General features: G+C 36.6%; 53 protein-coding genes and 1 tRNA gene (1 of these 54 running past the window's edge). 19 read left to right on the forward strand and 35 right to left on the reverse strand.

All coding sequences use genetic code 11. The annotated features are described in order from the left end of the window. Positions 1–226: 226 nt before the first annotated feature. Positions 227–1,699, reverse strand: a complete 1,473-nt coding sequence (locus ACPF9A_RS08975; RefSeq protein ID WP_424003662.1) for a serine hydrolase domain-containing protein — start codon at positions 1,697–1,699, stop codon at positions 227–229. A gap of 453 nt (positions 1,700–2,152) precedes the next feature. On the opposite strand from ACPF9A_RS08975, the gene ACPF9A_RS08980 reads away from it, so the two are divergent. The 3 genes from ACPF9A_RS08980 (at position 2,153) to ACPF9A_RS08990 (ending at position 7,034) form a co-directional block, all read left to right on the forward strand. Next, positions 2,153–2,995 (forward strand): LytTR family transcriptional regulator DNA-binding domain-containing protein, encoded by an 843-nt coding sequence (locus ACPF9A_RS08980; protein ID WP_424003664.1) that lies wholly within the window; start codon positions 2,153–2,155, stop codon positions 2,993–2,995. A 360-nt stretch (positions 2,996–3,355) separates the two neighbouring features. Further along, the gene (locus ACPF9A_RS08985) at positions 3,356–4,393 is read left to right on the forward strand and encodes an alpha/beta fold hydrolase (RefSeq protein ID WP_424003666.1); all 1,038 of its coding nucleotides are present in this window, start codon (positions 3,356–3,358) and stop codon (positions 4,391–4,393) included. 211 nt (positions 4,394–4,604) lie between these two features. Next, positions 4,605–7,034 (forward strand): FtsX-like permease family protein, encoded by a 2,430-nt coding sequence (locus ACPF9A_RS08990; protein WP_424003668.1) that lies wholly within the window; start codon positions 4,605–4,607, stop codon positions 7,032–7,034. 165 nt (positions 7,035–7,199) lie between these two features. Here the strand turns inward: ACPF9A_RS08990 and ACPF9A_RS08995 are convergent, their stop codons facing one another. The 10 genes from ACPF9A_RS08995 to ACPF9A_RS09040 all read right to left on the reverse strand — a co-directional run bounded on the left by ACPF9A_RS08995 (position 7,200) and on the right by ACPF9A_RS09040 (position 20,927). Beyond that, positions 7,200–8,297 carry a serine hydrolase domain-containing protein gene (locus ACPF9A_RS08995; protein ID WP_424003670.1) on the reverse strand — a complete coding sequence of 366 codons (1,098 nt, stop codon included), beginning with the start codon at positions 8,295–8,297 and terminating at the stop codon, positions 7,200–7,202. After that, a complete protein-coding gene (locus ACPF9A_RS09000) occupies positions 8,294–9,802 on the reverse strand; it encodes a serine hydrolase (RefSeq protein ID WP_424003672.1) in 1,509 nt (502 codons plus the stop codon). Before ACPF9A_RS09000 ends, ACPF9A_RS08995 begins: the two co-directional genes overlap by 4 nt. Before the next feature lie 118 nt (positions 9,803–9,920). Beyond that, a complete protein-coding gene (locus tag ACPF9A_RS09005; RefSeq protein ID WP_424003673.1) occupies positions 9,921–10,331 on the reverse strand; it encodes a hypothetical protein in 411 nt (136 codons plus the stop codon). Between the two features lie 17 nt (positions 10,332–10,348). Then, a complete protein-coding gene (locus ACPF9A_RS09010) occupies positions 10,349–11,863 on the reverse strand; it encodes a S41 family peptidase (RefSeq protein WP_424003675.1) in 1,515 nt (504 codons plus the stop codon). Positions 11,864–12,044: 181 nt separating this feature from the next. After that, positions 12,045–12,653 (reverse strand): hypothetical protein, encoded by a 609-nt coding sequence (locus ACPF9A_RS09015; protein ID WP_424003677.1) that lies wholly within the window; start codon positions 12,651–12,653, stop codon positions 12,045–12,047. A 331-nt stretch (positions 12,654–12,984) separates the two neighbouring features. Then, entirely contained in the window at positions 12,985–13,815 is an 831-nt protein-coding gene (locus tag ACPF9A_RS09020; RefSeq protein WP_424003679.1) for a LytTR family DNA-binding domain-containing protein, read from the reverse strand. After that, complete coding sequence (locus ACPF9A_RS09025; protein WP_424003681.1) at positions 13,793–14,665, reverse strand: GIN domain-containing protein; 873 nt, start codon at positions 14,663–14,665, stop codon at positions 13,793–13,795. The genes ACPF9A_RS09020 and ACPF9A_RS09025 overlap by 23 nt, the downstream gene beginning before the upstream one ends. Positions 14,666–14,671: 6 nt before the next feature. Beyond that, on the reverse strand, positions 14,672–17,011 hold the full coding sequence (locus ACPF9A_RS09030) for a S41 family peptidase (protein WP_424003683.1): 2,340 nt from the start codon (positions 17,009–17,011) through the stop codon (positions 14,672–14,674). Between the two features lie 208 nt (positions 17,012–17,219). After that, on the reverse strand, positions 17,220–18,428 hold the full coding sequence (locus ACPF9A_RS09035; protein WP_424003685.1) for a helix-turn-helix domain-containing protein: 1,209 nt from the start codon (positions 18,426–18,428) through the stop codon (positions 17,220–17,222). A 618-nt stretch (positions 18,429–19,046) separates the two neighbouring features. After that, positions 19,047–20,927 carry a tetratricopeptide repeat protein gene (locus ACPF9A_RS09040; protein WP_424003687.1) on the reverse strand — a complete coding sequence of 627 codons (1,881 nt, stop codon included), beginning with the start codon at positions 20,925–20,927 and terminating at the stop codon, positions 19,047–19,049. Between the two features lie 305 nt (positions 20,928–21,232). Between ACPF9A_RS09040 and ACPF9A_RS09045 the strand changes: the two genes are divergently transcribed. Together ACPF9A_RS09045 and ACPF9A_RS09050 are read left to right on the forward strand one after the other, a co-directional pair. Next, positions 21,233–21,415, forward strand: coding sequence for a hypothetical protein (locus tag ACPF9A_RS09045; protein ID WP_424003689.1), 183 nt, complete (start codon positions 21,233–21,235; stop codon positions 21,413–21,415). A gap of 96 nt (positions 21,416–21,511) precedes the next feature. After that, positions 21,512–22,969 carry a hypothetical protein gene (locus ACPF9A_RS09050; protein ID WP_424003691.1) on the forward strand — a complete coding sequence of 486 codons (1,458 nt, stop codon included), beginning with the start codon at positions 21,512–21,514 and terminating at the stop codon, positions 22,967–22,969. Between the two features lie 436 nt (positions 22,970–23,405). On the opposite strand, the gene ACPF9A_RS09055 is transcribed toward ACPF9A_RS09050, so the two are convergent. The 11 genes from ACPF9A_RS09055 to ACPF9A_RS09105 all read right to left on the reverse strand — a co-directional run bounded on the left by ACPF9A_RS09055 (position 23,406) and on the right by ACPF9A_RS09105 (position 33,852). After that, a complete protein-coding gene (locus tag ACPF9A_RS09055; RefSeq protein ID WP_424003693.1) occupies positions 23,406–24,602 on the reverse strand; it encodes an acyl-CoA dehydrogenase family protein in 1,197 nt (398 codons plus the stop codon). Positions 24,603–24,647: 45 nt separating this feature from the next. Then, positions 24,648–25,580, reverse strand: coding sequence for an alpha/beta fold hydrolase (locus tag ACPF9A_RS09060; protein WP_424003695.1), 933 nt, complete (start codon positions 25,578–25,580; stop codon positions 24,648–24,650). A 206-nt stretch (positions 25,581–25,786) separates the two neighbouring features. Further along, the gene (locus ACPF9A_RS09065) at positions 25,787–26,587 is read right to left on the reverse strand and encodes a sulfite exporter TauE/SafE family protein (protein WP_424003697.1); all 801 of its coding nucleotides are present in this window, start codon (positions 26,585–26,587) and stop codon (positions 25,787–25,789) included. Between the two features lie 18 nt (positions 26,588–26,605). Continuing rightward, the gene (locus ACPF9A_RS09070) at positions 26,606–27,019 is read right to left on the reverse strand and encodes a hypothetical protein (protein WP_424003699.1); all 414 of its coding nucleotides are present in this window, start codon (positions 27,017–27,019) and stop codon (positions 26,606–26,608) included. 18 nt (positions 27,020–27,037) lie between these two features. Beyond that, positions 27,038–27,721 carry a Tat (twin-arginine translocation) pathway signal sequence containing protein gene (locus tag ACPF9A_RS09075; RefSeq protein WP_424003701.1) on the reverse strand — a complete coding sequence of 228 codons (684 nt, stop codon included), beginning with the start codon at positions 27,719–27,721 and terminating at the stop codon, positions 27,038–27,040. Between the two features lie 7 nt (positions 27,722–27,728). After that, the gene (locus ACPF9A_RS09080) at positions 27,729–28,775 is read right to left on the reverse strand and encodes a c-type cytochrome (protein WP_424003703.1); all 1,047 of its coding nucleotides are present in this window, start codon (positions 28,773–28,775) and stop codon (positions 27,729–27,731) included. A 279-nt stretch (positions 28,776–29,054) separates the two neighbouring features. Beyond that, positions 29,055–30,125: a nickel-binding protein gene (locus ACPF9A_RS09085; protein WP_424003705.1), complete on the reverse strand. Its 1,071-nt coding sequence runs from the start codon at positions 30,123–30,125 to the stop codon at positions 29,055–29,057. 24 nt (positions 30,126–30,149) lie between these two features. Next, on the reverse strand, positions 30,150–31,214 hold the full coding sequence (locus ACPF9A_RS09090; RefSeq protein ID WP_424003707.1) for a helix-turn-helix transcriptional regulator: 1,065 nt from the start codon (positions 31,212–31,214) through the stop codon (positions 30,150–30,152). A 24-nt stretch (positions 31,215–31,238) separates the two neighbouring features. Then, a complete protein-coding gene (locus tag ACPF9A_RS09095; RefSeq protein ID WP_424003709.1) occupies positions 31,239–32,342 on the reverse strand; it encodes a nickel-binding protein in 1,104 nt (367 codons plus the stop codon). 498 nt (positions 32,343–32,840) lie between these two features. Continuing rightward, a tRNA-Ala gene (locus tag ACPF9A_RS09100) sits at positions 32,841–32,917 on the reverse strand. Positions 32,918–33,054: 137 nt separating this feature from the next. Next, positions 33,055–33,852, reverse strand: coding sequence for a universal stress protein (locus ACPF9A_RS09105; protein WP_424003711.1), 798 nt, complete (start codon positions 33,850–33,852; stop codon positions 33,055–33,057). A 53-nt stretch (positions 33,853–33,905) separates the two neighbouring features. Here ACPF9A_RS09105 and ACPF9A_RS09110 point away from each other — a divergent pair, with 53 nt between their 5' ends. The 7 genes from ACPF9A_RS09110 to ACPF9A_RS09140 all read left to right on the forward strand — a co-directional run bounded on the left by ACPF9A_RS09110 (position 33,906) and on the right by ACPF9A_RS09140 (position 39,653). Further along, positions 33,906–34,406 (forward strand): GNAT family N-acetyltransferase, encoded by a 501-nt coding sequence (locus ACPF9A_RS09110; protein ID WP_424003713.1) that lies wholly within the window; start codon positions 33,906–33,908, stop codon positions 34,404–34,406. Positions 34,407–34,417: 11 nt separating this feature from the next. Then, positions 34,418–35,752 carry an MATE family efflux transporter gene (locus ACPF9A_RS09115; RefSeq protein ID WP_424003715.1) on the forward strand — a complete coding sequence of 445 codons (1,335 nt, stop codon included), beginning with the start codon at positions 34,418–34,420 and terminating at the stop codon, positions 35,750–35,752. 69 nt (positions 35,753–35,821) lie between these two features. Beyond that, the gene (locus ACPF9A_RS09120; protein ID WP_424003717.1) at positions 35,822–36,589 is read left to right on the forward strand and encodes an enoyl-CoA hydratase/isomerase family protein; all 768 of its coding nucleotides are present in this window, start codon (positions 35,822–35,824) and stop codon (positions 36,587–36,589) included. Positions 36,590–36,803: 214 nt separating this feature from the next. After that, complete coding sequence (locus ACPF9A_RS09125; RefSeq protein ID WP_424003719.1) at positions 36,804–37,229, forward strand: hypothetical protein; 426 nt, start codon at positions 36,804–36,806, stop codon at positions 37,227–37,229. Positions 37,230–37,285: 56 nt separating this feature from the next. After that, a complete protein-coding gene (locus ACPF9A_RS09130; RefSeq protein ID WP_424003721.1) occupies positions 37,286–37,735 on the forward strand; it encodes a 6-pyruvoyl trahydropterin synthase family protein in 450 nt (149 codons plus the stop codon). An 83-nt stretch (positions 37,736–37,818) separates the two neighbouring features. Further along, positions 37,819–38,805, forward strand: a complete 987-nt coding sequence (locus tag ACPF9A_RS09135; RefSeq protein ID WP_424003723.1) for a hypothetical protein — start codon at positions 37,819–37,821, stop codon at positions 38,803–38,805. An 83-nt stretch (positions 38,806–38,888) separates the two neighbouring features. Then, the gene (locus ACPF9A_RS09140) at positions 38,889–39,653 is read left to right on the forward strand and encodes a UDP-2,3-diacylglucosamine diphosphatase (protein WP_424003725.1); all 765 of its coding nucleotides are present in this window, start codon (positions 38,889–38,891) and stop codon (positions 39,651–39,653) included. Positions 39,654–40,290: 637 nt separating this feature from the next. On the opposite strand, the gene ACPF9A_RS09145 is transcribed toward ACPF9A_RS09140, so the two are convergent. The 12 genes from ACPF9A_RS09145 to ACPF9A_RS09200 form a co-directional block, all read right to left on the reverse strand. Continuing rightward, positions 40,291–41,553 carry an MFS transporter gene (locus tag ACPF9A_RS09145; protein ID WP_424003727.1) on the reverse strand — a complete coding sequence of 421 codons (1,263 nt, stop codon included), beginning with the start codon at positions 41,551–41,553 and terminating at the stop codon, positions 40,291–40,293. A gap of 104 nt (positions 41,554–41,657) precedes the next feature. After that, on the reverse strand, positions 41,658–42,020 hold the full coding sequence (locus ACPF9A_RS09150; protein WP_424003729.1) for a hypothetical protein: 363 nt from the start codon (positions 42,018–42,020) through the stop codon (positions 41,658–41,660). Between the two features lie 62 nt (positions 42,021–42,082). Beyond that, on the reverse strand, positions 42,083–42,466 hold the full coding sequence (locus ACPF9A_RS09155; protein ID WP_424003731.1) for a VOC family protein: 384 nt from the start codon (positions 42,464–42,466) through the stop codon (positions 42,083–42,085). Positions 42,467–42,476: 10 nt separating this feature from the next. Further along, a complete protein-coding gene (locus ACPF9A_RS09160; protein WP_424003733.1) occupies positions 42,477–43,208 on the reverse strand; it encodes a hypothetical protein in 732 nt (243 codons plus the stop codon). 7 nt (positions 43,209–43,215) lie between these two features. Then, positions 43,216–44,904, reverse strand: coding sequence for a single-stranded-DNA-specific exonuclease RecJ (recJ, locus tag ACPF9A_RS09165; RefSeq protein ID WP_424003735.1), 1,689 nt, complete (start codon positions 44,902–44,904; stop codon positions 43,216–43,218). Positions 44,905–44,991: 87 nt separating this feature from the next. Next, on the reverse strand, positions 44,992–45,342 hold the full coding sequence (locus ACPF9A_RS09170) for a four helix bundle protein (protein WP_282048640.1): 351 nt from the start codon (positions 45,340–45,342) through the stop codon (positions 44,992–44,994). 29 nt (positions 45,343–45,371) lie between these two features. After that, positions 45,372–45,800, reverse strand: coding sequence for an OsmC family protein (locus ACPF9A_RS09175; RefSeq protein ID WP_424003737.1), 429 nt, complete (start codon positions 45,798–45,800; stop codon positions 45,372–45,374). A gap of 405 nt (positions 45,801–46,205) precedes the next feature. Then, complete coding sequence (locus ACPF9A_RS09180; RefSeq protein WP_424003739.1) at positions 46,206–46,784, reverse strand: uracil-DNA glycosylase family protein; 579 nt, start codon at positions 46,782–46,784, stop codon at positions 46,206–46,208. A 28-nt stretch (positions 46,785–46,812) separates the two neighbouring features. After that, positions 46,813–47,940: a DUF819 family protein gene (locus ACPF9A_RS09185; protein ID WP_424003741.1), complete on the reverse strand. Its 1,128-nt coding sequence runs from the start codon at positions 47,938–47,940 to the stop codon at positions 46,813–46,815. A gap of 36 nt (positions 47,941–47,976) precedes the next feature. Beyond that, the gene (locus ACPF9A_RS09190) at positions 47,977–48,315 is read right to left on the reverse strand and encodes a HopJ type III effector protein (RefSeq protein ID WP_424003743.1); all 339 of its coding nucleotides are present in this window, start codon (positions 48,313–48,315) and stop codon (positions 47,977–47,979) included. A 112-nt stretch (positions 48,316–48,427) separates the two neighbouring features. Further along, positions 48,428–49,099, reverse strand: coding sequence for a 16S rRNA (cytidine(1402)-2'-O)-methyltransferase (gene rsmI / locus ACPF9A_RS09195; protein WP_424003745.1), 672 nt, complete (start codon positions 49,097–49,099; stop codon positions 48,428–48,430). A gap of 150 nt (positions 49,100–49,249) precedes the next feature. Then, the gene (locus ACPF9A_RS09200; RefSeq protein ID WP_424003747.1) at positions 49,250–49,942 is read right to left on the reverse strand and encodes a hypothetical protein; all 693 of its coding nucleotides are present in this window, start codon (positions 49,940–49,942) and stop codon (positions 49,250–49,252) included. Positions 49,943–50,046: 104 nt separating this feature from the next. Here ACPF9A_RS09200 and ACPF9A_RS09205 point away from each other — a divergent pair, with 104 nt between their 5' ends. The 7 genes from ACPF9A_RS09205 (at position 50,047) to arfB (ending at position 57,306) form a co-directional block, all read left to right on the forward strand. Further along, a complete protein-coding gene (locus ACPF9A_RS09205; protein ID WP_424003749.1) occupies positions 50,047–50,691 on the forward strand; it encodes a thymidine kinase in 645 nt (214 codons plus the stop codon). After that, positions 50,684–51,790, forward strand: a complete 1,107-nt coding sequence (gene alr / locus ACPF9A_RS09210; protein WP_424003751.1) for an alanine racemase — start codon at positions 50,684–50,686, stop codon at positions 51,788–51,790. The genes ACPF9A_RS09205 and alr overlap by 8 nt, the downstream gene beginning before the upstream one ends. 85 nt (positions 51,791–51,875) lie before the next feature. Further along, complete coding sequence (mscL, locus tag ACPF9A_RS09215) at positions 51,876–52,277, forward strand: large conductance mechanosensitive channel protein MscL (RefSeq protein ID WP_424003753.1); 402 nt, start codon at positions 51,876–51,878, stop codon at positions 52,275–52,277. A 239-nt stretch (positions 52,278–52,516) separates the two neighbouring features. Then, on the forward strand, positions 52,517–53,506 hold the full coding sequence (locus ACPF9A_RS09220; RefSeq protein WP_424003755.1) for an aspartate-semialdehyde dehydrogenase: 990 nt from the start codon (positions 52,517–52,519) through the stop codon (positions 53,504–53,506). A gap of 85 nt (positions 53,507–53,591) precedes the next feature. Next, complete coding sequence (locus ACPF9A_RS09225) at positions 53,592–55,748, forward strand: prolyl oligopeptidase family serine peptidase (protein ID WP_424003757.1); 2,157 nt, start codon at positions 53,592–53,594, stop codon at positions 55,746–55,748. 85 nt (positions 55,749–55,833) lie between these two features. Continuing rightward, on the forward strand, positions 55,834–56,823 hold the full coding sequence (locus ACPF9A_RS09230) for an ABC transporter ATP-binding protein (RefSeq protein WP_424003759.1): 990 nt from the start codon (positions 55,834–55,836) through the stop codon (positions 56,821–56,823). Positions 56,824–56,904: 81 nt separating this feature from the next. Next, a complete protein-coding gene (arfB, locus tag ACPF9A_RS09235) occupies positions 56,905–57,306 on the forward strand; it encodes an alternative ribosome rescue aminoacyl-tRNA hydrolase ArfB (RefSeq protein WP_424003761.1) in 402 nt (133 codons plus the stop codon). 13 nt (positions 57,307–57,319) lie between these two features. Here arfB and ACPF9A_RS09240 read toward each other — a convergent pair whose 3' ends face one another. Further along, positions 57,320–57,671: the 3' portion of a GntP family permease gene (locus ACPF9A_RS09240; RefSeq protein WP_424003763.1), read on the reverse strand. The gene runs 977 nt beyond the window's last position; only the last 352 of its 1,329 coding nucleotides appear in the window; its start codon lies beyond the right edge, outside the window — the gene reads right to left on this strand; it ends in the stop codon at positions 57,320–57,322.

Below are 57,671 nucleotides of genomic sequence, written 5' to 3' on the forward strand. Positions count from 1 at the left end.
TTTTGATTTGTCTTATTAGGAGAAGTGGTTTAAACCTACAAAAAATACTGAAATCTATCAAAGACCAGTATTATTATTTACGAAAATTATCCATGACGGCTTTTCTTTTAGCCTTTTTATGTTGTGCAAGTATTGTGATGACATCGAACTTATCTTTATCAAACAAAATAGGCTTGATTTCAATTGACCAGTCAGTAATGATCGAAAAGGCATGGTTATTATAACTTTATTTAGATAGTCTCGCAATTAGATTACTAATTTTGTTGGCAATTTCACTAGCTCCTTGGTCATAATTTGACATCACGGCCACAATATAACCACTGTCAAGAAATATATCTAAGTTAGAGTTAATACCGGGAAACCCTCCACTATGTCCGACTACTTTGCCACCTGCACCGTTTTTTATTGAAAAGCCGTAACCATATGCTTGATTTGAGTGACTTGTCCATAGTAAGTTCAAAGATTTTTTTGAAACTAACTTTTCATTGACCAAGGCCATCGCAAACTTATGTAGATCCCCAACTGTTGAGAAACCTCCTCCCGCAGGTCCCCCCTTTATTACATGCTTATAAAGGTTGTTTTCCCACCCAAGTTTGGTGTCTGCCCGAGAATATCCGATAGCTAGATTTTCCACAGGTTGATCCATTTCATAAGAGTCGGTGTTCATCATTTGTGCAGGTTGATAAATGTTATTCTCAATATATTCAAAGTAATCCTGTTTGGTTACTTCTTGAATGATGGCTCCTAATAAAAGCATCCCAGTATTGCTATAACTGAATCTCTCTCCTGGTTCAAAGGCTAGAGAACTACCGATTACAAGGGGTTTATAATCATCTACATTTCGATATAGCGCCCTTGATGAATTCCAGAACTTTTCATTAAAATAGTTTCCTAAACCACTGGTATGAGAAAGTAAGTGACTTATTGTGACCTTGGAAGTTATATCTGGGGGAAGCCAAGTTTCGTCTATGTACTTGTTTATTAAATCATCTAAATTCATCGATTTTTCTTCAACAAGCCGTAAGATGGCAACCGAAGTGAACATTTTGTTCATCGAACCAAGATTGAATTTGGTCTCTAAATTATTTTTAATATGAAATCTCTTCGAAGCTTCTCCCCGCGAATCTTGATACAAAATGTCATTCCCTTTGGCTATTAAAATTGCTCCGGAAAAAAGATTCTTTTCCGACAGTTTATCTACTATTTTTTTAGCTTCTTTTATCAATTCCTTAGAGGAAATAGTATTCTTGAGAATATCCTTGGGAAGCTCGGCTGGAGAAAACTGAAAAGAATTCATAAGCAAACTAGTCTCATCAACAAATGAAAATCTTATTTTTTGCCATGAATTGTAGTTTTTATCTTCTAAGATGAGAACAATTCCTTGTTCATCATTTGGATTATATGTTCTAATACTATGAAAACTTACACCGCCAGTTTGACTATAGAAGTTCAAGAAATATCCCTGATGGGCTTCCATCGGCGCGAAATTTTGAAATTCGTCATTAAAAGAATTCTCAATAAACTTCTTTATTTTATCCCCGTCATTAGCATTTATAGTATTAATGATATTTTCCGTTACCGTACCTAACCGACCTTTTGGGAATTTGGTATCATCAACATAGTCAATCTTAGTACTTTGGGCACTACATAGCATTTGGAAGCAAATACAGATGGTTAATATTTTAAAATTAATTTTCATAAAAGTCTTTTAGAGTTACTTCTGCCTGGCTTAAGATAATCAAATTATGATTTACAATTATGAGAATCTTGTAACCCCGTTTTCCTATTCAAATTAATAAAAAATGGCAAGTTGTCCTAAACTGATTTCCCTGAATACAATTAAACGGTTGCCTTAGGTTAGACTAAAGTGAAAATTTTCAAAGTATAAATAGCTGTGGGATTAACTAAACCCAATTATTGTAGAATTCGATCCGAAAAACGTTCGTTTTATGGGAGAGCTTTCCACTTTCAATTGCTTGAAAGTTAAACTAAGGGTTCTTTAAGAGCTGTGTAAATCACACGTGTATTAAACTGTTATATTTGGTATATAATAAACATACGTTCAATATACCTGCGATGTGCAACATATAGCTTATATCAAAAAATATGAAGGCCATCCAATGATTAGAACAGACCATTTATAATATGTTGTATGGATAATTATAAGCGAAACTATAAACGTAGCTTTTATTTAAGCGGAGACCGAAAGAAATATTGGTATTCAGCATTCTTCTTAGGCTTCTTTGTAACTATAATTTTAATCGGGCTTAAGCCTTTTGAAAAAAATATAATAGATCATCCTTATATAACATTTGTTAGAATTGGTGTCGGCTTCATCTGTACGATAGTCTATATTATCGGGTATGAAATCTTACTAAAGTGGTTTAAAGACATAAAATTCAATTATTTAAAACTAATTCTTTTTGATGTGTTTCTTGCCCTGGTAAGTGTTGTATTTATATTTCTATATGACCGTTTTATAGTAGTAAAAGATGGGTATGTTACTTTTGGTTTTCTATTAGAATACATTCTTGTGTTAGGACTACCATTTTATCCTATTATTCTTTTTATTTTTCATTTTTTAAAAACAGCAGTGTTTCCTATTCAAATATATCCGCCCATCGCTAAAACGCATTTAGCAGAGGACGATATATTATGCATTAAAGAGGATAACGGATCAATAGGGTTTAGCTTTAATTTAAAACAACTTTTGTATATACAATCTCAAGATAATTATATTGAAATACATTATTTAAAAGATGGAGATTATTCCAAACATTTAATGCGAGGTACATTAAAGAAGATTCTAAAAGACTTTGCTTTTCTTCTTAAGGTACATAGGTCTTTTGTTGTAAATCCAAATAAGGTTGAGTGTTTGGTGGGCAACTCTAATAAAGCGGCAATTTCTTTTAAAGATGTAGCTATTTCAATTCCGGTTTCCAAATTTTATTATTCTTCAGTCAAAAACTACTTATCCACTAATACCAAAATCTAGTCATTTCGCCACAAAAGAGCCTGATTTCTTTTTCGCAAATTAAGCTCTTTATACTTTGGTATTAATAGGATTCTTAAAACGCTATTAGTATTAAATTTTAAGGTTCAATTTATTTTAGTAGTTTTCATGACACCTATTTTGTTTTTCAGTCAACCTATCCATTGATGGAATAGTTTTGGATTTAGGTAATAATCCAATTATTTATGAAAATGCTGCACATTTTTTAAATTTTAATCTACCGTTCAAATGAAATATTTCAATTTTAACTTTTTAATGATTTTCTTTTTACCGCTCTCAATGCATTCTCAAACCCTGGATACGCTAGTAGACGTTGGGGGTTATAAAATGCATTTCAAAATAATGAAAGGAGAGGGAACTCCAATTCTTTTTGACGCTGGTGCAGGTAATGACGGTTCTGTTTGGGACAACATATTAGAAAAAATTCATGAAGTTACGGGTACAACATTAATTACCTACGACCGGTCCGGATTTGGAACAAGTGAGGTAAATCCGAACCTGAAAAATGACTCGGATTTTGGAATTTTAAATGGAATTAAAGAACTGGAAATAGGTCTTGCAAAGTTAGGTTATAACAATGAAATTATTCTAGTTCCTCATTCCTATGGCGGATTTTATACTACGCTTTATGCGTCACGTCATCCTGACAAAGTAAAATATGTGGTACGTGTTGATGCAAATTTAGTTGGGTTTTATACTGATGACGCACTTAAAATGATGGATGCTCAAGAAGCCCCTCCTAAAACTCCTGAAACACTAGGTAACTATTATCTTTTCAAAAACTATCCTGAAACTGTTAAAGAACTACGTGAAATTGATTTTCCGTCGAACGTACCTCTGATCGATGTTATTTCGCCAATTAATAGAGGTTTTCCTGACGAGTATTGGGCATTAAACAAAAAAGTCCATAAAGATTTTGTTGATGCTGAACCCAATCGAGTTGAACTTATCGCCGAAGGAAGTGGTCATTATATATTTAAAGATAATCCTGGGCTAATCATCAACACAATTATTAAAGCGTACTCAGAAACACTAAATGAGAAAGAACAAAATGCGTTGTTGGAAAAGGCTTTAGGTAATGCCATTGAATTATCTATTGAAGCTAAAAAGACAGAAATAGAAAATAAGCACTCAGAAAATGATTTGAATGATTGGGGTTATACCCTTATAAGGAATCAAGAACTAGAAAAGGCTTTACAGGTGTTTAAATTAAATACAATGCTATTTCCAGATAGTTTTAATGCCTTTGATAGTTATGGCGAAGCTTTATTAAAAGCAAATCGAAAAGCAGAAGCAATTGAAATGTATGAGAAATCGATAGAATTGAACTCAGAAAATGAAAATGGAAAGAAGGTTTTACTGCAAATGAAAGAAGAGTAACAATATTTGGCGCCGTGTAAAATTAATTTCTGGATATAGCTTACTTACGAAAGTCTTCCCAGACTTTATATCTATAATTAATAGATTTTAACATAATTGTAAATTTGACATAATATTAGAACGAGTTTAAACATCCTATGGATGTTTGTATTCAACTTCCGGTGTTGACTAAAAGCCTCTTTTGCTTACTCATTATCAAAAAACGAGATAAATGTTGAAAAACTATCTAAAAATCGCGTGGAGAAACTTGTTGAAAGACAAACAGCAGACCTTAATCAATTTATTGGGACTTACAATCGGCACGATAAGTTGCTTGACGATTCTATTGTACGTTTTTGATCAAACCGGCTACGATCAACACCACGTAGGGGCAGAATCTATTTATCGCGTGAGGATGATAACCGATGGTAGTGGAGCAGGAACCGAAATGGTTAATGCGGCTACTACTGGCCCCCCTATAGCATTTGCCCTGAAGGAAGATTTTCCTGAAATTGAACAGGTAACTCGTGTGATAAGTATCGATTTATTTAATGTTGATATGATCAAAGCATCAGGGGCGGATGAAGGTTTGTACGAGTCGCGGGCCTATTTAGCGGATTCTACCTTTTTTCAAATTTTCAATTACCGTATGTTGGAAGGTAATTCGAAGTCGCTGAACGAACCTAGCACCTTAGTACTCTCATCAACATTGGCCAAAAAATTATTTGGTAATGAAAAGGCAATCGATAAAGTGGTAGAGATTTCGGGATTTAGCGGAGCACCTAATAAATTGACGGTAAAAGGGGTTTTTGATGAGAATTCAGGAAAATCCCACTTGAACCCAAACTACATTATAAGCATGAATACGCCAGGTCTTGGAGCGTACGTAAGAGGGGTCACCGATTATGTCACCAACACTTTTATTTATACCTATGCGAAATTAAAACCAGGGACAAGTGCACAAGGACTACAACAAAAATTGTCTGATTTTTTAAAGTCACGAGCAGGAACACAACTTGAGGAAAGAGGTATCAAAAGGACATTAATATTACAAAAATTAACGGATATCCATTTGTATTCAAACGGAATCACCTCTCAAATAGATAAGGTTTCAAATATTCAATATTTGTATATGCTAGCTATATTGGCCTTTTTTATCCAATTGATAGCTTGTGTCAATTTCATTAACCTAAGTACAGCAAGAGCTAATAAGAGAGGTAAGGAAATCGGTATCAGGAAAGTTATGGGAGCTGATAAGAGATCGTTGATTTTTCAATTCTTAGGAGAATCCTTATTGTTATCCTTTTTTGCGGTACTCATAAGTGTTCCGATTACGATAGCGCTGTTACCTTTTATCAATGAGCTTGCGGAAAGCAACCTTACCTATATCAATTTGATGAACGGTAATATCGTTCTTTCGCTAATTCTACTTGGATTGTTCACCGGCTTGCTTGCGGGTATTTACCCTGCCTTGGTTTTATCTTCGGTAAAAACAATCGCGGTCTTAAAGAATGTGATTACAAAAGACTCGAAAAGTGGAAATTTACGTAGGACCTTGGTAGTTTTCCAATTTATGCTATCCATTGGACTTATAAGTATTGTCATCGTAATTTGGCAACAATTCAATTATACACAAGAAAAAAACCTAGGGTTCAAGAAAGAGAATTTAATTTCACTAGAGTTGAATACCGAAAGTGCCAGAACCAATTTCTATCCTTTAAAGTCACAATACATAAATATTCCTGGAGTAAAATCCATAACTGGAAATTGGGTTTCCCCATCTGAAGAAATTAATTACGAACTAGACCTATATCTTCCAGGTAAGAGTGCCGAAGAACATATCGAAGGAAATTTGAATTGGATAAGTGAGGACTACACCAAAACGGCTGGGATTACCTTGCTCGATGGCAGAGGCTTAAAACAAACGGACAGTACACAGGTTATGGTAAATGAGTCTACCTTGAGGGTAATGGGTATTCAAAAAGATAAAGCCATAGGCTCAAAAATATTTTCGGCAAGCGACGATGGAGATCGTGAATTTGAGATTGTAGGAGTAGTAAGTGATTTTCATTATGCATCTTTTAAACAAGCGATAGCACCTTTGATTCTCCAAAGAATAGAAGCTCCACGAAGAATGTTGATCCGTTTGGAAGCTGGCAACTTAGAAGATATCCTCGCAAACATGCGACACGTATGGAAATCTACCGTGATTAGCACTCCCTTTATGCATTCTTTTGTCGATAAAGGTGTAGAGAAGCGTTATGAAGATGAAAAGCGAATTGGGAAAATTGCTGCCTTTTTTACCATTCTTGCCATACTCATAAGTACGCTGGGTCTTTTTGGTCTAGTTTCGTACACCGCCGAACAGAAGAAAAAAGAGATCGGTATTCGAAAAGTGCTAGGTGCTAGTATTAACTCCGTAGTGCTGTTATTAACGAAAGATTTCATAAAGTTGGTTATAATAGCATTTCTTATCGCAGTTCCCATTTCCTATTTACTTATGCAACGTTGGTTGGAGAATTACACATATAAAATTGATATTGAATGGTGGACATTCTTACTGGCAGGCAGTGGAGCTTTAGTCATTACGTTCCTTACTGTTGGTTTCCAATCAATAAAGTCGGCGACTACTAACCCAGTAGAAAGTATTCGAACAGAGTAGTACCATAAAACGGCAATTTTATGAACCAGATTTAGAAATTAAGTACAGTCCTGTTATTGGTTCGTATTATGGGACTGATTAAAAATTATCAATCTAATCTGAATTTGGGAACATGTGTTACTTTTGCCTCATCCATCTCTTCTAAGCAGATTTAATAGTATTCGTTTAATTTGATGTTTCTAGAATTTTGCTAATACGCGCAGACAATAATCCAATCCATTCGCCTCCACTTGAAGTCAGCAAAATCACTCCGGTGTTTTTCGCTGGGTTGAAACTGTATTCACTGGCATAACCATCCATATCCCCACGGTGCCCATATAGCAAACCTCTCTTTGTTTTGTCTTCAAAAAGGCCCATTCCGTAATAACTCCCTTCCCTTCCTCGCGAACCTTTAACTTGGGTTAATACTAAAGGGTCGGATACTTTTTTTGATTCAAATCTATTGTATGCTTCTAATTGATTTACAAGAATTTTACTTAAGTCACTAACAGTTGAATAGATTCCGCTTGCAGACACAAATTTACCTGTTTCCCAATATCGCGTTTCAACTTTCCTTGATTCTTTTCTATAGGGTACTGCGATGGATAAGCTAGAATTCATACTTCTTACCGCCGAAGTGTTTTCCAATTTAATTTTTTTAACTACGTATTTATCCAGTAGTTGCTCATAACTTTCACCACTCGTCCTTTCCAAAATATAACCTATTAAAGCGTACCCCAAATTTGAATACTCATATTTTTTTCCTGATTCGCTTTTAAGTTTTATTTTTTCCAAATCTAGCAACAATTCCTTTTCTGAATAACCGATAGCCATTGGCTCCCCGTCTTTTCGCTTAAACACTTTTGAATCACGAGGCAGCCCACTTCGGTGAAGTAACAGGTCTACAACCTTTATAGGTTTCAACTTTGTTTTGGTTTTTTCAGACAATTCTTTTGGCAGATAATTTGTGATACTATTCTCTAAGTTTAATTGACCATTAGTAACCAAATTATTGGCAATGATACCCGTAAACATTTTGGATAGGGATGCGATTTGGTAAACTGTATTTTCATCAACTTTACTATCTGACCCTCGTTTAATACTTCCATAACCCTTTAAAAGTATTGTATCCCCTTTATAAATTAAACCTACGGAAAGCGATGGAATATCATTCTCTAAAATGGTATTTGTTATCAATGATTCAACCTCCTGCTTTAAAAGCTCGGTTTGAGCTGATAATAAAAATGGAATGAATAAAAACATCTTTAATATGATTTTTTTCATTTTAATTCTTTTAATTTCTTTATTGCATTCATATTATTCGGGTCTAAGAATACTGACTTTTCATAGCTTTCTATTGCCTTCTCTTTATTTCCTTTTAAGACATAGACCTCCCCTAAACTATCAAAAGCATTCGAGGATTCTGGGAAAATTGTGGTATTCATCTTGAAAATTTCCATAGCGGTATCAAGCTTTTCCGATTCTAGGAAGTCATATCCTAGGCTATTCATTTCCCGTTCTTTAATATTGTATTCTCCCGAAGTTTGGTGTTCCTTAAAAAAGGTGACTCCTGCCTTAACGCCATTCTCTGATATTTTGCTGAACAATGCATCCGCGAATGATTTTTTTGGAAATTCGTATGGTTTGTCGTAAAGGATACCCATGATAGCATAAGTCAATGGTTTGGTTTCAGTGCCTTGCACATTACTAAGAATGATAATCAAGTTTTTATTGGTGGATATTCTCGTTATCCTTGCGCTATAGCCTTGAATTCCGCCACTATGTTCAATAACATTGATGCTATCTTTTGTACTTCCTACAGGATATTTTGAATTGAAACATCCATAGCCATAAAACCTGCCCAAACCAAATAAGTGTGATTTAAACAACAGGTCTCTATATTTTGATGAAAGTATCTTATCTGAATAGAGTGCCTGATCCCAAAGAAACATATCCTCGATAGTGGAGTACATCGCTCCAGCGGCATAGGATACGGTCATATCGGTATAACCAGCATTTTCATAAACTGTTCCTTGTTTGACATATCCTGAGGATCGGTTCATAAGTATGGTACTATGGCGATCATATCCACTGTTTTTCATGCCTAGAGGGTCGAGTATTTGTTCATGCAGGACTTGCTCGTAAGTCTTTTTGGTAACTCTTTCAATGATTACGCCCAACAAAAAATAGCCTGGATTGCTATATGTAAATTGCTTTCCAGGCTCAAAATCTAGGCCTGAATCGTCCCATAAGGCCAGAAGTTCATCAGGTGTATATGGGTCTCGGTATTTTTCCAAACTGAATCGCGGTATTCCTGAAGAATGAGTCAATAGATGGTGGATGGTAATTTTGTCTCCGCCAGCCCTAGGATAATCGGGAATATATTTGTTAATGGTAGCATCTAGCTCGATCTTATTTTTCTCTACCAGTTGGAGAATTAGCATAGCGGTAAACTGTTTTGTAAGAGAACCGATTCTATGCTTGGTTAATGGATCATTTGGCACTTCTAGTTCTTTATTGGCTAACCCAATACCGCCTTTATAAATAACCTTGCTGTTCTCCACTACTAGAACAGATCCGCTAAACCCTTTGTTCTCTTCATACGATTTAATAAGCTCCTCAATCTTTTCTGACTTGTTGTTGATGGGATTAGGTTTTGATTTTAATGTTTTATTATCCGATTGACAGGATACCCCCAATACTGTGATAACTAACAGTAAGCGAACTAATTTTTTCATTTTTATATTTTTAAATATCCATTCCCAATTAACTTTTAGGAAAATTTTCAAAATACTGTTCTTTAAATGAAATTATCCCTTCAATTATGAAGAAGAAATAGAGAACGTTTTATTTGAACAATTTCTCGTGTAAAAAGTCTTTTTATTGGGTCGATTTTAGATTGAGTTTTTATTCCCAACTTAAATAGACCCTTGTGCAAGTATCATTTGAAGTGCCATCCACCGATATACTCGTGCCAATTGTAGCATTTGATTTATCAACGCTTAAACCACTACTAAAATCTCCTAGTCCAATATTTCCAAAGAGTATAGTTTCGTTATTCATATTGCGCAAACTAACCGTGACTACGGAATTCATTGGAAATGAAAATTCGATGTTGGCATCATTTCCGCAATTTGTCATATCTACAGATGTGGTTAATACACCAATTGGCGTATCGTCGATAAAGACTCGATTAAAAGTTGTATTCGATAGGTCATTATCTGTCCAAAATTCTATTTTTCTATCCGTATCATTTTTACTGCAAGCCGCTAGAAATAGAATTCCAAATAGAGAAAGGTGTATTATATATAATTTCATGATAGTGTATTATTTAACTATTCTGATTTGCGATTTATGTAGTCTAATGCTTTCTCCAAAATTTCATCTTTACCTTGACGGATACCTTCTTTTGTTCGTTCTACGTAAATGTCTGGTACGATACCAACTTTTTGAATCTGCGTTTTATCCACATCCCTGACTTCGGCTCCGGACATCATTGTTACGATATTTCCCGGTAATACGATTGCCGTGTAGTTTCCAATGGTGCCTCCTGAATTGGAACCGATTACCATTGTATTAGGGCCTTTTTTATAAACTAAGGTCTCAAACTCTGGTTGGCTTGTGGAAAATTCGTTAAGCAACACTACTAGTTTCCCTTTGTAATAGTTGGAATTCTCCTTGCCAATGGCAACCGGACTCTGATAATAAAAACTGCCTAAGTTTTTCCAATCGAAATGAGTGGCCGTATAATATTCCACAGCATGAGGTAAAATAAATTCGGGAAGGGAATGCTGAAGTATTATTGAGGGATAACATCTATAATCAAGAACAATGGCCCTTTTGTTTTTAAACGTATCCAAGATTGTATTAACTTCATCGATACTTTTCAAAGATCCTGGATATATATATCCTATATCATCATTTAACACTCTATGCGATGGGACATCCTTCATGATATAGGAGAGGACGGAATATTCTAGCGTCGGAACCTCAACCTCCTCGACTTCCAAGGTTTTTTGGTTTAAAATAGTTACCTCCACAACATCCTTTTGAGTTCTTACAAGACGTTGCATCAATTCTCTATTCATCGCTGAGACATTGGAAGCAACTATTGTCTTTCTATTGCTTTCCATCAAAAATTGAACTGTGATCCCATCGATATGGGTAACAACATCTCCAAGTTTTACTTGGGTTTTGTCCTTGAAATCTGAAAATATATCTTTTACAACCACCTCTCCGTTCAAAAGAAATAACTCAACTGGAATTTGCTTTGTTCCAAAATGACCGTCAATGGTCTTGTCGTTGTGAAGGCCTCCGTGACTATCCTCTATCCTTGAAAATAGCTCCATTAGCATTAGCTTATAACTAAGCTCGCCATGAGATTCCAAAAACCTAGGTATAAACTCTTTCAAGACATCGTCCCAGTTATTTGTATTAAGATATTTGTACGGATGAAAATATTCGATAATATTCCAGAAGCGAAACAAGGAGAGAATTTTGTAATATTCACTCTTCCAGACCTCAACGTTGTGATAACTGGCTTCTTTAAACTCCGGAGTTACATTCCACTGCCCATTCGTTACATAAGTATGTTTTTCAACATTGGGGTAGAAACAATCATACCCCAATAAATCCTCACTCAATATAGGCGTGAACAGGGTTTTATCCCTTAGCCAACGATAATCCGCCTTAACGCTATAAGAGCACACTGAATCCAACGTATTGTCTTTTATTTTGCACGGTTTTATATTGTTTCCCAACCATTTTCCAATTTCACCATCAAAGTCGGCCAAGGCCACCAATGGCAATTGATCCTTTAAAGCATCGTCCCAATCAATGTTTGAATTCACAATGTCCGCATTTCGGTATTTAATAAAACCCCAAATTTTGCATAGTTTGAACAAGTTGAATTCCTTCAACTGATTGTCTTGAATACTATTGGACTCATTTTGTGCTTGCGTAGAAAAAATAGTCATTATTAGCGTGGAAAATATCAAAAAAAACCTCATGTGTTAGTTAGTTTTTACTTTACTATAGGCCAAATTCCTTTTCTATTTCGAAGGAACAATTATCTACCAAGTTACTCGTGGTATCATCTGTAACCATCCAGCTTTCTCCTAGAAGAGATGAATAACATATTTTTACCTTTAAACTGCTCAGATTATTTTCAAACAAGCGTGTCTCATCGTTCCATCTTAAGAAAATGAGGTTGAGCTTTTCATTAGGTGTAATCATTTCATTCTGTATACTGCCTACCGTGTTTATCATACTATAATCGATCTTAGATTCGGGAGAGAGATTTTGCAATACATCGAACCAATCCCTAAAATGAATACTATCGTTATAAACTTGGTAAGAATTTATTTTTGCCAGACCATTACCGCTGTTCTTTATGATGATCCCGTAACCTTCTGAATTGTAAGTTTTTGTAATTGTCAAATAGGGAAACATGGTCGCTTTCTGCTGTACCCGCATTATCCTAACTTCTTGAACTGAAATATAAAGGGCACAGGCACTTAGTAATAAGGCATTTGCGGCTACAATAGTGTTCAGGTTCGGAAACTTCAGGCTACTGAAAAGTGTTTTTATTTTTTTTATACCCTTATAGACATTTGATTTAATCCAACTTTTAAAATTCATCAACTAAAATATTTTCCTAGATTAAAATAAATAGATATACTTAGAAGCACTATTGAGACTATTAAAAACAGTTTTTGATTACCTAATTTTTCAATGGATAATTTATAATTGGCAATTAATATTACAAGCAGTTGCAAAATCAATACGGGTACCTCTAGAACTTTCACTGTATTCTCCGTAAGCAAAGGTCTTGAGGGATGGAGTACCAAAAAATAAATACTAGTGCCCATACTTATCCAAAGAATGTTTTTGGCAGATAACCAGTTCATTATGCTAAATTTAAAGTTAGTTCTTTACCCTTTTGAACAAATTTTGGTTTTGTGATGAACGGTTACTTTTTTGTTTTGAACGGTAAGTCTTTTTGCGCTTTGACCTTTATATTTCTGGCTACCGGAATCTTGGTTTCGAACCCTAAATCAACAAATAGATTGGTTTTCTCCCGTATAAAACCTTTAAAGAAATACGGATTGATTATATAAGACCGATGTGTTCTATAAAGCTGTGGAACTTTTGTTTCGACATCTAATAATTTTGCCCTGAAGATTTTCTTTTTTAAACTGGAACCTTCCAAATAATGAACTTCAATATAGTTGCCTGCTGCCTTAAGGTATAGAAGCTCTTTCAAGTTTAATTCAATTGATTGTTGGTAGTTACCTGCCTTAATAATTATCGTGTTCTCATTAGGTTCTTTTTTTTTTGGCAGAATCAGTATACCCAATAACCATCTACCCATAGTCAAGAATGGCAAGATAATTACCAAAGACGGCAGGTAAACGGTAAACAGATAATTTGAAAAATAAAGCTTTTCGAGGTTTTCATTTCCAAAATATATAAATACGGTATATACCAAAACAGCTGCAAAACCACAGGCAATAAGGATTAATTGTAGCTCATTCTGCAAAGTCCATCGCTTCCGTTCCTTGGTAGTTCGGTATTGATATATCAGTGCTAGAAGATAACTTAGGGCACCCATGCTCGCATACAATAGAAGCCTTTTGAGCTTTTCTATTATTGGAAGTTGATAGAGTTCGAATGCATCTGAAATCCATAAAAAAAAGAATACCCACAAACCAAAACCCAATGCCAAAAAAAGCTGATGGTACGAGTTTGTGTCAAGAGGATATTCTTTCTTGAACAGCTTAGAATAATTTGACCACCTCATTCTTATCGTTCACTGTGAGTTGTGCTACCAGTTTTCTTTTTCCCATTCTATTTACCCTGTATACCTTGCTTCCTATAGTCCATCGTTCGGCCTTGCTCTGCCGGGGCCACATGACAAATCCATAGCTAAATGAACTTCCATCAGCTTTTGGTCCAACGACCACGTATTTATTCTTGCTCCAAGAATTATTCTTCAATTTCACATTTATAAACCGTGCCTCGGCATTGGCGATTCCTTGATTTTGTTTATCGCTATAGTTCCCCAGTATTTTTTGAGGTACGTTTACAAAACGTAGCCTTCCATTGTCGTTAATATGTGTGGTTGCGCGCTGTGCCACATACAAATCGGCCTTTCCAAAACCGTTGATTCGAACATTGGTGTTTTGCGCAACTAAGTTTTCGGCTTTTACGGAGGCCGTTTCCACAAGAAGGTCAAGTTGCTGTACTTGCCCTATTATTTCCAACGTACCAACATTCGCTACTATCTCTAAAGCATCTTGGTTTACATTGATAAGTTTCGTTGTGCTGTGGGCGTCATTGATCAATTTTTCCAAGCCAGATGTACCAATGCTTATTTGGGGCCTTTTTGAAGGTTGAATCCATTGCTTTTGAGAAATATTCAAATATCCCTTATCCATATCTCTTGAAATATAATCCATTAGGTTGCGATCCGTTTTTATAATGACTACATCGTCTTGATTGCCATCTAAAATAAAATCCGCTGTTAAGTTGATTTCCAAGGTCTGTATCTTTTCTATGGGGAAGCTTCTTTCTATTAGCTCCCCATCACCTTTTGTTTGAGCTATTCCGGTCGTCACAACAAGCAATAGCAGTATCAGTAGTTTTTTCATTTTTATCTATTTTTTAGTTATTAATTCAAGTATTGTATTAAGTTCTGTATCTATACCATTGGCATAGTCCATGGCGTTTTTTTCTACCCTTAGATCAGGAATTACACCTCCGTCGTAAATTTCTTTGGCATCCTGCTCAACCTGCATTCCAATGACTGGAATATCCAATTCGACCTTGGTATTCGGAAGCCTTAGAAAGAACATAAAACTGCCGTTGGTACCTTTCTGGTTACCCCCTGTTTCTTGACCCACTAGGGTAATATTTTCTATTTTCTTAGCGTACATGGCCATGAGATGGGTTGCCGAACTGTTCGAGGCATCGATAATTAGGTAGACTTGGCCTTTGAAAGCATCTTTTCGAGGTTTGTAAGTTCTTCTCGCAACGCTATACTTGTCCTTCAGGAAATAGCGCCCGTCCGTTTCGGAAGCAATTTTTTTAGTAAAGTCATAGGGGAATTTATCCCAAGTATTGATATACTTCTTAAAACTTTCAGGTATCGTTTTGTAGCGAACCGAAGAAATCATCGCAGGCAATTCAACCGGGGTTCGTACCAATCTTTCCAGAATGTATTCCCCGACCTCACCTTGACCGCCTTCATTTCCCCTAATGTCGATGATTAGATTTGTGATGCCCTTTTTGCTTACTTTTTCAAAAGCGTTATCGAGGAAAGCCTTCCAATCAAATTCATTGCGTTGCACAGCAAATGATTTAAGTATTAATTGAGCGGTATTCGTATTTAGAATTTTAAAGTTCCACCCTTCTTTAACCGAACTCTCCAATTTTCCATAACGATCTTCCAATATTTGGGTTCGGTTGGTTTTGGATATCGCTTTCACTGAAATTTGAACCGATTCTTTCTTATTGGGCTCTTCAAGTTCCAGTTCAAATTGTTCGGCATTTCCGAATTCAAGGGGATAAAAAATATCGAACATTGAGAATTTCTCCGTACCATCGGTCAACAAACGTTCTAACTTTTTTTCGTAGTTATTACCATCTGAGGTAGTGTATTGTACCAAACGTGTCATTATCTCCTCTGTAGTAGCCCCATTGATACTTTTTATTTCCATACCCTTTTTAAGAGCATCGTTATCGGAAGCGTTCTTATCAACAAAAATCTTTTTACCCAATCTACTGAACGTGAAGGGAATTTTATTCGGTTGATGGAATATTGCCTTTTCAGTAGTGCTAGATTGATTCCAAGGGTTGGTAAATGTATGGCTGCACCTTACTTTCGCAGCAAATTTTGAAACTTGCTTATAAGCGTTTTCCAGGGTAGGGTTTCCAATCATTTGAGCTTCCAATTCTTGAAAATCTTCTTGTAAGCTCAACGAATCCCGGTATTTGAATATATTCGGATGTATATATTGCAAAACTTCTTTCAAGACTGAAACATCTTCTTTGATCTGTGCTTCCGAATAGACCAATTTTTGAAGTTGTTCCTTTTTGTAGAACTGGAACTCGTTGAAGGTGAAGTTTGCGACAACAGGCTCATTTTTAAACCAAATCACTCTTTTGTCCGCTCCTTGTAGTTCTTGTTTGCCATCGTTAACAAATTTGAATTTGACATTCTTCTTTGAGGTATTAAAGTCGATGGTAAGTTCATAAATACCATCATTGTCCATGTCGGAAAGCATAGTGGTTTTATCCCAAGATAAAGGACTTTCACTTCCTTGGATGGCTACATTTTTGATTGTAGCGACATTGCCCATGTCTACCTTAAAAGTAACTTGTTGACTTTGTGCTTGTGCACTAAATATTGCAAACAAGATGAACATTCCAGCAATTTTAGACTTCGTTCCCAATTTAGATGGTTTGTGCATTTGCTTTAATTCAATAATAGGAGTGCTTAAAATTCGATGCTCCTCAAGACGCTTACCGATTAAATAATCCAATCCGAAGCGGCCAGACCCTAGAACGATGTGGTAAAGGGATACCCATAAAAAACCCATCGCTGGAAGCATTCCCCAAATGCCTTGGTCCCACTTTTGAAAGAAAATGGCGACCAACATGGTACAAGTGAGAAAGAAGGAGGCTATACGGGTCTTAAGGCCAAAGGCCAGAAACAACCCACCGAGCGCTTCACTCGCGGCACCAAGCCAGGCAAAAAGAAGTGGGCTCAAAGCGAAGAGGCCGCCATATTGGGCAATATCCTCAACGAACCAGTCGGAGACCTGAAACAAGGATAGGTTACTTTCAGAAGAAGTCCATGGCATTCCGAATTTTGATGCGCCAAAATCAAAGGCCAATAATAGCCCACAAAGGATTCGGGGTAGGGCAAGTATAATGTCACTTGCTTTTGAAGATTGTGTGACTGGGGTGATTAATTTTTCAAATAAACGTTTCATCTGTTGAATTTTAATTTGTTAATAGGTCAGATGTAATTCGCCTTTCTATACTAGTAGTTGGTATTAACTAGATGCAAAGGCTTATTTCATAATACATCTGTTTTTGTTCGACAAGTCAAAATTGCGAAACAAAGGGAAGACAGGCGTTTCAATTCGTGGTAATAGGGACTCATTCACGAATTGAGACGTCCTAAATTGTGTAACTATTTTATTTTAAATCCTTTATGAAATCGGAAGGGGAAGATTGGGTCATCTTTTTGAATACCCTGTTAAAGGTCGCTTTGCTATTAAAACCACATTCATAGGCAATTCCGGAAAGTGACAGGTCGACTTGCTTGTTATCCCGGAACATGATTTTTATGGCTTCTATGCGATACCCATTAATAAAGTCGTTGAATTTGAGATGAAACCCTTTATTGATAACCTCGGAGAGTTCTTCTCTGGACATATCCAATTGTTTGGCCAAGGTAACCAAGGTAATATCTGGGTCTAAATATGGCTTTTCATCTTGGATATAGGTTGCTAGTACTTCCCTTTTTTCAATTAGTTTTAGGGAAAGCTCTTCCGCAGTAGCAATTTCTTTACCGTGCTTTTTGTTTTCCTTTTGTTTTTGATTGAAACTAAAATTATGATATTCAAAGCCTAAATCTTTTAAATTGCCAACGGGCGTGAAGTAACCCTTGACCCCTATGTAAATAATGACAACGGCAGAAAAGAAATGATACCACCACTCTTGGGTCCAACTTAGATCAACGATAAGTTCATTTACAATGGTTTGAATACTGTGGAAAAGAAAAAGAAATGAATATATGTACAAAAAGTTACGTAACCAGTTAAGTTCAATAGTATAGGTGTTCGAGAAAAAATCCCTTATTTTTTCTCGATACGCATAGAACAATTGAAAGGTCAATACCAGGTAAATTATCATTTGCAGCATTGAAAACAAAGCAACGATCGGATCTAGATATTTCCATTGAAAATTGACGACCATTTGTCCGTTTTGTACAGCATTAAAATCTGGTAGCGAAGCATCATAAACCAAAATGAAAGCTTTAATGAAAAAATAAATCGACCAAGGAACAAAATGTTTGAAGTGTTTTTTCTCGAATTTAAACGTAGCGCAAGTAATAGAACGCACATAGAAATAAATTAGAGGGGCCAGAATCAAAGAAAGCTCTAGCAAATAATAATTGATTTTTGTTTCGGGATAGGTATCGTACCAATCCATAAAACCAATGGTGTACGTTGTTCTATGGTAACAAGTAACTACAATGATCAAAGCTAAAAGAAGGTCTGATAAGGCTTTCTTATCTAGATATCTTTTAAAAAGTAAAAACGCAAAAATTAGTCCTTGAATGGATAGAATAAGTAGAGGTGAACTATAAATATTAAAATCGGGAAAGCTTAGAAAGTACATCTATCAATTTAATCTTGAAGTGGGATGTTAAAAATAGGAGAAAAATATCATTTTTTAATCCTCCATTAAATAAAGGCCATACCGTTTGACATAAAGGGCTACTAAGTACTTTAAACTTAATGCCCCAGAATTTATCAGTTCTATTCTAAATGTTGTTCCAAATGTTTCACAAAACGGAAAATATTTTAGACCATTTTGAAAATTCAGTGGAGTCTTAGAAACGGTTCGTTTTATCGGCCAATATACAAACACAGAAGTGGGCTAGAATTTATGTTCATTTAATAAAGGTCATAAGTAAAGAAAACTTGCTTTTTATAAAGTATTTAAGAAAGAGGTTCTTCAAAATTTGCACGTTATCAGTAATTTAATTATTTTAGATAAATTAAAATACCATAAATATGAAAAAGTTGTTTTTTGTTCTGTGTTGTCTATCATTATTCGCTTTTGCTTCTTGCACGAAGACGGATACATCAGCGGAGGATGAATTGTACGAAGAGGTTGCTCATGATTGGCCAAAAAAAGAAAGAGGTTAAATAATAATTTATCTTTTATTTTACTTGGGATAATGTCTTTTCTTTTTTCTTGAAATATGCTATTTAAAGGGTGATGTAAGTTGTTTTAAAGCGTATTTAAGAAACTAGTCAAATCGATATCCTTATCTAGATTTAGTTTCTTTTTCAGTCGATATTTTGACTTCAAGATACTATCGGGCAATACATTTAATGTGGCCGCAATCTCCTTTGTAGTCAAATTCATGCGTAGAAAAGCCGCCAAACGAATTTCCTTCTCAGAGATATCGGCATAAAGCGTTTTTAGTTTTTGGTCAAAGTCATTATGGACTTCCGCGAAATAGGTTTTAAAGACCTCCCAGTCCTTGTCAGAAGCATTCTCTTTCTTTAGCAGCATGACAATACGTCGAAACTCCATCTTAAACTTTTCTGGAGAGTTTTTGATATTCTCTAAATTATCCATCAACTCTTGAATAAAGGTATTCTTCTGAACTAGGTGAAGTGTTTGACTGGTCAGTTCTTTCTTTTTATGGGCAATTTCTTGTTTGTAGATTTCTTCCTGTTTCTCTCTTGCAATCTTGTTCTTTTTAATACGTTGGCGGAATCCGAAAAATAGTAGACCTGATAAAGCAACAGCTGAAAAGGCTCCTCCGGCGTATAGGTTCTTTGTCAATTTATCGACTTTGGCTTTTTCATTCAGGGTATTTATTTCTTCCTCTTGAAGGGCTATTTCGGCTTCTTTTTTTTCGGTTTCATAAATTGTTTGTAATTCTTCAATTTGTTGAATCTTTCTGATGTTAAAAATACTATCCTCAAAGACTTCGTACTTCTTTCTTTCTTTTAAGGCTTGGTCAGTTCTACCTAGTCTCTCAAGAATTCTAGACTTGAGAAGGTGCGTATTCATTTGATAGTCAATAGATTTTACGGAATCGGCAATTTCAATCGCACTATTTACATACTCCAAACCAGTCATAGCCATTTTTTTATCCAAATATAGTTCTGCCAAGCCTTTTAATACTTCTATTTTGTTGTTGACGAATCCCTCTTTCAAATTATAATCCAAACTCATTTCTAAAAAGTGCAACGACTTACCAAAATCTTTTAAATTCCTGTATGAGTTACCTAAATTTGTATATGCTATAGCTTGTGTACCCTCGAGCCCATATTCTGTAGTGATTGCAATGCAATTTTCGAGTTCACGAATAGCACCTTCATAATCGCCCATTTCACTTAAAGAAGTACCAATATCAACATAGGTTTCAGAGGCATATACATTGTCATCCGTATCAAGATAGACTGCGAGAGCATCTCTAAAATACTTTATAGATTCCTTATAATCCTTAATATTATATTGAATATGCCCAATTCTTCTTAATATATCTGCTTTCCTATATGGGTCTCGTTGGAAGGTGTCTAAAACCTTTAATGCCTCTAGAGATTTTATCTGTGCAATTTTGTTTTTGCCCTCTGCCATATATATACTTGCAACATTGCCAATGCCAATGCCTAAATCGAATGGTGAATTTTCCTCTCTAAATATTTTATTGGCCTCTTCATAAGACAAAATGGATTCTTTAAAATTACCTTCTAGTGCTTTGATGTTGGCGAGCGCCGAAGTAGCGAATGCGATTTGTAGTGGTTTTTGGAGATCTTCTGCCAATGTTTTTCCACGGTTATGGTAATATTTCGCAGAATCAATATTGCCTAATGTCATGAATCCCACGCCAGAATTGTAGTAGGCTATTTGTTCTGATTCTTGTCTTCCGAATTTAATTGAAAGCTCTAAAGCATCTTTGGAATATTCCAATGCTTTTTTAGGTTTTACATAAATAAGGTTTGAGTGGAGTTCCTCCAAGAGCTTAATTCTACTCTCTGTTTTTTTTTCTTTATCCAATAGCGTTTCTAAGCTATCAACCTTTGGTAGATTTTGCGAAATGGCGCATTGGGTCAAAATAAGAAGAACACTCGTTAAAATACCAGTTTTAATCATTTGAATGAAATTGATTCGTACAAGTTAGTTATAATACTAATTCCAAAAGATGCTTTAAATTCCAAAAAGAGAATGAGTATATGGAATGTCCATGCTTATTCTTATAGAATTTTAAACTCGCAACCCTGTTACCCCTTGTTTTTATTGACACCACAGTTTTTTATTTTTTTTAAGAAATGATTTGTCCATGGCCGAATACGTTAAAATGTATACATGCTGTCCATACTTTGTCCATGCCCAAAATTAGTTGAGGGCTTGTTTTGCCTGTAGTTTTGGAGTGTTGAATCTTTAAAAACAAAAAAATTATGAAAACAAAACAAACATTTTTAAAGTATGTATTCGTCATGGGGCTTGGCCTTCTATTAAATGTGGGTTGTAGCTCCGATGATTCTGTAGATCTACCCGAACTACCTGAACTACCAGAAGATGGTGATTTCATTGAAGGAGATGGTATTAGTGAAGATGAATTGGAAACCTTCATGGGCTAGATAGGTATATTGTTGGATGCTCGTCCTTATATTCGCAAGGGTCAACCCATTACTAAATTAAGAGTTACGCCAACGGATAGCGACTACTTTGAGCCAATGGTATTAGAGGTAGACCCATTTACCAATTATGTTAGTTTTAAGCTTGACTTAGAAAATCTGTCTAGCGAAGCAGAAACTGCCTTAAGAAATGGTATCAATTTAGAGGTCGACCTACTCGATGAAAACGATAATGAACTTTTCAAAGAAATTTTGGAAAATACCTTGTTTCAAGAAAATGGCAGCGATGTAGAATTACGTGGGGATGGCGTTGAGGATCTAAATACCGAGGTTCATTTAAACCCGGACACGCCCTATTTTTTACAATTGGTAACTGATGATGGCCAAATAGAGTCTAAGGCATTGGACAATGCCCTATATACAGCTACCGGTCCTCTTTTTCCCATATTTGACCCTACATGCGTAAATCAATTTACAAAATATGCAAGCTACCCTTCCAGGAGTTCAGAAACTGATTTTTCCAGTAATAACACTACACAGCAGTTTTATTTTCAAAAACATGAAGATGAAAATGAAGAGAACATATACAGTATAATTTCCCGAGACACAGATACCTATTTGGCTATTGAAGTTCTAACACCGTTCAAGGAGGTTTATACCTCAGAGGTAAGAAGAACAAACAATTATAAGACGTTAGGCGACGAATTCAAATTTCAAATACGAAAAGAAAATGGTACATATCAACTTGCTATCTATAAGGAACCAGATCCTTTAAGTTTTATCACCAAAACCCGAAGCTGCAATTTAGGTCAGGACCTTTCGATTACTACACTAACCACCATAACAATAGGAAGTAGCACAGGTCAAAATTTTAGATTTGCTACTACAGATGTTGAGTATGAGGCTCAAAGCATAGAAACTTGGTATGGGCAACCTATATTGCCAGCTGCTGAAAATTCATTTAAGGTCAATAGTACGCTTACCAATTGTACATCTGCAGTAATCTCACAAGACGTAGGTGTCGACCTAACGGAAACGAAGACGATGTCCGTTTCTTGGCAAGAGACGATAGGCTTTACAGCAGGGGCTACATTAACAACCGAAGTAACCGTAGGTGCAGAAGCTGGAGTATCCTTCTTTGGAAATGGAGGTAAGGTTTCAGGCGAGGTTAGTGTAGGACTGGCATTATCTGTAGAAATGTCAAAATCGGCCACCAATGCTGAAGAAAGGACAACAGAAACAGGTACCACTATTTTTACGAAACGAGTGGTACCTGTTAATCCAGGAAAACAAGTGCTAGTCTACGACGCAGTGCAAACCTATCCCGCTATTAGGGTTCCTTTTGTACAACGCATTAAGATAACGGGGCGTAATTCAGACCAAGTTGCCCTAACAGGAGAGGAATTAGCTACCCAAAGTGCTTTTGGAGGCTTTACAGGCACCATTACCGAAATTGGTACTAATTCTATTGAAATAACGGTACGAGGGATGACCACCTTCGATAATACAGCGGAAATTCAACTCGAAGCGAGTGAGACCGATGCCGATTGTAATTAGAGGTATTTTTTAAAAACGCAGTCGGCGTCTAAAGTTGGTAGATTCAACAACTTGGGTGTCGGCTGTTATTTTTTGGATGTTTTCTAAAATTCACTATCAAATCTTGGTAGTATTCTAGAAATTTACGAGTCATAAAATGGCCAGTTATTCAAACCATTTTAGAAAATGAGTTGAGTCTTTTTAATTGTTCATTTTAGAGGACTGCTCCTATTACTTGCTCCATCAATTTTCGAAAAAGAGTTGCTATTTAATCGCATACTATAGGAATCACGAGACTCTTTTCCTGATTAAAATTTCTGTCTAATCATTTTCGGGTTTACCCGAAATCTAATTGACTCCTAGAGTTGCAGTTTAAAATCTTAATAACCCTCTCTGGATTAAAATCGAACTAGCCTCTATAAGATTGTCCCATATGAAGAGGCGAAACAATCTTTTGCTATCTAGGCTGCGCATCCACATCGATGCCCAACATGGCTTTGGCCAAGAATTCACGTGCTAGAAAACCGTTCGCAGGATGAATCTTACCCAGACGGGCGTCACGGAATAATCTTTCAAAGCCTGCCTTGCGCAGCAGACCGTAGCCACCCATGATATCCATGGCCTTGTCAACCACGCGCCATGAACCTTCGACCGAACGGCATTTGGTGGCGACTATTTTCACGCCCCATGCCCCACCATAGTCTTTGCCTTCACTCCATTCACGGGCGGTTGTGTCCAAATGGGGGCCGATGCCCTCGATTTCCATAATCATTTCACTAACATCGTGCTGTATAACACCATTGTACGCCATGGAGGGTCGATCAAAAGAAATGGATTTTTTCTTCGGAAGTTTCTCAAGAACCAAATCCAAGACACGCTGTGCCAGACCATAATAAACATTCGCGAACCCCATCAATGCCCAACAAAAAATACCAAGAACGAAACCATCCATACCTTTAAAACCGGTCGGAAGTTTTCTAACAATCAATGCATCGGGCACGAATACGCCATTCAATATAGTATCATCGGAACGTGTGGCCCGCATACCGAGAACATCGTCCCAAGTTTTTTTGATTTCATAATTTTTGGTGTCCCTAGGCATAAAAGCGTGGATTACTGTGGGATTGTCAGGATTACTATTGTCTTGACCGTGAAAACCTAAATAATCCCATACGGGGCTAAGGCTGCCGAACATTTTATGACCTGTAAACTTGTACCCACCGTCAACTTTTTCAGCCTTGCAGGTCGAATAAATACCAGGCGAATCGTTTCCAGATTCACCGTGCCCAGCGGCAAATACTTTGCCCTTTCCAGCTTCTTCGAGAAGCCATTGGATTGAAGTGTCGCCACTTCGCCATAAATCGGCGACAAGTCCAGTCCAATAGATATGCATATTTAGAGCAACAGCTGTTGGTGCCGCATGGTAGGCTAGTTTTCGGGTCAAGGCCGTACATTCATCGAGCTTCATACCGTAGCCCCCAAATTCTTCAGGCACTGCGATTAGCAAATATCCAGCTTCTTTGAGTTCATCAAAATCTTCCTGAAAAAATAAGTTGTTGGCATCGTAGTGTGCCGCGCGTTCCTCACACTTTTGAAAAATGCCTTCCAAGTTTTTTAAGAGTGCTTCTTTTTTGTTGGTTTGTGTTCCTATCATGAGTCTTTGATTTTAAATGTTAGCTCTATTAATTTTATAATCTTTCTAATTTTTATCAAGAAAGTTCAATACCATAGTATTAAACTCTTTAGGATTTTCAGTCTGAAGTCCGTGTGATGCCTTCGGCAATAGTTTAAGTTCATTTTTTGGTAAAAGGGCAACTAAAGTGTCGACAATCTTACCAAAAAATCTAGGAGAAAATTCTCCAGTTATCAGTAATGTCGGTATTTGTAATTGTTTGACTTCGTCTGTCGTAACTGGTGTCCAACTATCCGTAAGGAGACCCCCTTCCGATTCAGTAGTATTCATCAACCACCTTTTTCTAACCTCGCTCGGAACCGCACCATAGACCTCTTGACTGCCCATGACTCCTGCAACAAAAGTTGCCACTGCCGAATCTTTTTGTTGCTCAGAAAAAAACTCGCCCGCAGGTTTCAAAACATTATTTTGAAAATCGTTTAAAAGTGAATCCCCTTCCTTTGAACCTGCGATTAAAGGTGCTGCCGGCGGTTCTCCAAGCACCATGCTTTTTACCAATTCCGGATGGTCAATAGCCGTTTTCAAAACTGTATAACCACCATAGGAGTGGCCAACAAGATATACTTGGCCAAGATTCAAAGTTTTTATCAGTTTGGTTAAATCTTTTGCATGTTGCCCCGCGGAATAGTCAAGCGTGTCGGACAGAGGCTTGGCATTTGGCCAAGCGTACCGCCTGCTGTAGGCAATCACGCGATACTTGGTCGCGAAGGTGTCAATTTGGGTTTCCCATGCACGATAATCGCCGATACTACCATGTACGAATATTATGGGCTCGCCTTTGCCAACATCTAAATAATGCAGTGTATCGCCATTGACGGCCAGAGATTCAAGTTCATAAGCCGCAGGTTTTTCAACTGTTGCCTTTGAAGCAGGTTTTGACTCGCGACAAGAATTAAAACCAATCGAAATTAGTGCTAAAAGCAATCCAAGTTTTTTCATAATCTTAATTATTGAAAAGGCATCCGGTTAACTAAAACAATCATTAAATGGAGGGGGAGGTCTTTTGTCTGTTCAACTAGGGCATGCCCTAGTAGTCGACTACCATAAAAATATGAAACAAATAGCCTAAAAAATGTACGTTTTGCATTTAATGATGAAACAAATGTTTCATCTTGACCATAATTGACTTTCAGATTCTGTTTGAGCTAAGCTAATATCTCTTTCCAAAAAATACCTATAGCCATAAAAAGCACGAACCATCCAAAGCTTTTTTTTAGTTTTTCGTTTTTAATAAAGGTCGATAGATATACTCCCAAAAATATACCCATAACTGAAATCAAAGTAAAAACCAAAAGGAACGACCAATTGATTTCCAAATTGCCGACATCTCCTGTAAAGCCAATCAGCGATTTTAAAGCGATGATAAACAAGGAGGTCGCTACGGCTTTTTTAATCGGTAATTTGACTAAGAGGACCAGGGTAGGAATTATAAGAAATCCGCCACCTATACCCACGATGCCCGTTAATACCCCTATTATCGTACCTACACAAACTATCATAGGATAATTGAGGTTCGTGGCGACCGTGCCGCTGATCGACTTTCCTTTTTTCCACAACATGGAAATCGATGCGATAGTCATCAACAATGAAAATAATAGCATAATGCCCATATTCTTGGTCAAAACAAAACCTCCGATGGAAACCAATTCTTCAGGAATTACGGGAACCAAAAATTTCCTTGCGATAAATACCGAAATAAAAGCGGGGATAGCCAAAACCAAGGCAATCCTAAAATCTATCAATCCTTTATTAAAATTCTTCAATGTACCCACCGAGGCCGAGGTACCTACCACGAACAGCGAATACGCCGTGGTCGTAATGGGACTGATTTGAAACAGGTAGGCGAAAATAGGAACGGCCATTATAGAACCCCCGCTACCCATCAAGCCCAAAACGAGTCCTATTACCAATGCTCCTAAATATCCCAAAACTTCGATGGTTTCCATTTTCGAAACGAGCAATAATTATTTTCCTTCCTTTATATATCCCCAGCCCAATTGTTGTTTGGAAACAATCTCGAAAATACCATCAGGCACAGTCGTGACCCCTGGAATCAGGTCTTCCTTGCTCTTGTCGTTTCTTTTCATCGTATTTTGACATACTACGATAGAAACATTTTTGTTTTTTACAATTTCCCTAAGTGTCTCACCAGCCGCCGAAGATTTGTTGTCTACCATTGTATAGGCGCTACTATAAACGACCAATTCAAATTCCGAATCTGGATAAGTCTCGGACATTAGACGCAAATGACGGGCAGCCGATTTGTGCACATCCGTATTTCCACTAGTGACGTCGAATACAACCTTGATAGGTTTTTCTTGGGCAAAGGCAATGTTCGTTATAAACAATGCCAGTGCCAATTGTATAAGCTTTTTCATGATTTTACTTTTTTAAATTTATATTGTGTTTCCAGCGAAAATGTAACCGCAACCTCGTTTTTGTGCTTCGCCCAAGGCCCAAACCCCTGAGGGTACCACTTGAATTCCCGGATGTACCGCTTGGATCCATTCTTCATACATCTTTTTGGGGTCTAGATTCATTTGTTGGGCTACTGCCCCGCTATAGACTGAGATTGCAAGATTGCAAACACAGAACATAGCACCCCTGGCCTGCATATCTTTGATACCTTGAATGACCGGTAATGGAAAATCGCCTTCTTGAGGTTCGTAATAAGGGTTTCTTTTATACGTACTTCCATCGGCTTGTTTTACATGGAAAATCTCCCCTAATGGGTACTTCTCCCACAATTCCGATTTAAATGCAAACGGAATGGCATCGTGACGAAGCACGGTCATGGCCGTAATATCGCTATCATCGGCTCCCATTTCATTATGGCTTAAGTAATAGGCCCAATTCCAGATAACCGGAAATCCTTTATGCGGATATGAACCATCGTAGACTATACGGTTCTTACCTTTTATTTTTTTGAACCAGTCTTCCGCCTCGCTCATACTTTCTTCATCATAGGCCGGTAAATTACCGTATACAGGGTTGGTAAATAAGGACAGCGTACTCGCCGTAGCACCAAGCATCATTGCGCCCATAAAGTTTCTTCTTGAATTTTTGCTCTTTGTTTCCATAATTTGTCTATTTAGATTTAACAATGTTGTACTCTTTTTTATAATATTCCATGATAGGTTGAAAAGGTCCCAATTGATGTTGTTGAAGTGAGAACGTATCCACATATGGGGGATAAGGCGTTGAAACCGGTTTTTTCTTCAAGTCTGGAAAATCCTTTTCTCGATTAATTTTTTCAGGTCTTCGTTGTTGGTTGATATATCCTGCGACGTCATAGGCTTCTTCATCGGTTAGTACCGGATTCTCATAAGTCGCCCCAAAGGGCATATTGGCCTTGATGAACCTGGCAGCGGTAAGCACCCTAGTCATTCCGGCACCATTGTTATAGGAATCATCGCCCCAAAGCGGTGGGTATTTATAGCCATTCCCTTCCAGCGATTTTTCTCCCTGTCCATTTTTACCATGGCATAAAACACAGTTCGTTGTGAAAATCCGTTGTCCGTTTTCAAGATTTACTGCTCTTTTGGGGATATCAATTTTCACAAACCCCTGTCCTTTGATTTTTCCGTCTTCAGGCGCGTATCTTCCCAGCCAATCGAGGTAACCAATCAAAGCTTTCATTTCTTTACTGTCTTCCGGCATCATTCTTCCATTCATACTACGCTCCATACAACCATTAATGCGTTCTTCGATGGTTCCCATTTTGTTTTCCCTACCCCTGAATTGGGGAAAGCGTTGTATAATTCCAATTAATGGAGCCGCATAAGGTTTTGTGCCAGACCACAAATGGCAATTGGTACATGAAAGGTTATTTCCGGCGAGGTCCATATTTTTAGTATCAGCATTTGGACCCAGATAGTTTGGGGTGTTTTGAAAAACGTCATATCCAAATTTTATTTCCTTATTTTCTTCGGAATCATCCAACAATGAAACATCATAATTAATAGCATAGACATCTTTGACTATATTCTCAGTACCGTTTCCCTTTGAATAACTATCCAGACAGGACCATAGCAAGAAAACCGACAGCGTCAATAGCACTGTAAAGGGTATCAAAAGATGTCGTGCTAGACTTTTGATATCTTTGATAAATCGATTTTTCTCAACAGTTTCCATTCTTTTTCTAATGCATTATTATAAGTCTTTCCCCTAAAATTTTGCACGGGAAAGCCCTTACGGACATATGATGTCCGCTGCCATTTTTACTATTTATGGGGGAGTATTGTCAGCAGGATAACCCAAAGACCTTGCTGTAATTTAATACTGTAAATCTACGATGGGAGACAGGAGGAAAATGTAATTTTTGATTCAAAGGTTCGAACAAATGAACCACGGGTGTACTTTTTGGCTCAAATGATGAAACAATTGTTTCATCTCGAAAATAGTGCTTTCACTTTAGTAAAAAAGTTTTGCAAAAGTAGTGGGTAGAATCTTATATCTTTTTCGAAAAACACGTGTAAAATAAGTTGGACTGTTAAAACCCAATTCATAAGCGATTTCGGCAACAGTCTTTCCCTTTTGTTTTAGAGTTTCCAAAGACTTTCGCAAACGCATTTCGCGGATAAGTTCGTTAGGCGACATACCCGTAAGCCCCTTTACCCGTCTATATACCTGCGCCTTGCTTAAGCCCAATATCTTGCATAGCTGGCCACTTTTAAATTCAGTACAATAAAGTTTGCCATTCACAGCAGTAAAAAGAGCTTTTGAAAATATAAAATCATTGTTATCAATGGTATGAAAGGCTTCCAAGTCCGTATCTCTTTTTTGTGATTCTTTGCCTGATAAAGTCTTGGTCATTGCATCAACATAAATGGCGTTGCTCAAACCCATGCCACATAAGTATTGTGCTTTGGTTTTGGGTTCTGCAAACAGTTCGGTACCGTAATCGTCTACCGGCTTTCCCGTAACCAACGCCATCGTATAATCGAGATGATCCACCTTGGATTTTAAATGGGCGTCAATGGAAGTTGCACATGAAATTGCATCCGAAGCAAAAATAAAGGAAGCCATAACTTGGCTATCGGGCCGGAGTATTAAACTACCATGGTACTCTTTTGTAAAATCATATATTTTGTTTTTATGGTAGCTGTCGTTTTGGGCAAAGCTCGCCATTCGAAGCACTAATAATGTTCGGTATCCACTATCGACATCCCCCGATAGGGTAAGGGCCATATCGTGACGATTCTTTTTCCCAATGCCCAAAAAAGAAACAAACTCTTCGTTTGATACCTCAATGATATTGCAGGCATGGTCCATATGTGCCATTTGGTGAGCTGCATTACAAGCCTCCTTATCTGGTCCTTCCACAAGGCAGAACATGGTCTTTTGTTCAAAATTTATCCAGAATTTTTTATGGGTGACGCCGAATTTATCCTGAACGTTCAAATCAGCGAGATGGGCGCGAAAAGCATCCTCCTCTGTGAATTTATCTGAATGAATATAATGAAGGTCTACATATAAAGGCATGATATGTACAATTTATTGAACCATTTAAGCACTATAAAGTTTGGCAAAAGTTGTTGGCAACACCTTATATCTATTTCTAAAAACTCTTGTAAAATAAGTCGGGCTATTGAAACCCAGATTATAAGCTATCTCTGCTACTGTCTTATCGTTCTCTTTTAAAGCTTCCAAAGATTTCCGTAAACGAATCTCGCGGATAAGTTCGTTAGGTGACATGCCGGTTAGGGCCTTTATCTTTCGATAGGCTTGGGCCTTGCTCAGACCTATCGTTTTGTTGAGGTCTTCGCTTTTGAAATCAGCATTTGAAATTTGAAACTCCAAAGCTTTCCACAGGATCTCGAACATGTTAAAATCTCCATTGGAAACCAATTTGACAATTCCCCTTGCTTTATCTGACTTATTGAAATTCTTTTGAAGAAGAGCTTCGGTATCCATATCAACATGTACAGTTTGGTTCCCTCCAATACTACAGAGCATTTGTAAGCGCCCTTGCGCTTCTCCAAAGAAATCGGACCCTGTCTCATCGACAGGTTTACCTGTAACGAGGGCCATAGTATAATCTACGCTTGTCTGAATATTTTTTAACAAACGACATACCGCCAAACAGCAGGCTATGGCATCAGAAGCATACACAAAGCAAGCCATAATATGGTTATTTGGCTGATTGATATTGCTGCCCTGATACTGCTGTATCAGTTTGCGGACTTCTTTAATATGCTTCCCGTTTTTTCCAGTAAAATCTATCAAAGAGACCATCATCAAGGTGCGATACCCCGTATCGATTTCCCCTGAAGAGGTCAGGGCCATATCATTTTCATCTTTACCTCCGGCGCCAAAAAATGCACCGAAATCAATTTCGCTGGAAACTTCGATAACATTGCAGGCTCCTATACCATGTGCAGACATGTGCATATCAACACAAGCCTTTTTATCGGCTGCTTCCATAAGACAAAAAATCTTCTTCTCAGGAAGATTTAAAAAATATTTGATGTTTTTAACCCCATACCTGCCTTGTACAGCTAAATCTTCACGATGACCTTCTCTAGCTGCTATCTCATCAAAGGCTCCGTCTTCGACAATATGTATATCCATAAAAAGGGGCATATAGACTTTTTTTTAATTTTTTATGTTGGCTATTTTGACATAGCTTAAAGGTAGCAGTCCAAAACGTTTTTGAAAACATTTTATAAAATAAGAAGGGCTATTAAATCCTGTTTCATACGTGGTCTGAGAAACATTGTGACCTTCTTTCCCTAACAACTCCAAAGACTTTAACAAGCGATATTCCCTTAATAAGATATTCGGCGACTTACCGGTAACCGCTTTGCATTTTCGGTAGAGCTGGGATTTACTAATGGAAAGCTTCTTACAAAAGTGTTGAATTCCAAATTCGGGATTTTGCCAGCTGGTATCCAAAATATCAATAAAAAGTTCAAGTGATTTTTCCTCGGATGCGTTAAGTCTTTTAATGTTGCTTTGTAAGCTTACATTCTTTCGTCTATCAGGTTTATTCAATTCGCTTACAATTGACGTCATGGTAATTCGATTTTCAGAATCTATGGTACACAGGTATTGCGCCAATTTTACCGTCTTTCCGAACAGCATATCACTTTGGTCTACGGGTAAACCGGCGTGCAGGCCCATACGCAAATCTATAAGTTCCGCAGCTATGTGCAAGGCTTTGCGAATTGCAATTGCGCATTCAACACCCATAGAGACGGAGGCAAAAGAAATCACAAAGGCATCTCCCTTTATTTCCACCTCGCTACCTTCATGTTTTTCTATTTGCTCATTAACCGTTTTATAGTAAAGTGAAAACAATTGTTTTGCTTTCTCATGCCCCAAATTATGACGTAATAGCCCTGCATTTGTTGTTTTTATCACCAATATGACTCGAAAGGCCGGGTCATTGAATATTTTAAGTGTGGGGTCGTTTGGGTCGAAATAAGACTCTGGGTCATCAATTCTTCCCAAAAATGCTTCCACCACTTTAGCATTGACAGGAATGATTTCGTGTGGTACAATGCCATGCGCGTGGTCGTGCATCTCTCTTACCGCTTCTTCGTTTGGTGCGTCGATCAGGCAAAAGACCCGACCTCTATTCTCGTCCACCCAATAGGTCATATTACGGCAACCAAACTGGTTTTGTACTCCAAGGTCTTTTTTATGTGCCTCAGCGGCATGTTTCGCTTCGATTCCCGGTACGATATGTGAATCCATGTAAATTGGCATGGTCAAGACTTAAAATTGCATTTTCAGTTCACTAAAATTCTGATTATCATAAATATAGCTATTTCAAGATAGGAAAATCGAACTTTTGATTCAAATAATGGTAGAAATGAATCATTTCGTATTTGAAACTTGACAGGCAATCAGAATTTGAAAGAATTTTGTTTTATCCTTTTAAAAGGCCGATTTTTAGGACAAGCATTTAAATTCACAATTCTTATTCACAGGTTGTCCTTTTCTTGGTCTCTTTAAGTATTCTCGTTTATGAACCTTTTATGGGATTTAGATTCCTTAATCTAAAATCGAAGATTGAAACACCAAATTTGAGAAATTTTACGAAAAAACCTTCTTTAAAGGTTGGAGAAGTACCAAAATGAACCAATTTGTATCAAATAATACCAGAATTAATTTAAAACCAGTTTTGCGTGCAAATTGCGTGCAAATAAAAAAAGCTTCAAAAGTCAAAAACTCTTGAAGCCTTATATTTACTGGTGGAGAATACCGGATTCGAACCGGTGACCTCTTGCCTGCCAGGCAAGCGCTCTAGCCAACTGAGCTAATCCCCCTTTATTTTATCTTTCCTTCAATTTAATTAGAAATGACCTTCCCGAATGCTTTCGGACCGCACTAGAAAACTATGCTAATCCCCCAATTTTAAAGAAGCTCAAAGAAAATACATTTTAGTATGCTAACAAAGTACTACCTAATCTTTCTTTACACTTAATACCAATACCGGTACAGGGGCATAAAACTCTGATTTTGAAATAGTGCTTTTTTCCCATAATTTCTTGAAAAAACCACGCTTTCTTCTAAAAACGCACAATAAATCGGGATGTTTTGCTTGAAAATGCTCTAAAACGCCATGGTACGTAGTTGAATTTTCTGTAAAAGTCAACTGAGAACTAATGTCCATCAATGCCGTATTTATCTTTAAATCGTCATCTGAATAACCCGGAGTTTTCACCATTAAAAGATTTACAACAGCCTTGTGCTTATTCTTAATTGAAATTAACGGATCTAGAATTCTCTTTCTTTTTAATATACCAGACTTGAAGGCAACCAGAATATTTTTAAAAGGTATATACGCTGTTCCTTTTGGTACAATCAACGTTGGTATATTCGTTCGTTTTATAATGGCTCCAGAAGTTTGTCCTAAATAATTCTCTTCCTGAATATCATTACTTCTTGGTGCCAATATTATTAGGTCAATACCTAATCCCTTATCAATTTCTTTTAGCCCATCTTTTAGCTCACCGTTAAAGCTTGCTATTTTTATAGAGACGTCTTTTGTATCTACTGTACCGATTACTTCCTTTAATCTTTCCTTTGAATTATCTGCTACCTTTTGTGTTATATTGGCAAGCGTTCCTGTTTTTCCGCTGACATTAAAAACATCCATTACATATATTTCTGCACCAAAGTCTTGTGCAAAATCTACTGCATATTGTAATGTTTGATTCGCATTTGAGGAGGTACCTATAGGAACAAGAATATTCATCATGATAAAAAGTGTTGATTATAACTCTAAATTTACAATATAATTAAATTGCTTTTATGATAGCACCCGCAAAGATATCGCAAATACCCGAAATTCTTATTATGACAGATGCTTGTAGAATTGCTATGGAAGCCAATGGTATTTATCAATGGACGACCGATTACCCTTCTAAACAGGCATTTGAAAATGACATAGAACGCAATGAACTTTATGTGCTTCAACATGATAACGAAATAGTGGGCTGTATTGTTGTTTCGCTTTTTATGGATGAAGAATACACTTCGGTAAACTGGCTAACAGAAAATGTAAATAACTACTATATTCATCGCCTAGCAGTACACCCTAAATATCAAGGTAAAGGTTTTGCCCAGCGTTTAATGGACTTCGGCGAAAACTTTGCCAGAGAAAACAATGCCGTATCCGTTAGGTTAGATACCTTTAGCCAGAACAAAAGAAATCAGAAATTTTACGAGCAACGTGGTTATACCAAATTAGGAGATATCTTTTTCCCAAAGCAAAGTGAACATCCTTTTCATTGCTACGAACTCGTATTATAGAAATCATATTTTTGAAAACTTCCGTTAATTTTAAATCTATAAATGCCCTAGCTATTCCTGCTACTATTGCAGGTATTGCCGAACCGCTATTATCCATAACAGATACGGCTATTGTAGGTAATATTCCGGTAGACGGGTTAGAATCGCTTGCAGCAGCAGGTATTGTAGGGTCTTTTCTTTCTATGCTGATCTGGATTCTTGGGCAAACGCGTAGTGCTATATCTTCCATTATTTCACAGTATTTAGGTGCCGGTAAATTAGAGGAAGTTAAAACATTACCCGCGCAGGCTATTTACCTCAACATTGCTTTGAGTATTCTGGTTTTGCTATCTACCATTTTTGTTGTTCAAGAAATCTTTGAACTTTTAAATGCCAAAGGAAAAATATTACAATACTGTATTAGCTACTACTCCATTCGAGTATGGGGTTTTCCCTTAACCTTATTCGTTTTCGCGGTGATGGGTATTTTCCGCGGATTACAGAATACCTATTGGCCCATGGTCATTGCTATCACCGGAGCGGTTTTAAACGTTATTCTAGATTTTGCTTTTGTATATGGTATTGAAGGATTCATCCCTGCCATGTATTTAGAAGGTGCCGCTTATGCTAGTTTGCTGGCGCAAGCGATTATGGCAATAATGGCATTCTATTTACTTTTGACAAAAACCGATATTAGCCTAAAACTAAAATTACCTGTTCACCAAGAACTTGGTCGTTTGGTAGTCATGAGCTTAAATTTATTTGTTCGTGCCATTGCCTTGAACACTGCTCTTATTCTTGCAGTTCGAGAAGCTACCGCACTTGGTGATAAATACATTGGTGCACATACCATTGCTATTAACCTTTGGCTATTTTCTGCCTTTTTTATTGATGGATACGGTGCTGCCGGTAATATTATGGGCGGTCGATTATTGGGGGAACGTAATTATGACGGACTCTGGCTGTTGGCAAAAAAGATTACGAAATACGGACTCATAGTTAGCCTGGTGATTATGGCTTTGGCTACCATTTTCTATAAACCATTGGGTAGCTTATTCTCTAACGAACCCTTAGTACTTTCTGCATTTTACGGCATCTTCTACATTATAATACTGGGGCTTCCTTTTAATAGTACTGCTTTTGTTTTAGACGGAGTTTTTAAAGGGCTGGGGGAAATGAAATATTTACGAAACACCTTACTTGTTGCTACCTTTTTAGGCTTTGTGCCAATGCTGTTCTTAGGTAAATATCTTCACTGGGGATTAACAGGAATATGGCTTGCTTTCACTGTTTGGATGTTTATTAGAGGTGCAGCCCTGGTGTGGAAATTCAGAAACAAGTTCAAACCTTTATTGCAAAATCCGTAATTTTGTATCAGCTACTTCTAGACAAATCTCGAAGTAGATAATCTCGTTTATCGAGTAAAATAAAATGCTATGGTCACTTCAAGAAAAAATGGAAGTTTATATACACGAATAGATGGTAAAGTTGCTCATGTAGAGTTTGGGCATCCTGCTAGTAATTCATTCGTTTCTGAACTTCTAGAACGCTTAACGGATACTATTAATGAGCTTTCTGATAATGAGGCTATTTCTGTTATCCTACTAAAATCTGAAGGTGAAAAAGCTTTTTGTGCCGGTGCTTCTTTTGATGAGTTACTTGAAGTTTCTAATCTTGAAGAAGGTAAAGCATTTTTTAGCGGTTTTGCCCATGTCATCAATGCCATGCGTAAGTGTAAAAAGGTCATTGTAGGTCGTGTACATGGCAAAACTGTTGGTGGTGGCGTAGGCCTTGCCGCTGCTTGTGATTATGTGTATTCTAATGTAAATGCATCAATTAAACTATCAGAACTTAGTATTGGTATCGCTCCTTTAGTAATTGCCCCAGCCGTAGCTCGTAAAATAGGCACTGCCGCTATGGGCGAAATGTCTTTAGCACCTACCGAATGGAAAAACGCGTATTGGGCTCAAGAAAAAGGACTTTTCAATAAAGTGTACGACTCTGCACAAGAAATGGACAAGGAACTTGACTTCTTTATTCACCAGTTAGCAAGCTATAATGCTGAAGCTTTAACCGAATGGAAGAAAGTTTTATGGGAAGGTACCGACCATTGGGAAACCTTATTGACAGACCGCGCTGCTATCACCGGAAAATTAGCCCTTTCTGATTTTACGAGAAACGCACTGTCAAAATTTAAAAAATAAACAATAACTGAAACAGCGGTTCGTTCTGTTTCTAAATAATTAGTATGGATTTCTTTCAATTTTTAAACGGTAACCTAGTATTTCCTGTTCTTGCACTTTCTGTTTTGATCATTTATTTCGTAAACAAAATGCGAGCTAAAAAGAAATACAAAAGGTAATTCAACACCTTACGCAACTAATTGGTATTTGAGCATCTTAGAAAAAAACCAGTTTTATGTTCGCAAAATTCATAGTAGCAATTCTTTCTATATTTCTTGTTGCCTGTAATGACAAAGACGATGCTGAACAGCAAGACTGTGCTGAAACCATTTGTACCCTTAATTTTGTTACCATAACGGTTAGCGTAAAAGACGCATCGGGCGAGGCAATAGTATTAGATACCTATATGGTTATCGATAATGCAACTGTTAAAGACTTAGCTGCAGATTTAAATGGTGAAGAATATCAATACCTTAAAGAACAAGGTTTCTACCCTATTCTTAGTGACGCCAATCGCATTCAATACCAGAATACTACGGCAACACTTACTTTCAAAGGCTTTATTGCAAATGAAGAGGTTATCAACGAAGTTTATGAAGTTGGTGCAGATTGTTGTCATGTGAGCTTAATCTCTGGAAATACCGAGATTGTTTTAGAATGATTTCTCTCTATAAATCCTTTTAAAGATTCCCTACCTTTGCCATATAATTATAGGCTATGAGCAATATTCGTATTACCAAACAATTCAATTTTGAAACCGGACATGCACTTTACGGTTATGACGGTAAATGTAGAAATGTACATGGCCATAGCTATAAATTATCTGTAACCGTTATCGGTACGCCTATAACAGACACCAGCCACGTAAAATTAGGTATGGTTATCGATTTCGGAGATCTTAAAAAAATAGTCAAAGAAGATATCGTTGATATTTTCGATCACGCTACGGTATTCAATAAAAATACGCCTCACGTAGAACTTGCCAAAGAATTAACGGACAGAGGGCACAGCGTTATCTTGGCAGATTACCAACCTACTAGTGAGAATATGGTCATAGATTTTGCCGCGAAAATCAAATCACGCCTACCTAAAAACATTTCTTTATTCTCTTTAAAGCTACAAGAAACCGATACTTCTTTTGCAGAGTGGTATGCCAGTGATAATTAAGTTCACCAAAACTTAACGGTATACTTTACTTAAAGGCTTTCAATTTGTTTTATTTTTAGGGGAACTCCTTAATATATAACAACATGACCAAACATCATATTTACTGGTGGAATCTTGAAAACCTGTTCGATATTGAAAACTCACCTCGAAGAAGTGAATTTTTAAACAACCATTTGGGTAAGGAACTCGACGGATGGAGTGCTATTATTCTAGACCAAAAAATAGCTAATCTAACAGCCGTCATTTCAAAATTCAATAACGGTGAAGGTCCAGATATATTGGGAGTTTGTGAGGTAGAAAACGAGTTTGTTATTGAGCTACTTATCGATGCTATGAGTGCTGCCTTGAATAAGAACTACGGCTTTGTAATTTCTGAAGGAGATGATAAACGAGGTATTGATACCGCTCTTATTTATGATAAAACGAAATACGGCCCCGAACAGGAAACCTTTAGTCTACGCATTATAAAGAGAAATACAACCAGAGATTTGTTTCAAGTTCATATCAATACTGCGAATGGCAATAAGCTAGTTTGCGTTCTTAATCACTGGCCTTCTAGATCTGGTGGTGAACTCGCAAGCGAACCATTTAGAATTATGGTTGCTGAAAATTTATCGTACTGGATCGAGAGAATTTATGAAGAGCAAGGCGATGATGCCAATATCATATTAATGGGCGATTTTAATGACAACCCGTATAACAAGAGTATTACAGAGTATTTAATGGCTATTAATAACAAAGCTTTGGTCAAAAGTAACAGAGTGCGATTAAAGTACTTTTACAATGTAATGCATCGATTTTTAGATGCTCAAATAGGCACATTTGTATTCGGTAATGAATATAATATGCTTGATCAGTTTATGATATCAAAAAGTATCGTTTCAGAGAAATCAGAATTGCCTTTTAAATTGAGCTCTGTAGAAATTATTGCTTACCCTGAGCTTACTTCTGGGTCGTACCAGAAACCGGTAAAATTTGGTAGACCCAATTCTTCAACATTTAATGAAAAAGGATTTAGTGATCACCTACCTATAAAAATGGTGCTGAACGAAAAAGATGCTGCCGTTTAATTCCACATCTAAACATTAGCGTTCGCTTATTTTGACCTGTGTATTCCCTAGGTACGCAAAACAGTTATTATATTTACATCCTAATGACGAATATTGAACTTCCCGCAGGAAAAAAAGTATATTTTGCTAGTGATAACCACCTAGGCGCACCTACTATGGAAGAAAGTAGGGTGAGAGAACTGAAGTTTATTCGTTGGCTAGATACGATCAAGTCGGACGCCAGAGTGATTTTCTTGATGGGTGATTTGTTCGATTTTTGGTTTGAATACACCACCGTTATCCCAAAAGGATTTACTAGAACTCTAGGAAAACTTGCAGAACTGTCTGATGCAGGCATACAAATACACTACTTTGTTGGTAACCACGACCTTTGGATGAACGGTTACTTTGAAGAAGAACTTAATATACCTGTTTACCATAAACCTCAGCAATATTCCATTAACGGAGCCTCTTTCTTTATAGGTCATGGTGACGGACTCGGACCAGACGATAAGGGGTTTAAGAGAATGAAAAAGGTTTTTACCAACCCTGTAGCCAAATGGTTCTTTAAATGGCTTCACCCAGATATAGGTGTTCGTTTGGCGAAGCATCTTTCTGTAAGTAACAAATTGATTAGTGGAGATGATGATGCCAAGTTTTTAGGTGAAGACAAAGAATGGTTGGTGCTATATGCCAAACGCAAGTTAGAAACGCAACATTACGATCATTTCATTTTTGGTCATAGACACCTTCCTTTAGAAATTGAATTGAAAGAAAATTCAAAATATACCAATCTAGGTGATTGGATCGGTTACTACACCTATGCCGAGTTTGATGGCTTGCAACTTACTTTGAAAGAATTTAAGTAGAATTCAGTAAAAACATCGACGAAATACATAAATTTAATTGTAATCCTTTTCTTACAACAAGAATTGAGCAGTTCACAACAATAGTTTTATAAAACTAGTTCTTGGTTATATCTTTACAGTGTTATTAAGTTTGAGTGTTGACCCCAAATCTTCACATTACCTACAAGTTTCCCCAGCTTAAAACCCAAATTTTAAGTGTACCTACTTTAAAGAACAGCCCCTATTTTAGGGGCTTTTTCGTTGTTTTAACTTTTTTACTTCAATTATTATTTTTTAATTTTAAAAATCCTATAAATTTTTAAAAATCGAAATACTATTCATTTACACTTCAGAAAAAACAAATAATTTACATTTTATACATGCTGATTTTTTTACAAAATCAGACCTATTCAAGTCAAATATATTATTAAACAACATGTAATCCTTTTCTTACATTTTAAAAATGGCACTTCACAACAAAAGTTAGTGTAAACTACCAATTGGTGATACCTTTACACTGTTGTTAAGATTAAGTGTTGATTCCCAAATCTACAGTTACCTACAAGTTCCCCCGCTTAATGACCCAAACATTAAGCACCACCTACAATAAAAAAAGCCCCTAATTAGGGGCTTTTTTTATGATATGAATCTAAGTTCTTTAACTCTCGTGCTCTTCTACATCTTTCTGTAAATCGAGCTTTCTAAATTTAGGCGAAACGATGGCAGTAAGTCCGACCGTTAAAAAAGTCATAGTACCCCCAAACACAACTGCGGTTACCGTACCCATTAATTTTGCAGTAAGTCCACTTTCAAAAGCTCCAAGCTCATTAGATGACCCTACAAACATAGAATTTACAGATGCTACACGCCCACGCATATTATCGGGAGTTTTTAATTGCAATATGGTTTGTCTTATAATCATTGATACGCCGTCAACCGCTCCGCTTAAGAACAACGCAATAACAGACAGCCAGAAATAGGTAGATAAACCGAATACGATCATACACACCCCAAAACCAAATACGGCAAATAATAACTTTTTCCCTGCATTTTTATGTAATGGAAATCTAGTAGATCCCAACATAGTTAACGCAGCACCTACTGCCGGTGCAGCTCTTAATACGCCGAAGCCTTCTGATCCTACATGTAATATATCTTGAGCAAAAATGGGCAACAATGCTACTGCTCCACCAAATAGTACAGCAATCATATCTAAGGTCAAAGCACCTAATACTGCTCTGGTTTTAAATACAAACGTTAACCCTTCTTTTAAACTCTGAAAAACCGGCTCCCCAATTTTCGGATTAAGAATTGGCTTCTTAGAAATATTAAATAATGCCGTCAATGCCAGTAACGAAAAGCCAAAAATGACGCACATTGACCAGTGTACACCTATAAAACTAATAGAAAAACCTGCTAATGCCGGACCAAGAACTGATGCCATTTGCCATGTAGTACTGCTCCAAGTTGCAGCATTCGGGTATATTTTTTTAGGTACAATTAAAGCTATTAATGAAAATATAGTGGGACCTAGAAAGGCACGAACTAATCCGCCACAGAAAACCAATGCATATATTCCGTAGAGAATGACTTTGGTTTCATAGGCTTCTAGAACCGACGGTAGACTTAGCAGAAAAAGTCCGAAACTAATGACAGAGAAGCCTAAAATACACTTCATCAATAAATTTCGCTTTTCTTTTTGATCTACAATATGACCAGCAAAAAGTGCCATACCTACTGCAGGTATCACTTCCATCAAGCCAATAATACCCAATGATAACGGGTCTTTGGTAATCGTGTAGACTTGCCATTCAATTACTATAAATTGCATTGACCAAGCAAAAACCATGGCAAAACGGACTAGCAGAAAAATATTGAATTCCTTGAATCTTAGTGCCGCATAAGGATCATTAACGCTCATAAGGTAATCGCTAAATAGGGTCTAAAGATATTTAATAAATTAAAGGGCAGTAAGCGATTGTATAACTAATTAATCGATAGAAGTAATAAGAATTTTATTGCATTCTATTCAATGCCTAATTCTCCGAAATAGGAATCTAACTCTAACTTAAATAATGTACCGTTAATTAAATCTCTAACCTCAATGGCTTCTTGATAGCTAACCGCAAATGTTATTTGATGGGCAGGAGTATTCAATAATAATGATCGACACGTTTCTTTCGTTTTACAATCTCCACAAAGATTACCCTTACCGCTTTTTACAGTATCTGCGATGCATTTCGAAAAATGACGTAATTCGCTCTGGGTTAGCAATAGACCGATATCCCTGAAAATTACTTGAACTTTATTGGATTGGTTCGGTATCTCTTTTTTCCATTGGAAGGCTATTCCAATTTCATTCTGGTAAATAGGATGAATATCGTTCATAAGAATCTACATATTTACTATAAATATATACATCTTATTTAGAATAATTATAAATAGTATTGTTAAATGGTGATTTCTATTTGATTTCCTTCTGGGTCTAGAATGACACTTTCGTAGTATCCATCGCCTGTAGTTCTTGGCTCACCGGTTATTTTGAATCCGTCTTCTCTTAGCTTTTCGGTCAAAGCATCTACCTGTTCTTTTGAACCTACTGACATGGCAAAATGTATGAATCCAGTATTCACAGCATTATCAGTAGCCGCATGAATAGATGGTTTATGCATAATTTCTAACCTTGCCCCATCAGTAAAACTTAAAAAGTAAGATGTAAACTGTTTGGTTGCATTATGATACTTTTCTCCTGCTAGCGCATTAAAATACGTTTCATAAAATGCACGCATTGCTTCTAAATCAGTTACCCAAATAGCAATATGTTCAATTCTCATTTAATGTCTTTTAGTTAATTTGAGATTCGCATTTGGAAACTCCAATAGCAAATATTGGTTGTTCACGATCAGCTTTTAACATTACGAAACGAATACAATATCCATCAAAATTTACTGTTCTAAAATTATAGAAGACGTCCTCTTTAAGAGGAAAAGAACTTGATTGTCCAAAATTCTCTAAACTAAAATGTCCAGATTCTTTAGAATTTAGAAAATTTAAATCAGTCATAAATAAATCAATTGTTACTAGCCGCTTTTCAAAATCAATAAAAAGGCTAGTCTCATAAGTTGAATTTTGACTATTCTCTAAAAGCTGTTCTTTTACAACTAATTGATTATTCTCAATTCCAAAGACTTTATATGAAATAGTCATTCCGTCTTCAAGAAACTTTCTCTTATACTTTTCCAGATATTCTATTTCTTTCGCATATTGCTTATTTTTATCGATTGTATCAACAATTACATTTAAATCATCCTTTGAAACATTATCACTAAAAAACAATGGAACTATAAATGAGGAAATTAAAAGAAATATCAACCCTATAAACCATGGGTTTCTTAGCAAATTCGTTTTTAAACCCAATTCGCTATTTAACCTCTTTCTTGTAGATTTTTCTGAAATAAGCTTATTAATTAATTTTTCCTTTGATAGACCTGACCAGCCAGTAATACCAACATTTTTTGAAATAACTTGTAATTCGATTTTTGACTTATTTCTTAAAATATTTTCAATTTTCTCCAATGCCTAATTATTTAATATCCTTTAGCTTCAATTGCAGACTAACATTACCTTGCCATTCATTCTCATCAATAGAAAAAACAGCACTAAAAGGTTTTCTGCCAGTTACCAAAGAAAGCTTATCGCCCATATTAAAGCCGATACCATCAATTTTATGACTGTCTTGCTGTACTACCGAAACTTTCAAATGTGCTTCTTCTTTACCTACGCCCTTTGCATAGCCAGTGTCATGTAAATCTTCTGCCATAAAAACGGGAGACATATTACCAGGACCAAAAGGGGCAAACTGTTTTAGAATGCGCATTAACTTTGGAGTAATATCTTGTAGCTCTATAGTAGTATCTATAGTAATTTCCGGTATCAACATTTGTGGATCAATGCTCTCCTTAACTACCTTCTCGAACTGATGTTTGAAATTATTATACTGCTCTTCTAACATCGTTAATCCTGCCGCATATTTGTGTCCGCCAAACTGTTCTATATAGTCCGCACAACCTTCTAAAGCATTGTACACATCAAAACCTCTAACCGATCTTGCCGATGCTGCGAGCTTATCGCCACTTTTGGTAAAAACGAGTGTTGGTCTATAGTAGGTTTCAGTTAATCTTGATGCTACAATGCCGATAACCCCTTTATGCCAGGTGTCTTTGTAAACGACAGATGTGAACCCTTCTTCTTCTTGATTTTCTTGAATTTGCCCTAGTGCCTCAATCGTAATTTCTTGATCAAGCCCTCTTCTATCCGTATTGAATTTTTCGATTTCAGCAGCGAATTGTATGGCTTGGTCCATATTGGTTTCGGTCAAAAGATTTACGGCATATTGACCGTGTTTCATTCTGCCTGCGGCATTAATTCTAGGTGCAATGATGAAAACCACGTCGGTAATTGTAAGCTCTTTTTTATTGATTTGATCAATAATAGCTTTAAACCCTATTCTAGGTTGTTGATTGATAACCTGTAAGCCATAAAAAGCAAGTATTCGATTCTCCCCAGTTATCGGTACAATATCCGCGCCAATTGCAGTTGCCACTAAATCAAGGTAATAGACGAAATCATCAATAGTTTCTCCTCTACGAGATCCTAATGCCTGAATTAACTTAAAACCTACACCGCAACCGCATAATTCATCATACGGATATGAACAATCTTCTCTTTTTGGGTCTAAAACTGCTATTGCCCTTGGCAATATTGTACCAGGTCTGTGGTGGTCACATATGATAAAATCAATACCCTTTTCTTTGGCATAAGCAACTTTGTCAATTGCCTTAACTCCACAATCCAAAGCAACAATTAAGGTGAATCCGTTATCCTCTGCAAAATCGATTCCTTTATATGACACTCCGTACCCTTCATCATATCGGTCCGGAATATACGTTGCCACATTAGGATAGTAACTCAACAGATACGATGACATTAAAGCAACGGCGGTTGTACCATCGACATCATAATCGCCATATACCAAGATATTCTCTCCGTCGGCAATGGCTTTTTCGATTCTCTCTACCGCAATATCCATGTCCTTCATTAAAAAAGGATCGTGTAAATCTTCTAACTTCGGACGAAAGAAATCTTTCGCCTCTTCATACGTAGAAATTCCTCTTTGCAACAATAGCTGCGCCACCAAATCATCGACCTTTAAAGCACTCGCTAAAGTATCAATATCTTCTTGTTTCGGTTTAGGTTTAATTGTCCAGCGCATTTTATTCAAGTTCAAGTTCAAAAACCAAGTTCAAGTTCAAAATCCTAAAATAGAATCATTAAACTTCTTTGAAAATTTGACTTTTGGTTATTTTTTGTTTCTAATGATTGTTGCTATAATTCTTATTAATTGTTCAAGTTCGTCTAATATTTCAACTCTTTTAGAAGCATTACCATACCCAACTTTGGTCAATATCTTAAGATTGACCCTAGACTCCTTCAATTCTTTTAAAGATATGGATGCCTTGTTGATATAATCCTTAACCGTATTTGTTCCTTGCGCTTCACCAAAATTAAGCGCAGAACTTCCTGCTGATCTTAGCAATTGATTACCATAATACTGCCCGGTCATATCAGACGGCAAGTCTTTACAAAAAAGTACAATGTTAGCTGCAAAATCAACCAATCTATCTTCAAGATCAAACTTTTTATCCGGCATAATTTTTATTTGAACTTGAACTTGTAAATTTATTTCTTATGAAAAACAGTCTTAATCTCTAGTTCGGCAAATTGTCTGAACATTTCCATTACTCCGCAATATTTTTCAATGGATAGGTCTACTGCTCTTTGTAATTTTTTCTCGGCTAAATTTGCGCCATGAAAATGATATTCTATAACTACTTTGTCATAGAACTTAGGATGCTCATCTGTTAGGTTTGCGATTGTTTCAATTTGAAACTCATCTACTTCTAGTTTCATTTTTTTAATCAATGCAGCTACATCTAAACCAGAACAACCTGCCAATGAAGAAAGCATTAATGCTTTAGGTCTAAAACCACTACCATCACCACCATCTTCTTTCGCGATATCTATTCGTAGCGAATGACCTGAAGGATTATTACTTTCAAAAGACATATTACCTAACCATTTTGTGCTAATATGATTTGTTGTGCTCATAATTTTTATTTTTTGTAGGCTATAAAAATACGATAATATAGGGTGGGGTTTTGTTAGCAATTAGCAATTAGCAATTAGCAATTAGCAATTAGCAATTAGCAATTAGCAATTAGCAATTAGCAATTAGCAATTAGCAATTAGCAATTAGCAATTAGCAATTAGCAATTAGCAATTAGCAATTAGCAATTAGCAATTAGCAATTAGCAATTAGCAATTAGCAATTAGCAAAAGTTAAATTATTCGAATTACAAGACCTAGTTGTAAGCTAAAATAATTTTATACGCACAACTACTGTCAGTTCGAGTGGTTTATTATTCAATATTTTCATTGAATAATAAAATGTATCGAGAACCATTTAGAGTACGTTAGGCTCTCGATATTTCTATTTTTAGAAAAATAGCCAAATCATCCTTTCTGTAATATATCAGCAACCAATTCCTGCAACGCCCCAACAACATCTTCCTCGAACCAAGAATTCTTACTACGCCAAAAATGATTTACTGGTGATGGATGTGGTAGAAGAAAATACTTAGGCAAGTATTCTTTGTAATGCAATACATTTTCGGTCAGGTTCTTTTTTGCTTTCTTCCCCAGATATTGGTCTTGAGAATATTTACCGATCAATAAAATGAGTTGTACATTATTGAATTGGTCCCATACCTGAGAATGCCACAAGGGAGCACATTCTTTTCTGGGTGGTAAATCGCCGGTCTTTCCCTTACCTGGATAACAAAACCCCATGGGCAGTACTGCAAAATTATTAGGATTATAAAATACCTCTTCATTGACACCAAGCCACTCTCTAAGCTTTTTGCCACTTGGGTCATCCCAAGCTTTGTTTTCAACATGGGCTTTTCTACCTGGCGCTTGACTTACCAATATTATTTTTGAATTAATTGTACCCGCAACAATTGGTCTTGGTTCTAAAGGCAAATGTGCCTTACAAACCTCGCAACCTCTTATTTCAGATAATAATTCTTGCATTTATATATTCGTTTCTAATCTTATTATTTTAGGCAACAAAATTTCTCAATAGCCAAATTGTTAACATACCCCAGAATGTACCTGTAGCCATACTTAAAATTGCCAATACTATGGCATGTGGCATCCATTTTAAATTATATGCCGCCGTCACTGCCGGTGCCGTAGCTATACCCCCAACATTTGCCATACTGGCGATTGGTACCCAAGCTATATTTACATTTAATAACTTCGCAATGCCTATCATAAACAGAAAATGCCCTACTAACCATATACTAAGAAAACCTAAAAAAGACATATCAAAACCTAAGGTGGCTATTTGTAGTTTTAACCCCAAAACAGCCATCACTACAATAATTAATATTCCACCAATCTTTAATACAAACCTATAATTCCAATTCGGAATGAAATTACTCAATAATAGCCCAAGAAAAGATAGCAACACAACCTTGGTAACAAAGCTCTCTATTAAAAAATTGCTCAAGACTACTGCACCTAGTATGATTAAAAAGCACCATATAGCCCCAAGTTTATCTCCGGTATCTTTACGAATATCTTCAGGTATAGCTGCATCTGTTATTTTAAACCATCGGTTTAGAGAATCACTTTTTTTAATCGTCTGAAACATTATAATTGTCCATACGTTTACCAAAATATTATCCATAACCAAAACAGCAAGAAATATATTCTCAGGGCAATCGACCAATTCTTTTAACACTAATTGACTTGTACTGCCACCGATCCAGCTACCGACTATTGGCGGAATACCCATCCAATACCGATCATTAATAATGATTTCACTAATTAATTCTGTCTCAGAAAACAGGAATATTAGTAGCACAGGAAATACGGCGATAAACAAAGATCCTGCAACAAAAACCAAAATAGGTCTTATGCCTATTGCTTTTAGCTGTGCTATTGACAGACTACTCATTACCGCAATTATTGCCAAGGGAATAAAATAATCTTTGCTAAAATCGTGGATGTTTGCTTGCGAATAATCAACCTTTAAGGTGTATGAAATTATTGCCGGTATTACATATGCCAATAAAATAGCAGGTACCCAATCAAAAAGCGATTTTATATACTTGTTCTCCCAATGATCTAAAAAATAAACCACGACAACCGTAAAAGATGCTATAAACCAAGGTGTTATCATAGCGACAATTTAAGGTGCTTTAGACCTATAAAATAATTATTTCAATGCTTCGCCATCAAAAGACAATCCTTCGAAACCAGTTTTCATAAAGTTTCTAATGTTTTGGTGTGAGCTTCCTTTTAAATCAAGAAGTACTTCGTCAAAATAGTACTGACCAAAACAAGCCAAGGTTTCTTCTTTTGAAAGGCCTTCTTTAATAGCAAAAGAGAATAGCTTACAAGAACCGGAGTTTTGACCCACTTCGTTTCTAATAGCTCCGTTCGTATATGCTGTTGGTGTAAAACTGTATTTCGAATCAATCGCGACCATAGTGTCAGAAAAATTAATTTCTTTCGGTGAGGTCTTTAGTTTATTCTTGAACTCTTCTAATGTCATCGTTACCGGTTTTGGACTTAAATAGGGTTATTTCTTAGATTTTGATATTCAAATATAACGAAACCCTATTTTTTACCTCTACTTTACCTTCGTTCAAATTCTCAAATCTATTTTACTTATTACCCCCAACAATGATAACGATTTCCCCTTTCGGTGGTTTTTCTGTGAAGTGTTTTAGTACTTCTTCGGCTGTTCCCCGAACTGTTTCTTCGTACAGTTTGGTTAATTCTCTAGAAACAGAGATAGGTCTTTCTGCCCCGAAATATTCTACAAAATGCGCTAATGTCTTTAGTAACTTATGTGGAGATTCATAAAAGATAATGGTACGTTGTTCTTCTGCCAATAATTTCAATCGTGTCTGTCTTCCCTTTTTTACGGGCAAAAATCCCTCGAAAACAAACTTATCATTTGGCAAACCGCTATTGACCAAAGCTGGTACAAAAGCTGTTGCGCCCGGCAAGCAGTCGACCTCAATACCCGCTTCAACACAGGCACGGGTTAAAAGAAAACCTGGGTCTGAAATTGCCGGTGTACCTGCATCTGAAATGAGTGCAATATTCTCACCTCCTTTTAGCTTACCTACCAAATAATCGACCATATTATGCTCGTTGTGCATATGGTGGCTTTTCATCTGTGTACCAATCTCGAAATGATGCAATAATTTACCGCTGGTACGTGTGTCTTCCGCAAGTATTAAATCTACTTCTTTAAGAACACGAATCGCCCTTAAGGTCATATCCTCTAAATTTCCGATCGGTGTAGGTACTAAATAAAGCTTTCCCATGTATTTTAAAGTAAAAAACCTCAAGGCAGGCACTCGAGGCATTGATTTGAAAATTTAATTTAGATTTTGACACAATCGTAAGAGCATTTAAATCTCTATTATCGAGCAAAAAACCCAACACCGGTGCTGGGTCGCCGATACATATATTAACTAAGAGAATCTACGAGATACCAATTCAATGAATCTTTCTTCATATGGTTCTTTACCTGCCCAATTATTATAGTCTGGCTTTACCATATTTTTTATAAATGAAATCGAGCGTTCTTCGGTATCAATGGTATTTAACTGAGATAGCACACGGTTGTAATCTTCCATGTTATTATTAAATAAATGTTTTACAAATGCCAAGCGATCGTTCAAATCTACTTTTACATTACTTTTTGCTAAACGGTCATTTAATGATTTTGGAGATGCATCGGTCTGATTTAGGTCTTCTTTTGAAGGCATAAAAAGCTCCTTATCATTCTTCATTAGATTCGGCGTTGACATAAACTCTGCCAATACATCTTCTAATTGATTATTATCTGGCATTTCAGAAATAAATCCTTTTATAGTTTCCATCCCAGGATACTTAATAATATCTTCTTCATGCGGATTACTCTCTGGTACTCCTGTATTTCCTTTCATTACGGCATTCGCCATTTCTTCGAATTTTGCCGCAATAGCATTTTTAGAAACATCAACTTCCATATCATTGAGTTCTACCTCAATAAACTTAAGCACAGCGAGTTTCTCGTATAGGTTTTTAGAAACCTCATACAATTTTGTTACATCATCTAAATTATCAGCAGTCAAAATTTCTGTAGATAACTTTCTCAATTCCAGTTTCAACTTATTTTTCATCTCACAATTTTTACGGTAAAGTCCTAAATAGCGGGTTTTTTAAATACCTTTATCATTCTTAAATAATAAACGAAAAACCGATTATTTTCGTCTAAAATTACAAAATGTTTCTTGAAAACACAGTTAATCCTAAAGAACAATTCGGCTGGATAGAAGTCATTGCCGGGTCGATGTTTTCTGGAAAGACAGAAGAATTGATCCGTAGACTCAAAAGAGCGCAGTTTGCCAAATTAAAGGTGGAGATTTTTAAGCCTATGGTAGATACCCGTTATGATGATGAAATGGTGGTATCGCACGATGCCAACGAAATTCGTTCTACGCCAGTACCAGCCGCTGCAAATATTCGTATTCTAGCAGATACCTGCGATGTTATCGGCATTGACGAAGCTCAATTCTTTGATGATGAAATAGTTACCGTTTGTAATGACCTAGCAAATAAAGGTGTTAGAGTTATTGTTGCGGGACTGGACATGGATTTTAAAGGAAAACCCTTCGGACCCATGCCTGCTCTTATGGCTACCGCAGAATATGTTACCAAAGTACACGCCATTTGCACCCGAACGGGCAACTTGGCAAATTATAGTTATAGAAAATCTAACAACGATAAATTAGTCATGTTGGGCGAAGTAAATGAATATGAACCTTTAAGTAGAGGGGCATATTACAAAGCCATGCTTAAAGAAAAAGTGAAAACGATGGATGTAAAATCTGAGGAAATCGATACCATCAAAAAGAAGGAAAATGGCTAAGGCAGAGGAAACCGTTTTAGAAATTGACCTAAAGGCTCTTGGTCATAACTACACTTTTTTACGCTCTAAAATTAAGCCCGATACCAAATTTATGGCGGTAGTAAAGGCATATGCTTATGGCAGTGATTCTGTCGCTATTGCCACATACCTTCAAAATTTAGGCGTCGATTATTTTGCCGTGGCTTATGCAAATGAAGGTGTAACACTTAGAGAGGGCGGTATTACCGCACCTATTTTAGTGCTTCACCCACAGAAAACTCATTTTAAAATACTGATCGAAAATAATCTTGAGCCTAGCATTTATTCTAAAACTATTCTAACTGATTTTATAGCAACTGCCTTAGAATTGGGTAAGACAGATTACCCAATTCACTTAAAATTTAATACGGGACTCAATAGATTAGGTTTTTCTGCGGATGACTTACTCGAAATCGCAACTCTTATTGACCAACAGAAAGCAGTTCAGGTAATTGCACTGTTATCGCACTTGGCAGCTACTGAAGATGCCAACGAAACTGACTTCACCAATCTTCAATTAACTCGGTTTGATGCTATTTGCCAACAAGCAGATGCACTTTTTAAAACCAAGACTTTAAAACATGTGCTCAATACCTCGGGTATTATAAACTACCCACATGCACAGTATGATATGGTTAGAAGTGGAATCGGTCTTTACGGTTACGGTAACGAACCACATGTAGATGCAGAATTGCAACCTGTAATGACCTTAAAAACGATCATTGCCCAAAAACATACTATACCTACAGGGGAGTCTGTTGGCTACAATCGTAAATACAAATCTGATCACAACACCGTAACAGCTACGTTGCCTTTAGGTCATGCAGATGGTATAGGTAGAGAATATGGTCATGGAAAAACATATGTTAGTATAAATGGAAAACTAGCCCCAATTATTGGAAATGTTTGTATGGATATGATCATGGTCGATGTCACTGATATTGAATGTGAAGAAGGGGATGAAGTAGAGATTTTTGGAAAAAATATCTCTGCAAACGAATTTGCCGAAACAGCACAAACCATAACTTATGAAATACTTACGGGACTTTCTCAACGCATTAAGCGAATTATTAAAAATTGATTCGTTAACATTTAATTAAGGAATCAATTTTTTTAGTAAATTGCGATACTTTTTAAAAATAACCATTAACTTAAATTAAGTAAACATGTTAAAAGAATTCAAGAATTTTATTTTGACGGGTAACGTCATCGATTTTGCTGTAGCAGTTATTTTAGCCGGAGCAGTAGGATTAGTAGTAAACGGATTTGTTGCCGACATCATCATGCCTATCGTAGGTCACTTCGCAGGTGGAGTTGATTTTGCAGATTTGAAATTAGTCTTAGATGAAGCAGTTGTTGGTGCAGATGGCGTAATTGCTAAGCCAGAAAATGCTATCCGTTGGGGTGCATGGGTAAACGCTATTGTTAACTTATTAATCGTTGGATTCGTAATGTTCGTTATCGTTAAAGCTTACAACAAAACTAAAACTCCTCCAGCTCCAGCTGCACCAGCAGGACCAACTGCAGAAGAGTTATTAGCAGAAATAAGAGATGCTTTAAAAAAGTAATCTAAAATACACCCTGTAATTGGGGTACCGTTGCACTGCAACTTATTTTAATTAAAACCGTCAACTTTGTTACGCTAACATTGTTGACGGTTCTTTTTTTATTACACTTTCCTAATTACCTCCAAACAAACAATTGTTATATTTTAAACAATTTGTTATATTTTGATTATTCTTTTCTTTTTTACTTGCTCAAGTACCAGTATTACCTATTTTTGCCGCTTAATAAAATTGTTTGACAAATGAAAGTAGCTGTAATTGGTGCAACAGGCATGGTTGGCGAAGTAATGTTGAAAGTATTGGCAGAACGTAATTTTCCGTTAACGGAATTATTACTAGTTGCCTCTGAACGTTCTGTAGGTAAAAAAATGACCTATAAAGGAAAAGAACATACAATTATAGGCTTGGCAGATGCTGTAGCCGCAAGACCGAATATTGCCATATTTTCGGCAGGTGGTGATACCTCTTTAGAATGGGCTCCAAAATTTGCTGAAGTCGGCACTACAGTAGTAGATAATTCTTCTGCCTGGAGAATGGATCCTACCAAAAAATTGATAGTTCCCGAAATCAATGCTCATGAGCTTACTTCCGAAGATAAAATTATTGCGAATCCGAATTGCTCTACAATACAATTGGTAATGGCACTTTACCCATTGCACAAGAAATACAAAATGAAACGTGTTATTGTTTCTACCTATCAGTCGGTTTCTGGCACTGGGGTAAAAGCAGTTAAGCAACTAGAAAATGAAATCGCAGGTATACAAGGCGAAATGGCATACCCTTACCCAATTGGTAGAAATGCATTGCCGCATTGCGATGTTTTCATGGAAAACGGATACACTAAAGAAGAAATGAAATTGGCGCGCGAACCTCAAAAAATATTAGATGACCGTACATTTTCTATTAGCGCTACGGCAGTTAGAATACCTACTGCTGGCGGCCATTCAGAATCTGTAAACGTAGAGTTTGAAAATGATTTTGAGCTAAATGAAGTCCGTCGTCTCTTAAATGAAATGCCTGGTGTAACTGTTCAAGATAATCCTGATACGAATACCTACCCAATGCCAATATACGCTCATGATAAAGATGAAGTTTTTGTTGGTCGTATTCGTAGAGATGAAACACAAAGAAATACCTTGAATATGTGGATCGTTGCCGATAACCTTAGAAAAGGTGCTGCGACAAACGCCGTTCAAATTTCTGAATACTTAGTAGAAAAAGGCTTAGTTTAATTTATATCCTTTACAACGTTAAAACCTTCAAAACTTAGCTGTTTTGAAGGTTTTTTTATGGTATTTTAGTGCAAACTGAACTCTCATGAAAAAAATTCTAACAATATTATTCATCCTTACCCTTACTTTTTCCTCTAACGCACAATCTAAACCTGAACCTATTACTGTGAAATATCCTGTTACCGCAAAAGTTGATACTGTAGATACTTATTTTGGCACCGAAATTAAAGACCCCTATCGTTGGTTAGAAGATGATAGAAGTCCAGAAACAGAAGCTTGGGTAAAAGAACAGAATAAGACCACCTTTGGTTATTTAGAACATGTTCCTTTTAGAAATGATCTAAAAAATCGTCTTGAAAAACTGTGGAATTATGAGAAACTAGGTTCTCCTTTTAAAAAAGGAGATTACACCTATTTCGTGAAAAATAACGGACTCCAAAATCAATACGTTGTATATAGAGCTAAAGGCGATGAGGAGCCCGAGATGTTTTTAGACCCAAATACCTTTTCTGAAGATGGCACTACATCTTTGGCGGGTTTGAGTTTTACTAAAGATGGTTCATTAGCAGCCTATCAAATTTCTGAAGGTGGTAGCGATTGGCGAAAAGCGATTATTATAAATGCAGAAACTAAAGAGATTGTCGAAGACACCTTGATTGATATAAAATTTAGCGGACTCTCTTGGAAAGGTAAAGAAGGTTTTTACTATTCTAGTTATGATAAACCAAAAGGTAGTGAGCTTTCTGCTAAAACAGATCAACACAAAGTATACTATCATAAATTAGGTACTCCCCAAAAAAATGATAAACTAATTTTTGGCGGTACTCCCCTAGAAAAGCATCGTTATATCGGTGCAAATGTTACCGAAGACAATAAGTATCTATTAATAAGTGCCTCTGTTTCTACTTCTGGCAACAAACTGTTTATTCAAAATTTAGAAGACCCCACCGGATTGCTAATCCCCATGGTCGAAGACACTGATTCTGATAACTATGTTATTGATAACATCGGTTCTAAACTATATATAGTTACCGACAGAAATGCCCCGAACAAGAAAATAGTTACTGTTGATGCTGCTAACCCAGAAGCCAAAAATTGGGTAGATTTTATTCCGGAAACGGAGCATGTATTAAATCCGAATACTGGTGCTGGCTATTTCTTTACCGAATATATGGTCGACGCCATTTCTAAAATAAATCAATATGATTATGATGGTAAACTCATCCGTGAAGTAAAATTACCTGGTATAGGATCCGTTGGCGGATTTGGTGGTGAGAAAGATGATAAAGAGCTGTATTTCTCTTTTACCAATTACAACACTCCCGGTTCTACTTATAAATTTGATCCTGCAACCGGCGAATATGAACTGTACTGGAAGCCAGAAATAGATTTTAATCCTGCTGATTATATTTCTGAGCAAGTTTTCTATGCTTCTAAAGATGGCACCAAAGTACCTATGATTATCACGTATAAAAAGGGAACAGAATTAAACGGTAAAAACCCAACGATTCTTTACGCCTACGGCGGATTCAATGTAAGTTTAACTCCGTCATTTAGCATTGGTAATGCCGTTTGGATGGAACAAGGCGGAATTTATGCGGTACCCAATTTACGTGGCGGTGGCGAATATGGTAAAAAATGGCATGATGCCGGTATCAAAACTAAAAAGCAAAATGTATTCGATGACTTTATTGCTGCTGCAGAATATTTGATAGACAACAAGTACACTTCAAAAGAGTTCTTAGCTATTCGCGGAGGTTCTAATGGCGGATTGCTAGTTGGAGCCACAATGACACAAAGACCAGATTTAATGCAAGTAGCATTGCCTGCAGTTGGGGTTATGGATATGTTGCGCTATCATACATTTACGGCTGGCGCCGGATGGGCTTATGATTATGGTACTGCAGAAGACGATGATGAAATGTTTCAGTACTTAAAAGGATATTCACCTGTACATAATGTGAAAGCGGGTACAGCTTACCCTGCTACTTTAGTTACTACCGGTGATCATGATGACAGAGTAGTACCAGCACATAGTTTTAAGTTTGCTGCAGAATTACAAGAAAAACAAGAAGGCACGAACCCTACACTTATTCGAATTGAAACCAACGCTGGTCATGGAGCGGGTACACCTGTTAGTAAAACCATTGAACAATTTGCAGATATTTTCGGCTTTACGCTATTAAATATGGGTTATACCGAATTGCCGAATAAAACGATTTTGAAAGATTTTAAGGAGTAATTACACTCTTAAATCAATAAATTATTGAAAAATCCGTTTCATATTGGAACGGATTTTTCAATTTTACAGTCCTAAGTATAAAAGCATGTTAAGAGTAGAGAATCTTTCATTTTCTTATGATAAACTTCCCGTTTTATCGGGCATCGATTTACGTATTCAACGTGGAGAACATGTCGCTATTATTGGCGAAAGTGGCTGTGGTAAAAGTACCTTGTTAAAACTCATGTATGGGTTAATGGATTTGGAGCAAGGTGAAATTTTCTGGGAAGATGAGCAAATTTTGGGTCCTGCGTACAACTTGGTTCCTGGTGCTCCTTTTATGAAATACCTTTCTCAAGATTTTGACCTAATGCCGTTCATTACAGTTTCTGAAAATATTAGCCAGTATCTTTCTGTTTTTTATCCCGAAGAATTAAAAGAAAGAACACAAGAGCTATTAGAAATGATAGAGCTGACAGCTTTTGCAAATACCAAAGTTAAAACACTAAGTGGTGGTCAACAACAACGTGTTGCCTTGGCTAGAGTTTTGGCACAAAAGCCCGAAGTTTTACTTTTAGATGAACCTTTTGGTCATATAGATAATTTTCTTAAAAATAGCTTACGTCGTAATATTTTCAATTACCTAAAAGAGAATCTTATTACGACCATTGTTGCAACCCATGATGTAAATGATGTTTTACCATTTGCCGATCGTGCAGTGGTTCTACGTGATAAAGAAATAATTGCAAGGGCAAGACCAATGGAACTTTATAAGAACCCTAAAAGTTTATACGTGGCATCCCTTTTTGGCGAGGCGAGCATGATTTCAATCGATGTTCTTAAAACCTATGCGAATACCAAAAGGAAAATCATCGTGTATGCCCATGAGTTTAGAGTTTCACCTTCTTCAGGCTTTGCTGTTACCGTAGAAAAAGCATACCCAATGGGCAGCCACTACCTAACAGAAAGTAAGAGTGACGCTAATGAAACCATCTTTTTCAATGCAGATAAATTATACCCGAAAGGGAAAGAGGTTTTTTTAAATGTCGCTATTGAAACTATCAATCAGCGTATACAAGAAGCTGCCGCTAATTAAACGTAAACCTTTACAACTATTCCCCATTGTCTATAAAAAATTCGAAAATTTCTTTTTGTTTACTTTTGCTAAAAGCGTGTTGTGAACCAAGAACAAATTCTTACCGAGTTACAATTTAAAGCAATTAGAAGTAGTGGTCCTGGTGGTCAGCATGCAAATAAAGTGTCTTCTAAAGTTGAACTTTCTTTTCATATTGAAGATTCTGCCGGACTAACAGAACGCCAAAAGAAAAGAGTTCTTCTAAAACTAGGCAATAAATTAAGTAAAGAAGGACTATTGATTATGCAGTGCGATGAATCTCGCAGTCAGCACAAAAACAAAGAATTGGTAATTAAACGATTCTTGAAACTTCTAGAAAAATCTTTGCTAGTACCCAAGGCTCGAAAGAAGAGCAGACCTACCAGATCATCTATTGAAAAAAGATTAAAAGGTAAAAAAATTGCCTCACTCAAAAAGTCGAATCGCGGTAAGCCAGATTACTAATAGCTATATCATTTTATGCAAAAATGGAATAGAATACAAACACGGTTATTGCACCTGTAAGACCAAGAACTCCCGTACCTAAGCCGAAAAGTCGATACCCTGTTTTTACGTTCATGCCGCTCATTTGTGTTACCACCCAGAAGAAACTATCGTTGGCATGAGAGATTACCGCAGAACCCGCCCCAATAACTACTACGACTAAAGCTTTCTGTATTTCGGTATCAAAACCAAGCGATGACATCATAGGCATGATTATCGATGCTGTTGTTACCAATGCCACCGTTGAAGATCCTTGTGCGGTTTTCAACGCTGCCGCTAAAACAAAAGGCAAGAAAATACCCATATTATAATCAGTCAGTGTTTGC

Source organism: Maribacter sp. IgM3_T14_3 (assembly GCF_049603095.1).
GTDB lineage: Bacteria > Bacteroidota > Bacteroidia > Flavobacteriales > Flavobacteriaceae > Maribacter.

Bases quoted from the DNA above. Each gene is read 5' to 3' on its own strand.
- ACPF9A_RS09020 (WP_424003679.1), bottom strand. From the start codon at position 13,815: ATGAGGTGGTCAAATTATTCTAAGCTGTTCAAGAAAGAATATCCTCTT.
- ACPF9A_RS08975 (WP_424003662.1), bottom strand. From the start codon at position 1,699: ATGAAAATTAATTTTAAAATATTAACCATCTGTATTTGCTTCCAAATG.
- ACPF9A_RS09175 (WP_424003737.1), bottom strand. From the start codon at position 45,800: ATGAGCACAACAAATCATATTAGCACAAAATGGTTAGGTAATATGTCT.
- ACPF9A_RS09005 (WP_424003673.1), bottom strand. From the start codon at position 10,331: ATGAAATTATATATAATACACCTTTCTCTATTTGGAATTCTATTTCTA.
- ACPF9A_RS09180 (WP_424003739.1), bottom strand. From the start codon at position 46,784: ATGCAAGAATTATTATCTGAAATAAGAGGTTGCGAGGTTTGTAAGGCA.
- alr (WP_424003751.1), top strand. From the start codon at position 50,684: ATGGCTAAGGCAGAGGAAACCGTTTTAGAAATTGACCTAAAGGCTCTT.
- ACPF9A_RS09200 (WP_424003747.1), bottom strand. From the start codon at position 49,942: ATGAAAAATAAGTTGAAACTGGAATTGAGAAAGTTATCTACAGAAATT.
- ACPF9A_RS09015 (WP_424003677.1), bottom strand. From the start codon at position 12,653: ATGAATTTTAAAAGTTGGATTAAATCAAATGTCTATAAGGGTATAAAA.
- ACPF9A_RS08985 (WP_424003666.1), top strand. From the start codon at position 3,356: ATGAAAGGAGAGGGAACTCCAATTCTTTTTGACGCTGGTGCAGGTAAT.
- ACPF9A_RS08980 (WP_424003664.1), top strand. From the start codon at position 2,153: ATGGATAATTATAAGCGAAACTATAAACGTAGCTTTTATTTAAGCGGA.
- ACPF9A_RS09070 (WP_424003699.1), bottom strand. From the start codon at position 27,019: ATGAAAAAGCTTATACAATTGGCACTGGCATTGTTTATAACGAACATT.
- ACPF9A_RS09155 (WP_424003731.1), bottom strand. From the start codon at position 42,466: ATGAGAATTGAACATATTGCTATTTGGGTAACTGATTTAGAAGCAATG.
- ACPF9A_RS09170 (WP_282048640.1), bottom strand. From the start codon at position 45,342: ATGCCGGATAAAAAGTTTGATCTTGAAGATAGATTGGTTGATTTTGCA.
- ACPF9A_RS09190 (WP_424003743.1), bottom strand. From the start codon at position 48,315: ATGACATTAGAAGAGTTCAAGAATAAACTAAAGACCTCACCGAAAGAA.
- ACPF9A_RS09185 (WP_424003741.1), bottom strand. From the start codon at position 47,940: ATGATAACACCTTGGTTTATAGCATCTTTTACGGTTGTCGTGGTTTAT.
- ACPF9A_RS09085 (WP_424003705.1), bottom strand. From the start codon at position 30,125: ATGCCTTTATATGTAGACCTTCATTATATTCATTCAGATAAATTCACA.
- ACPF9A_RS09050 (WP_424003691.1), top strand. From the start codon at position 21,512: ATGGTATTAGAGGTAGACCCATTTACCAATTATGTTAGTTTTAAGCTT.
- ACPF9A_RS09060 (WP_424003695.1), bottom strand. From the start codon at position 25,580: ATGAAAAAACTTGGATTGCTTTTAGCACTAATTTCGATTGGTTTTAAT.
- ACPF9A_RS09045 (WP_424003689.1), top strand. From the start codon at position 21,233: ATGAAAACAAAACAAACATTTTTAAAGTATGTATTCGTCATGGGGCTT.
- ACPF9A_RS09095 (WP_424003709.1), bottom strand. From the start codon at position 32,342: ATGGATTCACATATCGTACCGGGAATCGAAGCGAAACATGCCGCTGAG.
- ACPF9A_RS09035 (WP_424003685.1), bottom strand. From the start codon at position 18,428: ATGTACTTTCTAAGCTTTCCCGATTTTAATATTTATAGTTCACCTCTA.
- ACPF9A_RS09150 (WP_424003729.1), bottom strand. From the start codon at position 42,020: ATGAACGATATTCATCCTATTTACCAGAATGAAATTGGAATAGCCTTC.
- ACPF9A_RS09130 (WP_424003721.1), top strand. From the start codon at position 37,286: ATGAGCAATATTCGTATTACCAAACAATTCAATTTTGAAACCGGACAT.
- ACPF9A_RS09075 (WP_424003701.1), bottom strand. From the start codon at position 27,721: ATGGAAACAAAGAGCAAAAATTCAAGAAGAAACTTTATGGGCGCAATG.
- ACPF9A_RS09040 (WP_424003687.1), bottom strand. From the start codon at position 20,927: ATGATTAAAACTGGTATTTTAACGAGTGTTCTTCTTATTTTGACCCAA.
- ACPF9A_RS08990 (WP_424003668.1), top strand. From the start codon at position 4,605: ATGTTGAAAAACTATCTAAAAATCGCGTGGAGAAACTTGTTGAAAGAC.
- rsmI (WP_424003745.1), bottom strand. From the start codon at position 49,099: ATGGGAAAGCTTTATTTAGTACCTACACCGATCGGAAATTTAGAGGAT.
- ACPF9A_RS09135 (WP_424003723.1), top strand. From the start codon at position 37,819: ATGACCAAACATCATATTTACTGGTGGAATCTTGAAAACCTGTTCGAT.
- ACPF9A_RS08995 (WP_424003670.1), bottom strand. From the start codon at position 8,297: ATGAAAAAAATCATATTAAAGATGTTTTTATTCATTCCATTTTTATTA.
- ACPF9A_RS09225 (WP_424003757.1), top strand. From the start codon at position 53,592: ATGAAAAAAATTCTAACAATATTATTCATCCTTACCCTTACTTTTTCC.
- ACPF9A_RS09110 (WP_424003713.1), top strand. From the start codon at position 33,906: ATGATAGCACCCGCAAAGATATCGCAAATACCCGAAATTCTTATTATG.
- ACPF9A_RS09145 (WP_424003727.1), bottom strand. From the start codon at position 41,553: ATGAGCGTTAATGATCCTTATGCGGCACTAAGATTCAAGGAATTCAAT.
- ACPF9A_RS09205 (WP_424003749.1), top strand. From the start codon at position 50,047: ATGTTTCTTGAAAACACAGTTAATCCTAAAGAACAATTCGGCTGGATA.
- ACPF9A_RS09065 (WP_424003697.1), bottom strand. From the start codon at position 26,587: ATGGAAACCATCGAAGTTTTGGGATATTTAGGAGCATTGGTAATAGGA.
- ACPF9A_RS09055 (WP_424003693.1), bottom strand. From the start codon at position 24,602: ATGATAGGAACACAAACCAACAAAAAAGAAGCACTCTTAAAAAACTTG.
- mscL (WP_424003753.1), top strand. From the start codon at position 51,876: ATGTTAAAAGAATTCAAGAATTTTATTTTGACGGGTAACGTCATCGAT.
- ACPF9A_RS09025 (WP_424003681.1), bottom strand. From the start codon at position 14,665: ATGAAAAAACTACTGATACTGCTATTGCTTGTTGTGACGACCGGAATA.
- ACPF9A_RS09220 (WP_424003755.1), top strand. From the start codon at position 52,517: ATGAAAGTAGCTGTAATTGGTGCAACAGGCATGGTTGGCGAAGTAATG.
- ACPF9A_RS09230 (WP_424003759.1), top strand. From the start codon at position 55,834: ATGTTAAGAGTAGAGAATCTTTCATTTTCTTATGATAAACTTCCCGTT.
- recJ (WP_424003735.1), bottom strand. From the start codon at position 44,904: ATGCGCTGGACAATTAAACCTAAACCGAAACAAGAAGATATTGATACT.
- ACPF9A_RS09105 (WP_424003711.1), bottom strand. From the start codon at position 33,852: ATGATGAATATTCTTGTTCCTATAGGTACCTCCTCAAATGCGAATCAA.
- ACPF9A_RS09125 (WP_424003719.1), top strand. From the start codon at position 36,804: ATGTTCGCAAAATTCATAGTAGCAATTCTTTCTATATTTCTTGTTGCC.
- ACPF9A_RS09120 (WP_424003717.1), top strand. From the start codon at position 35,822: ATGGTCACTTCAAGAAAAAATGGAAGTTTATATACACGAATAGATGGT.
- ACPF9A_RS09030 (WP_424003683.1), bottom strand. From the start codon at position 17,011: ATGAAACGTTTATTTGAAAAATTAATCACCCCAGTCACACAATCTTCA.
- ACPF9A_RS09140 (WP_424003725.1), top strand. From the start codon at position 38,889: ATGACGAATATTGAACTTCCCGCAGGAAAAAAAGTATATTTTGCTAGT.
- ACPF9A_RS09080 (WP_424003703.1), bottom strand. From the start codon at position 28,775: ATGGAAACTGTTGAGAAAAATCGATTTATCAAAGATATCAAAAGTCTA.
- ACPF9A_RS09090 (WP_424003707.1), bottom strand. From the start codon at position 31,214: ATGGATATACATATTGTCGAAGACGGAGCCTTTGATGAGATAGCAGCT.